The organism is Sphingobacterium phlebotomi, from assembly GCF_008180195.1.
Taxonomy (GTDB): Bacteria; Bacteroidota; Bacteroidia; order Sphingobacteriales; family Sphingobacteriaceae; genus Sphingobacterium; species Sphingobacterium phlebotomi.
In genome coordinates, this window is the sequence record NZ_VTAV01000017.1 from 57,672 (window position 1) to 113,829 (window position 56,158).

A 56,158-nucleotide genomic window follows, 5' to 3' on the forward strand; every position below is an offset into this window, starting at 1 on the left:
TAAATCCCCAATCGAAGCGATTAACTTCATCATCTGCTGAACCGAAATTAATATCATACGATTGTCCTCCTCCCTTTACTTTTCCGGAAAGCCCTAATGCTGCATAAGGTCCGGCACCAATAAATACAGAACCCGTATATCCCGTAGGGATATAATATACCGCATTTACAGGAATTTCTAAATACATCAGATTGGTTTTCACGTCATCAATCTTTCCGCCTTTCCCTTGCAATGACAACCCCGGTTGGATCGCAAAATTAGCAGCTGCCGGAATACTAGCGTAACCGGTAACATAAAAATTAGTAGAGGCATCAGTTGATTCCGTCACACCGTTTCCGGAAGCGTTTAGCTTGGGAAAGTTTAAACCTGCTTTTGCTCCCCAAGATGTTTGGGCTTGTGCTCCTGCAGCCAATAAAAAGGCTGCTCCTAATGAAAGTAAAATCTTTTTCATACTCTTTTAAATTTGTTATTACAATGTAGGAAGTACAATATTCAGACCAAAACATCGATTCCCTATTAAAATGCAATTAAATGACATTATACTTCTAATGGTATAAATACTTTAAGATACTTTTATCACTTTACTTTTTCAATTAGTTGGATATGTCAAAAGTAAGTTTTATTTTTGCATTCCCTTGAACGGGAAAGGGTCGGATGGCCGAGTGGCTAGGCTGAGGTCTGCAAAACCTCCTACAGCGGTTCGAATCCGCTTCCGACCTCGTTTTTAAAGACAAAAAAAATTGAACCATGGGAGTTACACGTTTAAAAAGAAAAGATAGAAGAAACAAAACCACTTCACGTATGGAAGTGCAGTTTTTGAAATTAGGGCGCGATGTTGAGTTAGGCTCAAAAAGTAAAATGCCTAAAAATAGCCAAATCACGAAGAACAACGAGGTTTTGGATAAATTAGTTGCAAAGGCAAAATAATAATCGTTTTTAACGATAATAAAATAAGAAGGAGGACACTATGGTTCCTCCTTCTTATTTTATATAAGCCCTTCCTGTCGCATGACGCTCCAGAAATCAGCGGAAATATCTTTTGTCGCCATTGCAGCGTTGATATGAACTTTTTCAGATTTCGTGGTATTCAGCGCCACACTGCAGACTCCAGCGATATTAAATCCGAAGTTAAAACAAGCTTCAGCTGGTCGTATGTCAAACGCAGCGCACAGCGCCCAGAATTTATCTCGCCAAGCATATAGTGCTTTTCCCTCCTTAGCATCTTTATCAATCAGTTGGTAGTTGTAATAGTCGCTTCCTACCAGAAAACCGCCATTAAAGACGGCGGAGTTAATGACGGCTACCCCTTTTTTCCCCAACCCTTCTATAAAATCAATAAGTCCTTTCGGATGGCTATGTACTGTTAGGCTGTTGGCTATCATCACCCAGTCTAACGATACATCTTCTGCTATCCGTTGGATAATCTTCCAATCTTTTGCTCCAACTCCTATGCCCAAGACTTTCCCTTCAGCCTTCAGTTCCGTAAGTGCGCGGTAGGCATCCAAAATATCTCGATAAAGTTTCTCTTCTTCCTCCGGGCTCTCCGCGTTAGCTAAATATTCATCCGGATCATGCACCGAAACCAATTGTGCTGTATAATCACCTAGCAGTGCATTACCTTGATGAAAACATGCTAATATACCATCGTAGCTTATTTTTTGCACTGCGTCATTTTCCAATCCTTTCCATACACCTGGTTCGAATGTAGGCTCTGTTGTGGTCAGCGGCACTTGGTACCAACCTAATTTATTACTGATTAGCACATTGGAAGGTTCTACATTCAACCGCCTTAAACTTTCCCCTATCGATTCCAAAGAGAGACCGGCACCATACTTCCCCGCCGTGTCAAATACTGCTTTCCCCGGTGCGTGTTTTATGCATTCCGCAACAATAGCTAACTTTTCTTCGAAAGGCACTTCTACATATAAATTGCCCAGTCCGCTTGTTCCAAATATTATAGGAGGTAATTGAGTACTTAAATTTGGATATCTGTTGGTATTTCCCATGTGATGTTCTTTTCTTAATCGAACGAATGGATGCAAATATATATAATTAAAAATGAGATTTATCTTTGAGTATTTTTTCATCCGTCAAGTCCAGACGTAAGGGCGTAATGGAGACCATATTATTTTCTACTGCCCAGCGGTCGGTTCCTTCTTCTGCTGGTTCCAATGGCGTTACCGTAAACCAATAATGCTTCCTCCCTAATGGATCCGTTCCGGGAACAATAGTACCGTCGTATAATCGAACCGACTGTCTTGTCCATACAATATCCGTGGGATCGGGTGGGAAATTGACATTATATAACGCGAGTTCCTTATTTTTCAACAAGAGCTCTAATGTCTTCGCCACATACGTCTCTAAATGCTCAAAATCAGGCTCGTCTTTTCCAACAGGTGTGCTCAAGGCTATTCCCTTAACACCAAACAGCACAGCTTGTTTCGCCGCTGCTAACGTCCCTGAATGCCACATAGAATTTCCAAGATTAGGCCCCATATTAATCCCAGATAAAACTACATCCACATTTTTCCATAAATGCATTCCCATCGCCACACAGTCAGCAGGTGTTCCGTTTACGCGGTGGGCTTCTATATCTGGAAACTCAATAGGTGATTTTTTATAGCCTAAAGGTCTTGAATGTGTTACCGCATGCCCCATCGAAGACTGTTCTACATCCGGTGCAACAACCCGCACTTCTCCAAAATTCTTTGCCACTTTCGCCAGGGCTGCAATACCCGGGCTGTATATGCCGTCATCATTCGTCACTAAAATTCTCATAACATCTTTTCTTATTTATTTCTTAATTTAACAACAATTAAGCCCCTAAAAATGTTCTCCTATTAAACATTATACATGAAGCAGGTAATCTTATTACATAACCCCAACGCCGGTGAAGAAGACCATTTTAAGGCTGATCTCACTAAAGCCATCGAGAAAGAAGGGTATCGATGCACCTATTTTTCAATCAAAGAAGACGAGCAGTGGAAGGACCAATTTTACGAAGCAGATTTTGCTGTCGTGGCTGGTGGCGATGGCACAGTGCGAAAAGTCGTCAAAGAACTAGTCCGAAGAGAAACAGTCAACACAAGGATAACCATGGCACTACTACCTATGGGTACCGCAAACAACTTGTCCAAGGCATTGTCCTTAGACAAAGAGACAAGCTTTGAGAATCATGTGAAGGCTTGGAAATATAACAAGCGTCGACGATTTGATATCGGTACACTTACCTACGACGACCGTTCTGATTTTTTTCTAGAAGGTATAGGGTATGGTATATTTCCGACCCTCATCCAAACAATGGAAAAGGTAGACGTCAGCCATTTAGACACAACAGAAGAGCACTTGCAATTGGCTTTGGAAAAACTGCATCAAATTGTTTTAACAGCAGAAGCATATCATTACACGATCTACGCGGATAAAAGAAAATATGAAGGCAGGTATCTTTTATTGGAAGTCATGAATATCCCATCTATCGGCCCCAACCTCATGCTAGCCCCAGCAGCTCAAATAGATGATGGCTATCTGGATTTAGTGACGATTACCGAAAAAGAACGGGATGCATTCGCATTACATATCAAAAAAATTATCGATCAGAAAAAAACGTCTTTTGATTTTCAAACGCTCCGAGCGAAAAAGATCAAGATACAATCCATTAACAAAAACATCCATATCGACGACAAATATGTATCCACATCTAATGGATTCCTCACTATAGAAATACATGAACATCTTCTTGATTTCCTCAAGTAAAGAAATATGGAAACAACACAGGTAAACATAAAAGCAAGCTGACTGTTCAATAGAGTAACGAATAAAAAAATATAATAATCAGATGAAAACAAGTCATAACATTACGTTTGGAAAGAAAACGCGTATTATAATCGCGACGATTACCCATACTCCGGGAGGCACGGAAGAAGAATTTGGAGACGCGGAAGGTCAGAAAATTAACAAAGACCCAATTATAGGAGGTGCAGATGATGTATACCGTGAGAACCCTACGGACGATCTGCGGGATTCTGATTTTGTAGATGCAGAACCTCTTCAAGAAGATATCGATCATGCAGCGAATGGTGGTGAGCAAACAAATAACAATCACGAAACAGAAGAACTTGGTACGCCTTCTGATTCAGAAGAGGAAAATATAGACATCAGTAACCTCGAGGATAATGAGGATATCATAGGTGAGGGTTAACTGTTTTATACGATGTGGATAAAAATAAAAGCATATGGAAAAGAATATTCCGAAACAAGTAGAGGGTAAATCCCTAGACTGTTTCAAATCTGTAAACCTATCGTCCCAAGAGGAGGCTACAAGATTTTTTGAGCGTATAAGAAGCAAGTTATTGGACGTCAATCGCTGGAACGAAATAACGAAGGCGCTTTCTGCTACATTTACCATCATAGACGCTTCCGGTCGTACAATGGAACGTCCTGTGCAAAAAGACGACTATATCCGAATCGATATTCCCGGTCCTGGGCTCCCTTCAGCCAAAGGATATGACTGGGTACAAGTGGAAGGTATTGCGGAAACCGCGGATGCCGAAAGTGCTCGCATCCTTTTGATATTAAGACCTTGCCCCGACCCGACACAAGAGCTTACGGATACGGCACACTTCTTTAAGCGGCTTGCAACTTCGTCTTTTCTTGTACAACAAAAAGGCAGTCATATTTCACTGCACTATGCAGGGCGTAATGAAATAATCAATACGGACAATGAGTCTATGCTGGACAATTTGCGCAATTTTATGGTCGGCTTGGGGGCGAAAATGGGTGCGTCATTTCCGCAATGGAAGGCGCTGGTTGAAGGGCTTGGCGACGTTGACAGCCACTAATGTAGATTATTTCACCTTTGCAAGAACCGTATGGACAAAGCAATTTCTAGCGTATTAAAAGTAACCTTCACCCTCGTTTTAATCGTTACTATCTTGTATTATGGTAAGGGTATATTGGCTCCGCTAGCCATTGCCTGCATTTTATCTATGCTGTTTGTTTCACCTTCGGGTTGGATAGAGAAGAAGGGTTTGCCGCGATGGTCAAGTGCACTGATTGCAGTCGGTATCCTCGTAATCTGTATCGTGGGACTTGGTTTTCTTTTGAGTTGGCAATTGCAAAACTTTGCCGAACAAATCACCTCTTTAAAACAAAACCTGTCCCAAATACTTTCCAATTTACAACACTGGATACAAGACCGGTTAGACATCGATCAGGGCAAACAACAAGCGATAGCAGAAGAGCAGATGAAAGGCCAGCGTACAGACGGCGCAGGGGTCCAGCAACTCGTCTCCGGCTTTTTTGGTCTGCTTGTAGATTTCATCTTGGTATTAGTATATACTTACCTTATACTCTTTTATCGCTCTCGACTTAAAAATTTTCTACTCAAAATAACCCCATCCAAAGATCAGGAGAAAACCATGGAGATCGTAGATTCGGCAAGCCAGGTGGCAGCTAATTATATGACTGGACTTGCGAAGATGATTGTGGTGTTGTGGATCCTATATGGGGTAGGATTTACAGCCATTGGAGTAGAAAACGCGTTATTTTTTGCTGTGATCTGCGGATTATTAGAGCTGGTTCCTTTCATAGGAAACCTAACGGGGACAGCGATAACCATATTGGGAGTAACGGCTCAAGGTGGCGAAACCAATATGATTTTAGGCGTTGTATTGATATATGGTTTTGTCCAATTTGTTCAAACATATTTGCTGGAACCCCTTATTGTAGGAAATGAGGTGAATATCAATCCGCTGTTCACCATATTTAGCTTAGTGGCAGCAGAAGCGGTATGGGGTATCCCAGGTATGATCCTCGCGATTCCCATTACAGGTATGATCAGGATTATATGCGACCGCATTCCCCGTTTACAGCCCTATGGTTACTTGATCGGTAGCGAAAAAAAAGCTAAAAAATCATTCTGGAAGCGTAAGAAGTAGCTTCCGGCACCAGTTCTTATTCCTTTTTGTTTTCTATTTTTTCTTTTCAAGTTGCCATATTTTCAGCGGTGCGACAGAGGGCCCATTCAGCAAGCTTCCGTCTGGCGCATATCGCGCTCCATGGCATGGACAATCCCAGCTCCGCTCGGTGTTATTCCATTTGACGATACATGCTGCATGGCGGCATACCGGATCGATAGCAAACAATTCGCCTTGTTCACCCTTAAACAGTCCTATTCTTTTACCTTTATAATTCAATATCTTTCCTTCGCCCCGACCCAATTCTGCTAGTTCTTCTATTTCTTCCAGAAAAAAACGATCTTTTACAAAGTGCTTTGCGACATCGTAGTTTTCTACAAGCAGATTACGGATTGCCGAAAGCGGTCCTATACGACTAGGCGAATAGATGTCTTGAAAATCTGTTTTCCCATGCAATACCAGATCTGCCATCATGGAGCCGCCCAGCGTTCCGAAAATCATTCCATTTCCACCATAACCCGAAGATAGTAGTTCCCGGCGGTGTTTCTTACCAGGATAATAGCCAATAAAAGGCAAGCTATCTTGGCTTTCATAATATTGAGATGACCATTCGTATATCTTTTTATTTACCACATAGAGACTTCGAACGTACGCTTCCAATTCACGGAAGTTCTTTTTTTCATTATCGTGGTGAGCCGTTTTATGATCCTGCCCGCCTATTAAAAGATAGGATTTACCTCCTTGTTCTACTGTTCGGAAGTAATGGAAGGGCTCCTGCATATCATAGACCAACGCTTCCGGCCAATCTATCTGGCGCATTAGTTCCCATACCTGTATGTAACTTCGATACGGAGCTAAGCGAAAGTTCATCAATTGTATACCCGGCGGTGTGTGCGTAGCATAAAGAACAAAATCGGCAGAAAAAACGTCACCTTCAGCAGTTTTGGCGACAAGCATATCGTTTTCCTCCTTTACATGCTGCACGACCGTCCTTTCCCTGATCTGCCCCCCTAGACTGATGTAAGCCTTAGCAAGCCCAGCGAGGTATTTCGTCGGATGGAATCTCGCCTGTTCTTCGAATTCGATGGCATACATAAACGAAGCTGGAACAGGAATTTCATCCACTTCGGAACAGGGAATTCCTACTTGCTCCAATGCCTCTTTAATTTCTTTAAGCTCTTTCTTCTCTTCCTCATTTTCAGCATACATAAATCCGGAACAGCGTGTAAAATCACAGTCAATTTCATATTGATCTTTATTTTTGTTGATGATCGATATTGCTTTTCGTGTCGATGCTACTACTGTACGTGCTGCTTCCAAGCCATGCTGCTCAATAATATCGGTATACGGCGTATCAAGTACCGTATTTATATGGGCAGAGGTGCCGCTCGTAGTACCAAACCCAATTGTATTTGCTTCCATGATGACACATCTTCTACCAGCTTCCTGCAGCTTCAAGGCTGCCGTAAGCCCTGTAATACCCCCACCAACAACAATTATTTCGACATGCTCTTGATCGCGGGGTGCGGACAATCCCGGCACAGTGACTTCCTGCCAAATACTCTTGTTTATTCCATCTCTTTGCATAGCGTTCTATTTATTTTAGTGTCTCTCTCCTTTAATAGAATGCTCAAAGAAGCTTTCTTGTTTCCTACGTGTTACAAAACGGGTAAAATTATGTCATTTTGCGTATTTTTCGTAGGTGTTGAACGAGGACCGCTTAAGTATTTTCAGTTTTTTAGAACTAGATAATTCTTTGGTTGTTCTTTGATTGAAGAATGTTCTATGTAAAAAATTTAAAGGATAAGTGCTATGGGAAAATTAAATGGAAAAAGAATCGCCATATTGACGGAAGATGGTTTTGAACAAATTGAGTTAACAAGTCCAAAAGAAGCTTTAAAAAATGAGGGGGCACAGGTAGATATCGTTTCGCCGCAAGAGAAGGTTGTCCGCTCAAAAAAAGGAGATGAATGGGATGATGAATATCCCGTGGATACGCCATTAAATCAAGCGAGAGTCGATGACTACGATGGATTGTTGATTCCTGGCGGCGTGATTAATCCGGATAAATTGCGTACGAATGAAAGAGCACTTTCTTTTGTGCGTGATTTCTTTGCGGCAGGGAAACCTGTGGCAGCTATCTGTCATGGCCCTCAAGTATTGATCGATGCGGAGGTAGTAGAAGGCCGTAAGCTTACTTCAGTGGCAGCAATTAAAAAGGATTTGATCAATGCGAAAGCACGATGGGAAGATACCCAGGTGGTGACGGACCAAGGACTGGTCACTAGCCGCACACCAGATGACCTGCCCGCTTTTAACAGAAAAATTGTGGAAGAGTACGCAGAGGGAAAACATGCTGGGCAACATACGTAACGCTAGGGTAGTAACTATTTTTTAACCAAAATACAACAAAAGGAGAACGTCAAATGTTCTCCTTTTTATTTTTAATATTTAGTTTTACTAAAAATTTGGACTGTATGAAATATACTGTATTGTGGTGTTCTTTATTTTTTGTTGTGTTATCGTTATCTTCCTGTAAAACGCAATTTCAACACCAGATAAATAAAGGTCAATATTATCAGATTGATACCTCAATCGTTGCTGACAGCAGTATTATTACTTACTATGCACCTTATAAAGCAAAATTAGAAACGGAAATGAACCGGGTAATAGGCTATGCAGACCATTATATCACGCGTAACCGAAATGCACCCGAGAGTCTAATGGGTAATTTTTTTGCAGACGCATTATTGTGGAAAGGGAAGCAGCTGGATCCAGATGTACAGGCGAGCTTTGCGACAAAAGACGGTATCCGGGCGGATCTCCATGCCGGGAATGTGACAGTAGGCAATATATTCGAGGTTATGCCATTTGAAAACGCAGTATGCATTTTAACGCTGAGCGGCGGCGATATGTTGCGTTTAGCGGATTATATGGTCAAAACTGGTGGGCAACCGGTTGGTGGCATGGAGCTAGTCATCGAAAACGGAAAGGCGAAGGAGTTTTTGATACAGGGTAAACCGATTGCCCCAGACGCCCTCTATAAGCTAGTTACTTACGACTATCTAGCAAATGGCGGGGATTATATAACATTTTTTGATAATCCTATTGCACGCAAAGATTATAATCAACTTCTCCGTGAAACATTAATGGAATATGTTTCAGATTTAGCAAAACAAGAAAAACACGTTCAAGTAAAATTAGATGGAAGAGTTCAAATCATTAAATAGAAGAAACTTTATCAAGCAATCGCTCACCTTAGGAGCGATAGCAACCTTCGGTTCTTTTCCGGTACAAGCAGCAACTGCTGCGAAAACCAAGCATTTGACTATTTTACACACAAACGATGTCCATAGCAGAATCGATCCTTTTCCTATGGATGGTTCGCGGAATCAAGGTTTGGGTGGAGTGGCCAGACGGAGCACATTAATCAATAGGATTCGCCAAGAGGAAAAAAATGTACTGCTGGTAGATTCCGGAGATATGTTCCAAGGGACTCCTTACTTTAATATGTTTGATGGAAAGCTGGAGTTGGAATTGATGTCTAAATTGGGTTATGAAGCCGGAACATTCGGCAATCACGAATTTGACAATGGAATGGAGAGGCTCGCTGAACAACTCTACAACGCCAATTTTCCTTTTTTGACTGCGAATTATGATTTTTCAGGAACGTCACTAGCGGGTCGTACACGAGAACACATCATTATTGAAAAAGGAGGTATTCGTATCGGTATTACCGGTGTAGGCATCGACGTAACAGGCTTAGTAGACCCGAACAACCATAAAGGCATGGCTTACCTTGACCCCGTTCCCGTTGTGAACCGTATCGCCAAAATGCTCAAAGAAGATAAAAAATGTGACTTAGTTGTCTGTCTCTCCCATTTAGGATATAAATATGAAGACGATAAGGTGGATGACTTAAAGCTCGCTGCTGGTTGTCGGAATGTCGATATTATCTTAGGTGGGCATACACATACGTTTCTCAACGAACCTACCCGAGTGCGTGACCTAGATGGCAACGAAGTGTGGATAAACCAGATGGGATTTGCCGGCATACGTCTGGGACGCCTAGATGTTGTTTTCAACAAAGCTACGGGGGAGAAAAAAGTAATCGCACAGCATTATACAGTTGGCGAGGAAAAAGTTTATACGACATAGCCACGCACGGTGTCACTGTAGTTCGGCGTAGGATCAGCACCTAGATAGGTTACCCTGAACTCGTATTCCTGCAGATGCTCCAGATCCTGAATCACCGTTTTTGATTTTGTGCTCAATACTTTCGTCCATTCGATCCCGCTTCCGACTTTGCGATATTCAAATTGGCAATACCGGGCAGGTCTCCAGCTTTCGACACGCAACTGTACGGCGTTGTTGCCGCCTTGATAGATCTCCACACGCAGATCATGCGGTTTTGGTGACGATCCAACGGAGCCGGCCGAACTTTTACTGGGCATATACCCTGCGGCCAAGATAATATTGGGATCGCCATTGGCCACAACCTCCACATAGAGTGCATACCGGTACAGCACCTGCTTTAATGTTGCGGCATATTGGTTTTTAATAACAATTTGCCGCATGTCACGATACGCCGCTTCCGCCAAACCATTTCTGTAGGCTTTCAAAGCAGCTTCCAATTCCACGATAGTGGATGCGGCCTGCGGAAAAAGCACAGCGTTTTCCTGCGATTTCTTTAATATGTTTTCGGCATACGTCAACAACTTTGCTTCCGTTCCGATTTTTGAAAATAAGGTAGGCTTTGCCATAGTCATAAAATTTAAAGTTAAACAAATGTTTACGGTTTCAAATATAGGACAGGCTGCTATCAAACATGGGGTCTATGTGTGCAAACTTTTCCGCACAAGTGCGCTTTTTTTTGCATTTTTAGTCACCTTAGGGCTAAATCAGTACAAAATACGATTCTTAAGCATTTTAAAGTGTGTTTTTTAGTAAGTGGATACTCACCGTTTTGCATGCATAATGGGGCAAAATGCACGCGTTATGGAGTGATGTGCCTACGTAAACGTGTGAAGTATATGCACATTGGAAATTTAACGATGCGTTTTACAAGAAATAGTATGGAGGTTGTCACAGTGTGTATACTGGTTAAGAAATTATGCAGGCGTAATAGCAAAAAATAAAAACGATTTGCAAGAGAATGTATTGATGCCCGTTATTCTTGCATACGCTTTGTCGTGAAATTCATACTAATTGAAACAAACTGCCTATATAAAGGTAGTATTTCCAGGCGTTTTGGTGAATTACACTAGCAAGATATACGATTGCGTTATGGAGCTGAAGTATTAGGTTTCCCTACTGCATTGTCTTGATAGGAGTTTATGCTGCTGTGATTGTAGGAGCGAGTATTGTATGAGATTAAAACAATAAAGGCACGATAAATCGCGCCTTTACATACTATAATAATTTAATTAAAATTTGATATTATTTAAAAGATATACCTTACCCCCAACTGCATTTGCCACGTAGTAGATAAATCGCTCGTATAATCCCGGAAAGGTGTGGTTGCCAATTCTCCGTCAATCATATTCATATTAAATGATGGAACTCCAGAAGCTGGAACTGCCCCTGTAGTCCACAATAATTGTTGTGCAGGAGTCAATGTACTTCGGATACCGGAGCTTTTGCTAAGAAGGTTACCAAAATTAATGACATCTAAACTCAACTGTAAGGTATGTCTACGAGGACCGATATTGGTAAAGATATCCTGTAAAACACGTACATCGAAACGGTTCAGCCATGGCATTAAAAATGCATTTCTTGGCAAGTACTTTCCCTTATATTTACTTAATCCGTTTTCCGTTATAAATGATTCAAGTGCCTCGCGTTGCTCAGCAGCAGTTTTTACCACATTCCCATCATTGACGATATCCACAAGAGGAAGGTCATTTAAATTTTTAGGTAAATAAATAAGATCTGCATTTTGTCCATCGTTATTAATATCTGTCCCGTAGATGTACGAGAACCGGCCTTGATGCGCACCGTTATAATATACACCAACCGTCGTCGCTAACGTATTTGCATATTCGATGCGATAGCTTACATTCGCTACTATACGATGAGGAACAGCAAAATTGGATTTATATAAGAATTGATCGTTCGGACCATGAATATTAGCGGAAGCTCCCCAAGCGGAACTTGCATTTGACCCCGTGTTACCGGTCACTTCACGCGCATCTGAATAAGTATAAAATACACTACCACTAAACCCTTGATAATTTGGTACACTTAATCCCAAAGTCGCGCTCAATGCATGGCCTTTTACGTTGGTATTCGTCAAAACGGTGGCGTTGTTGGCTCCGATAGCATTATTATATCTCTGTGCTCCCGAAGGATAAAAAGACCGGTTGTCACCGTAGTCACCTGCCTCGTCGGACGATCCGTAATTTAAGAAAGTATTCGATGTCACACGATTTGCGCCGAATTGGAACACCGCGTTAATATCCCTAGTATATAGAAAATCTCCCGTCAAGACTAACGGTGTATTCGGAATTTGGTAATCTCCACCAATACTGGTGCGCCAAACCATCGGCATTTTAAAATCTCTGTCTACTAGTGCAAAAGAGCTGGGTGCTCCTTCATTTGGTGTACGGATAAATACATCTTCCGCTCCCTGAGGAACATTATTCAGGTGATAATATTGATCCGGGTTAAAACGTACATTTCCTATCCATCCTTGTACATCGCCATAAGACCCTGGTTCAACAACGTTTTGTAACACACCAGCATTTGTCGGCATATTGGTCAACCATACAAAGGGTACGCGACCCGAGAAGAAGCCTGTTCCTCCGCGTAGTACTAAAGAACGGTCTCCAAATACATCATAATTGATGCCTAACCGAGGCGAAACCAACAGTCTTGATTTAGGCCAAAGTCCCGAATCGTAATTTTTTGGCATACCATTGACATCTAGAAAGGTAAGTTCATCTATGGACGGATTCGCTGTTAATTTATTCATATAAATTGGTAACTCTGCACGTATACCATAGGTCAACGTTAAGTTGTCAGCTACCGACCACCGGTCTTGCGCATATAGGGACGCTAATCCAAAATTGACTCTTGAATACGTATCCTGTCCTTCATACGGATAGGTCAATCCGAACATAATTGGAGCCACCTCATTCGGTCTACCGGTTGTTAAGAAATCCTCAACTGAGTTATAACGATAATAGGAGCTCCCCATACGGATATAACTATTTCCGAAGTTTTGAATCTCGAATGCCGCACCAAAAGTAAAATTATGTTTGTCAGCCTGTAAGCTAAGGTTATTGATAAATGAATAATTATTGTTGATTACGTCATTATTATAGGAAAACAATTCCGTACCAAAACTCATGTAATTATTATGGAAACCGGGTTGAGCATTTTCCGCAATTTGTTCTGGAGTCCGGTTATCCAGAAACTCCTGATGGCTACCATCCCCTATGTCTACAAACGGGAACAAATGGTTACTTGGTGTAGTCCTCGTATCTTGGATACGTGTATAAGTTGCCAAAAACTGATTATTCCATCTTGAATTAAAATTACTATTAAGTTCCGCCGTAATAGAACGTACGATATTTTTTGCTCCATAATTAGCATTTTCAAAGGCAATCGAATTTTGGCCTACACGATTATATGATTCAAAATCAGCCCGAGGACGCGGTCCTGAATTACCATTCGCCAAATTCATGGACTCTCCAATTACTTGATTGTAACGAAGGGCAAGTTTATGTCTGTCATTAATATTCCAATCCAATCTTGCCAGAAACTTCGTACTCGCTTGCTTAGCTTCATTTGCATACCCTTCGTAACGACCAGGATCGTATCCCCATTGGTTAATTAAATGATTCCGAACAGCTTCCAAATCTGCACGAGATGTTCTTGCAATATTATTAGCTGGATCGGCTACACCATTTTCAGAAGCACGCCATAAGTTTGCTCCAGAAGCATTAGCACCCGTCGCCTCTTCACGCTCTGCATTTACAAAAAGGAATAACTTATCTTTCACAATTGGTCCACCCAAACTAAAACCAAAATTTTTCTTTACCGCATCAGTTTTCTCTAACGTTACGTCACCGATTTTATGACCTTGCAAATTCTGATTTTGGAGAAAATAATAAGCAGTACCCGTTATTTCATTCGTACCACTTTTTGTAATTGCATTGATACCTGCTCCCGTAAAACCCGACTGGGTAACATCAAAAGGAGCTATATTTACCGAAATAGCCTCAATCGCATCTAATGAAATAGGTTGAGATTTTCCTCCCGGAAGCGGGTCATCATTCAACCCAAATCCATTGTTAAAGTTTGCACCGTCGATTTGCAGATTGTTATAGCGCGCGTCACGTCCCCCAAATGAGGTTCCATTGGCTTGTGGTGTCAATCGCATAAACTCCGTGATACTCCGATTTACTTGTGGCAACTCCTGCAATTGCTTTTGACCAACGCTTGTCGACGCACCTGTTTTTTGGTTACGCACTACTTGACCTGTAACAGTGACTTCCTCCAACGACATCGCATTTTCGCCGAATGTAGGATTTAAAACAAAAGGCTGTCCCAATTGCAAGTAAATATCTTCATAAACCACCGGACTTTGCCCAACATAAGTTACTTCTACACGATAAGGACCTCCTACGCGCATATTCGCTAAATTAAAACGGCCCGCCACATTGGCAGAGCCAGAATAAACCGTTCCTGAAGGTACATGGGTTGCCTTGATCGTTGCTCCAACTGTAGCATGTCCTGTAGATTGCGTTACGACCCCTTGCATACTACTTGTCGTCACTTGGGCATGGAGTGCTCCATAACTTGCCAGGCTTAAGGCGAAGATTAGTAAAGATTTCTTCATAATCAACTTTTAGTTTGTTGTCTGTTTTAAAATTTAACAGGACAAAGTTATATATATAATATGAGTACTTTTACCACTTAACACAAACTTAATATCGAATTTACAAACAATAAAAACCGATTATTCGTTTAACGATAAAAAAACATAAGTTTTATTCTGTTTTACATAAAATAAAAATTGCTTTACGTATAGCATGCTATATGCATACGAAGGAAAATGAAAACAGATCGATAAAGGTTTATTTCGTCAACAAGGAAGTTGTAATAGCGCAGTCTACCGATGAAGGACCATTGGAAATATTATGAATATTTACGTATAGAAGATAGGTTCCGATTGTCTAGCTAAATTTATCTCTCAATCAGCTCCTTGGCATGCTGCAAAGCCGATGCTCCGGGGTTGGCTCCGCTGAGCATTTGCGCAACTTCCAAAACGCGGTCTTCTTTATCCAACAGCGTGATATCAGTTTTGGTTTTCTCTCCCTCATCTTGCTTAAATACCTTAAAATGTGCTTGTCCTTTCGAAGCAATTTGGGGTAAGTGTGTGATGGCGAGGACTTGCATATTATTTGCTAAACGTTCCATAATTTCCCCCACCTTCAATGCCACTTCGCCTGAAATACCGGTATCTATCTCATCAAATATAATCGTCGGCAATGCAGACGTCTGTGCCACAAGCGATTTAACAGCGAGCATGACACGGGAGAGCTCTCCTCCCGACGCTACACGGTGTATAGACTGCAAAGGTTGTCCTTTATTCGCAGAAAAAAGAAATCGGACATCATCCGCACCGGTTGTTTTATATTTATCTGTCTCCAATAAGGAAAGTTCTATTTTTAGCTGAGCATTCGGCATCCCCACCTCTGCTAAAACCGCTTGCACATAGTGTTCCACTTGTGTCATCGCTTGTTGCCGAGCATTATGCAAACATTTTCCTGCTTCTTCCAAAGCTTCCAAGCACTTTGCAACTTCCTTCTCTAAAGCCTCCAATTGTTCGCCTTGATTAGCCACCACCAAAATCTTTTGCTCCAACTCATCTCGCAGCGTAATGAGCTCCGAAAGAGAATCTACCCGATGCTTTTTTTGCAGACTATACAATAGACTCAGTCGTTCATTGACCTCCACTAACCGGCCTTCATCCATAAACACGTCCTGCTCCTTGGCACTGACTTCGTCCACGATATCTTTCACTTCAATCCATACACTTTGCAAACGTTTCACTAATTCTTCCATTGAAGGCATGAAACGCTCTACGGATTGGAGCTGTTGCAACGACTCTTTTAAAGAAAAAGTAGCAGATTGTTCGCTTTCACTCAACAAATGACTAGCCCCCAACAGTCCTCTTTTTATCTCCTCTGCATTTTCCAATTGGCTCAACTCCGCTTCCAGTCTTTCCTGTTCACCATCTTCTAAATGAGCTTGATCCAATTCATCAAACTGAAACTGGTTAAAATCCAGTGTCGCGTTTGCGCTGGCAATATCTTCCCGTAGACGGTTCAAGGATTCCTGCTGTTGCTTATATTGCGATAAGTTTTGTTTATACTCTTGTAGAATCTCTTGGTTCTTTGCCACACTATCCAATATCATCAATTGAAAACGTTCGGTGTTCAATTGCAACATAGCATGCTGTGAATGGATATCAATCAACTGTTCGCCTAACAACCTCAGGACATGGAGGGTGACGGGAGAGTCATTTACAAACGCGCGTGATTTCCCGTCAACCGCTATCTCCCGACGAATAATGGTTTCATCGTCGTATTCTAAATCATTTTCTTGAAAAAAGTCTTGCAGGCTATAGGTATTTATCTTAAAAAATCCTTCTATAACACATTTTTGGTCTTCCCGAAAAAAATGCTTCCCCTCTGCACGATTCCCTAATATAAGGCCTAACGCCCCCATCATAATGGATTTTCCCGCTCCAGTTTCTCCGGTAATTATATTAAGTCCGGCATCAAATTGAATATCCAAATTTTCAATTAACGCATAATTCTTAATAAAAAGTCTATTCAGCATGGCTTCTTGTTCGTGCTATCAAATGTAAGACCAAATATTCTTTTATCCAAATACGTAGGTCGTCCATCCATCTTGTCAAGGTTCTTCATTAGGTGTAACCAAAGATCAAAGAAATAGCGGAATCCTATGCTTCGTCATTGAATCGCAGATATTCTTTTTATCATAAAAAAGCGTATCACCCAAGAACTACCGTTGGTCATCAGAAGGCACGAAAAGAACGGCGTTTGCAGCGACGATTCCGTTTGCACCTTTCGTACTGATTTCTACAAAAGCGGATTCGTCACCCTGAACAACGACAGCACTTCCCAAAGGCACCCACGTACTGGATGTTTGTCCTTTTATTTCCACCTGCGACAAATCCATTTGTTTTTCGTTGGAAGTCTTGCCATCATAAATGGTATACGTAAATAGTGATGAACTTTTAGCGGATTTCGGAAAATAGGTATACACGTTGTAGTTGCCGGCGGGCAACGATGCTGCAGTAAATTTAGCTGTACTTTGTCCATCCTTGCTATTCGCCTCTAGGTAGCTGCGTCCGTAACCATCGCCAGTACCCTGATTCCAATCTCCGGTAAACTGTACTGCATCCACATCGGAACTACTGATCAGTATATCTGACTGCCGCTTGTCGGCTTTGGGATTCGCGGCCAATACTTCTTTTATCTCCGAGACACCCACCGATTGCACATCAATGCGCTGGTCGATTGCGAAGCAAGCTGCCACCGCAGCAGACTGCCCTAACACCATGAATACCGGTTCCATTCGTATCGAACCAAAAGCAATATGGCTAGCCGACAGACAGACGGGCACCAATAGATTCGTGACCTCATTGCGCTTGGGCACGATTGCACGGTAGGAAATCGGAAATGGAGGAAAACCACCAACTTCCACATTACCTTCGTTCTTCACCATGCCATTCACCACCAACCGATCGCAGTTGTGTGAATCCATCGTATAAGCGGCATAACCCACTTCATCGGTTACCACTTCGTTGCCTTGGCAATGATGCTGCGTCATCACCAGTTCGCCGACCATCCGTCGAGCTTCGCGGATATAGAGCTGCGGACTCCAGTGGCCATCGTTTACATATTCATCTTTGGGATAACCCCATTTTTGCATTTCTGCGCGGATAAATGCGGGAACCGACGGATCATTGCCCACAAAATACAGCAACCCTTTGGTATAGTCTTCATGGGCTTTGATAATTTCCTGCCTATATGTGTAATTCGCTTCGGGGTAGTCCCAATTCATGCCAATCATATCGGTCGAAAAGCCATTGCGGTTGTTGATATCGGTTTTTCCGTTTGGCATCGGACTCCAGATGAATACGTCATTCAATCCTTTCCAGGGTTGGATTTCCTTCTGTCTCTTCAACAGCTCATACCGGGAAGGATCGTAGTTATCCGGTTCGGTAATTGGCATACGGTTTTGGGGCTCGTTAGTGAGCGTGATACGGTAGTTGTAGGCCTGTACTTTTTTATCGCCTGTACCATCGGCAAGCAGCTCGCCATTGCGGATTCCCCATAACAGCCCACTGCTGGGGTCACCGCGCTTTACATACGGGTCTATCCCATTCGGAAACTGGTGCCCATCCATTAATTGTACTCCATTTAGTGTTTCGCCGTACACCCTGTTGTCTTCCCGGCCCACGTGATACGATACACCCGCTGCGGCAAACAGATCCCCCTCATACGTACAATCCATATAAATTTTCGCTTTTACCGTCAGTGCGGGGTTCTCCGGGTTTTCAGTCGAACGGAAATGGGCTTGTGTGATGTTGGTACCAACCTTCTTCACATCCAGTAGCAATTGCCCGAATTTCACCTCGGCATCACAATCTTCCATGTACTGGTTAAAAATTGCTTCCGCCACTTTCGGTTCAAAAATCCACTGTTCAAATGCGTTATAGTGTTTTCCGATTTTTCGGTAAAAATCCAACGCTAAACCGCTTACTACATACTTATTTCCGATGTCAGTATGGCCTAGACCGCCCGAGCTCAACCCACCCAATCTGTGGCCGGGATCAATAAGGATAACAGACTTTCCTGCCTTAGCTGCTGTATAAGCAGCAACTACACCAGATGAGGTACCACCGTAGATACAGATATCGTATTCCTTTGTTTGGGATTGAACGCCGTATGCCCAACAAAAAAAAAGCGTAGCGGCAAATAATATTTTGAATTTCATGATCATTTATCAATTATGAATTAAAAAAAAGAACGAGTTATACCTTCAATATTTAATAGCCAGGATTTTGGTTTTCTTGACCGATTGCCGGATTATTGTTGATTTCATTTTCCGGGATGGGATAGAGCATCCGCTCGTCAATCAACGTTTTGCCAATTGCAGCAAATGCTTCTTTGGCTTCCCCTGTGCGTTTCAAATCCCACCAACGGCGGCGCTCGATCAAGAATTCATACGCCCGCTCCCGCATGATTGCGTCGATGAAGGCTTCCTCACCCATACCGGACGGATAATCCACCGGCGAAACCACGTTGGGATTGTATCCGTAGGCTCTTCGTTTAATCATATTCAACCGTTCCAATGCCAATGTGGAAGGGCCGCCATCAGCGCGGCAGCTGGCCTCGGCATAGAACAGCAACGCTTCGGCATAGCGATAAATCGGCACGCTATAGGTCCGGAGTCCACTGTTATCCGTAATGAATTTTTTAAATAGTACAGGAGTCGTTGCAGGAAGGGGCACCCAATCACCACTTGTATTTTGGATTTCCGTATACAAGTTGAAGGGTTTGCGTAAGTCGTCGTCATCCCAGTCCTCGCCGATCATGGAATTCATATTAGGTATCCAAGCAAAATAACCCGTACTGCTGTAGTTGTACGGCAAATTATTTCCCATGTGCAAAAAGTTGGTAATTTCTGATTGTGAAATATCCGAATGATGCACGGACATAATGTCCTCCGAACTCGTGTTCGCTGCAAAAATATGGTAGAAATCATCCGGTTTCTGCACAGATACTAACGTATACTGTCCATTCGTAATGACGTCTTCTGCTTTGACTGCCGCAGCCTCCCAGTCACCAATAGTCAGGCATACGTGTGCCAACAACATCTTTGCCGCCGATTGTGAGGCCTGGCCAGTCTCCTGACCGACGGTTGGAAGCAGACCTATTTCTGCGGCCTCCGCGTCGGCAATGATCAGATCGTACACTTCATTTTCCGGCATTCTTGGTGATTCCAAACCCGATAAATCTGTGCTTTCTGATGTTTTGATCGGAACAGCTCCCCATCCTCTTACTAGCTCAAAGTAGGCGAGTGCGCGAAGAAAATGGGCTTCTGCTAAAATTCGGGTACGTGCAGTCTCACTGATGTCGGTAATCGATGGCACATTAGCTAAAACCGCGTTAGCACGATTGATGCTTTGGTATAGCCTGAACCAATGGTTTGCTGTACGCCCGATATTCTGCTGGTCCAGCAATTGATCCATATTTGAAATGGGAGCTTGTGATCCACGGCCCAGTACCAGATCGCTATGGAGTTCCGATAAGATGAAATTATCGATGCCATAAAACTCTTTCCCCACAGCACTATATGCACCATTCAATGCGCCTTGCGCATCTATTTCATTGCGGTAATAGTTGTTCCGCGACACGAAATCCATCGGCACCTCATTCAGCATGTCTTGGCAGGCGGTCAACAACATCCCGATCCCTACAATCACTGATAAACTTATCTTTTTCATCTATTTTAATTTTTTCAATTAGAACGTTAACCTAAATCCCAATACATAGTTTTTCGCGTTTGGATAGCTGCTTTGATCATGCCCCATCCGCAACCGATTTTCAATATTCTGCGAGTCCTCGCCGCGGGTATTGACCTCCGGATCCAAGCCTGTATACTTTGTAAAAGTAAGCAGGTTTGTCCCCGACACGTAGATCCGCAATGCATTGCACCACGCCATGCCCCAGTTCGATACGGGTAAATCATACCCTAAATTAACGGACTTCAACCGGAGGTAACTACCGTTTTCTATAAACCGATCCGAAATATCAAAATTAGACGCCGAACTGATTCTTGGATACTTGGCATTCGGATCCGGATTCTCCACCGTCCAATAGTTGCCCATCAGATCCTGAAATTGATTACTTCCGCGTTGAAAGGAATTCAAATGCGTCCCGTTTGTCGCGTTGAATATCTGATTACCCTGTACCCCTTCGAGAAAAACAGTAAGGTTCACCCCTTTGTAGGACACGGTAGAGTTCAAACTATAGATCAGATCCGGCGTGGGGTTACCAAGGATCACACGATCCTGCGCATTCACTACACCATCCCCGTTGACATCCTTATACTTGATATATCCGTTCTCGTTCAATCCGTCCTCTAAGTAACCAAAAAGGCTTCCTAGCGGTTCACCTTCACGTGCGATGTTCGTACTGGACCACACAGCAGCTAAACCAGCACTGTAAATGTCGCTGCCCCCAGCCAAGGTAACCACTTCATTCCGATTAGACGACAACATCGCCCCGAGATTCCATTTCCACTCGCCGGTCAACAGATCAGCGTTGACACCAACTTCTACCCCTTGGTTGCTAATTTCTCCAATATTCTGGAATATGGAACCAAAACCTACAGAAGGCGGCAAGGGTACGGATGCGAGCAGATCGGTCGTGTTCTTCCAATAATAATCCGCGGTTACATTCAACCTATTATCCCAAATCGTAAGGTCGAATCCGACATCGGTCTGCTTGGTGGTTTCCCATTTCAAATCCTGATTTGAAATCCCAGAAGGGCTGTACCCGATCACTACTTCATTATTCCCATAGACGGTACGCATTATCCCCATCCGGTCGAGCGACTGGTATGGATCCAAAGCGGTGTTGCCCGTTACACCATAGCTTGCGCGGACTTTCAAATCATTGATGAAACTAATATCCCGCATAAAAGGCTCTTCGGATAGTCGCCAGGCAAACGCACCAGAGGGAAACATCGCCCACCTATTGTTCGCTCCGAAGCGGGAGGAACCATCGGCTCGAATACTTGCCGTAAACAGGTACTTATCTGCCAATGTATAGTTGACTCTACCCAAATAGGAAGCCAAGGCCCACTCTGCGACGCCCGAAGTTGGCGGATTAACCGTCTCCATGGCCGAAAGGTCAAAGTTTCGGGTGGTATTGCCCGGCAGCCCTGTTCCAGAGACCATAAAATTCCGGTTGTAGTCTGTTTGATAGGTAAATCCGCCCAATAACGTTAGTTGATGTATATCATTAAAGGCTTTGGAATACGTCAGTGTATTTTCATTCAGAAACGAATTCCGGTAATAGGTTTGCTGGCGAGCATAGCCCCGGTCTACCTCGAAAATAATGGGGCGGAACTGATCCTCTAACGTGTAGGCGTATTCCAAACCAACAAGCGTTCTGAATGTTAGATTTTCGCTAAGTTTTACATCCAGACTTGCGTTACCGAGACCGGTATTTCCGAGTGACGTTGTCTGGTCCTGTGCAAAAATCATGGGGTTTTGCATATCCGAAGAGCCAAAGCTATAAACCCGTTCGATCTGGGTAGGAAGCCCGCCCTCGTCATATATAGACAATGTCGGCGGTGCTGATGCAGCCGCAGATAATATCGACCCACCGCCCCGAAAGCCATTGTTTACCGGCACAGCCAACTGTTGCCTTCTGGAAAGGTTTAGATTCACATTCAACCGCAACCAGTCTTTCACATCGTGCCCAAGGTTTAACCGCACCGAACCTCGTTTCACCCCGGTATTGATCAAAATACCTTCTTGATCGTAATAGTTTCCGGATAAGGAGTATTGCGTCTTTTCCGATGCGCCTGAAAACGTGAGGGTATGGTCTTGGATTTGCGCCGTGCGCAACACGGCATCCTGCCAATCGGTTCCCGGATCCTGCACTTCATTCAGATCGAAATAAGGTTCCTGTCCCCCATTTCTCAACCACTCGTTGGCGATGATGGCATAGTCGCGGGCGTTCAACAGGTCATATTTTTTGGTGGCCTCCTGTAAACCGTAGAAACTGTTCAGCTCGACACGGCTAGGCGTTCCTTTTTTTCCTTTTTTTGAAGTGATGATCACTACACCATTGGCCCCGCGAGCCCCATAGATCGCCGTGGCGGAAGCATCTTTCAAAATATCGATGGATTCGATATCCGCCGGATTGAGGAAATTCAAGTCGCCGGTCAGTGGGAATCCATCCACAACGTACAAGGGTTGATTGTCGCCAATCATCGAATTTCCTCCCCTGACACGAACTTCTATCCGTCCGCCCGGTTGTCCCGAGTTCTGTGTTACCTGCACACCTGCGGCACGTCCTTTTAATGCTTGCTCCATGTTATAAACCGGTACGGCCTGCAAGTCTTCTGATTTGATTTGCGCTACCGATCCCGTGAGGTCGGACTTGCGAATGGTACCATATCCCACGACAACCACTTCGTCCAAATTGCTCACGGTCACTTGCATCGTCACGTCGAGACGACGGCTTATTTCATTAAAACTGTGATGCTCCTGGGGTTTATACCCCAGCATACTGAACACTAAAGTCCCTTGGATTGGAACAGCAATAGCGTACTCTCCTCGTTCGTCTGTGGTAACAGCGATAGACGTACCCTTCACGGTGACCGATACACCTATCAAGGGTCTACCTTGATCATCCAAGACCTTACCCGATATCATTTCCTGCGACTGGGTTTCGTCGGAAACCGACAACAAGCTAGCTTCCTTCCTCGATACCAGTACCCGTTTCCCGCGGATTTGGTAGGTAAGTGGCTGGTCGGTAAAACAGTACTCCAAGACCTCAACTAACGGAGCTTGATTAAAACTCAGGTTCACCGGACGGGTGCCCTTCAAATCATCTGTCAGGTAAAGAAAATGATAGCCTGTCTGCTTGCGCAATTCAGCAAAAACCGTTTTCAATGGAATTTGCTTAGCCGTAATACTGGCTTTCTGGGCGTACACCTCAGCTCCGGCGCGGACAGCGGTAATCAATACGATAGCGAGTATGATTTTGGTCATAATCAAAAGCTTAACAATGTCGCGATAATATGTCGCGGGTTTATAAGTTCTATGCGTTTTGCAAATTTTGCAAACTCCACATGTTATTGCAATACAAATTGCATACATTTGTCATACAGGTTAAATGATTATTCTGTTAAATTTCACTATCAATTGACAATATATAATTGACAATTGATCATTGGATTAGCCTGTCTGCGGCATCAGTGACCGCACCGGCCGGAAGTGTTAGCCGCACTTCCGGCTTTTTTTGGGCTTTAGGCCCTCACAGGGAATCCAGGATTGGGGTCTATTCAAGTCTCCATATTTCTATACCTCATTTGTATTCCGTTTTCATTATTCCGACTTCCGTCGGATCGCATTAAATTAGACCTCCTATTACTCTACGTACCATCCGGAACCGGGAGCATAATACTGTAGTCCATACCATAGTAGATCCGGAGTTCCTTCGTTATAAGGATTTGCAGCATCTATTTTCACAGCCACGTTGATGATGGGGTAGAAAGCCCAATCGGTGCCGCCATCGACCCTATCGAGCATATTTCTATGCTGCAGGGTTTCTTTACCATCAACGAAATGCGTAATCCAGTCATCCTCAATAATGCAGGCGTAATCGTGGGGCTCAGCATTCAGATCGATGTCCAGTTCGAAACCGGGGACACGGTCCAATTCACTTTTCAGACCATTTACCATATCCCGTACATTAGAGCCATGCACACCGATATGTTGTGCAGAACTTGTCGAACGCGGTGTGTAAGCTGCGCCGTAAGCTCCATTGAAGCTCTCAAAGAAATCGATCTCTGGCGGCCACTGGCTAGCGCCCGTACTAAGCGTGCTCCCTACAGCCCAGAAAGCAGACCAAGCTCCTTTACGACTAGGCGTTTGTATTTGAGCGCGATAAACACCCCGTCGATGCTTCCAATCCGTAAGGTTATTTCCCTGTAATACAGATGCCTGAAATGGAAATACCCTTTCACTAAAGACAACAGGCTCATCAAACTTTACCGTATGCAGCCGTACAAATGGTCTTCCTTCGCTATCCAACTCTCGTGTGTGAGGATTCACCGCATCGTCCGGAAATGCCTCTACGTTTGTGTACAGGCCAGTCTCACCGTTACCAGCCTGCGAATAGCCATGAGATAGCCTAGAGCGCCATACGGGGTTGCCGTCGGCATCAAATCCGCTATCCGACCATTCAATAGCGGCCATATCCAAATCCATAGATGGAGTCACCCCGTCGGCGTGCAACACAAGAGGATCACGGTGGAAGGGCATTTCAGCCGGAAGTTCGTTGACTGCCCCTTCCTGAATCTGGAAAAAACAAGCAACAGGACCGGCAGTTCCTTCACCAGGAAAAGTTATCTTAAATTGATCGCCAGGGGTATGCCTCGGATTTATAATGTCAACCGTAATCCAAAGATCAGCATCGTCACCGGGACGCCAATATTGATATTTGAAAGGAGTAGATATGTCTCGATTGACGTTGAAGCCCTTTGCCCCACCGGTACTCGTATTAACCTGTACATAAGCAGTGCTCATAATCGCACCGGCTAGCGTCAGCCGGACGTGAGCTTTGGTCGCACCAGGAGGGATACCAATTGGTTCTTCCAACGTGGTCATTGGATCAAGATCAATACCATTGATTGACAAGCGTCGATCTGCTATTGCAGGTATATCCTCCAACGGAATCTCCGAATCTGGATTTACAATATACTCGCTACAACTTACGATTGAGCTGATCACCAACGCTGTGATGACCAATCCGATATTACGTCTACTTCTTTTCATAGCAATAATATATTACAGTTCTTATAAAATGATTATTCTGTTAAATTTTATCATTGTGCGTTGGCACATACCAACGAACCATTGGATTAGCTTTTTGTGGCATCCTTACCACTCCGACCGAAAGCGTTAGCCGCACTTTCGATTTTTTTTTTTTGCTAATCTGAGTAAAGATTCAGATTACCAGATCATCCTAACCTCCTTTCCGTTACGTTCAAATTTAACCTTGCCGACTAATTCCAAGTCGGCCAACAGTTCATCGATTCCTGCTGTGATTGGGAAACTTCCTCCGAAGCGCTTCTTGGGGAGATTCGCGTCGATAACGATCCGTACATCATACCACCTCGCCACGCTACGCATGACCGAAATTACATCCATGTCGTCAAACAGAAAGTAACCGTTTTTCCAAGCCATCGCCTGCTCCAAGTTACTCTGTTTCTTCACTAACTTTCCATCTGTCGAGGAAATAGCCTCAAAACCCGGAGTCAAGGAAAGCGTCTTACCCAAATGGTACACATCTACACCACCTTCCAATAGTGCGGTGCGTACCTCATTATCTGAAGCATATGCAGAAACCGTGAAATGTGTACCCGTCACCGTGATTTCCCGTCCTTGCGTCAGCACCTTAAACGGTCTCGACCGGTCGGTCATTACTTCAAAATAAGCCTCCCCGTTTAATACGACCTTACGTTCACGCCCCGTAAATGCGATAGGATAAGTGAGCGTTGTTGCTGTATTCATCCATACTTTTGTTCCATCGGGTAAGACCACCTTGAATTGTTTTCCATTGGGCACATGGAGCGTGTTTTGCGCTGGGGTCTCGGACGTACTTCCTGACTCAGCATTCGACGACTTCTTGTAAACCAGTTCACCGCCGTCCAGTTTCTGGATATCGACACGGCCAGTATGACGCACCAGTCCGCGTTCTAAGCTATCTACCCCAACTACCGAACCGTCGGCCAATGTTAACCGGATACCATCGGATGGATAGGAAGCTGTTTCTGAAATTACGAACAATTTTTCCTGAGCGTCTTTCTTCTCTCCGAGAGACCACATCACTCCAAAAACTGCCAGTAGAGAAGCCGCAACACCTCCATACCATAATCTTTTAGACCGGGAAGGTTTGCCTACATGACGTCGCTTATCAATCCCTTGCCTAATCCGAATCCCCATTAACACTCTCTCCTCCTCGCTTTCCCACGACCAATTGTCGATAACGGGGTCACGAAGAACCATTTCTTCCAGAAAGCGCTTTTCCGCCTTGGAACAGGTACCATCGGCATACCGATGCAATAATTTTCGAAATTCTTCTCGCTGCATGTCAGTTTATAATAGTCCCAGTTTATAATGGTCCCTTTATTGAAAGAGTATAACACCGTGGCCAAAGGGGTACGTCTCGAATAAATTATTCAGCAAACAACTGATAATCAGAAAGAAAATTAATTAAAATAGTTAATGGTTAGTGTCAAGATGAGATATGAAATGTAATCCTCATCGAGTCTAAGGCGTAAGTGTTTCAACGATTTATTGATTTGTTTTTTTACTGTCTGATCCGAAATCTTCAATCGTTCGGCGATCTCCTTATAAGACAGATGCTCTTTACGGCTTAGCACAAATACCTCACGCATCCGCTCCGGAAGTTTATCAACCTCGGCATCAATGATGTCCGATAACTCTCGAGTATCTATTTTCGCCAACATACTTTCATCGGCTTCCCCATAATGATCAACGAGTCGACGTTCAATATCACCATGTTTCACTTGCTCGCGAAAGCGCTTAAAAGCCAAATTTCTCGCAATAACAAACAAGTACGATTTTATGGATTTGATATTTCCCAATTTACCGCGCATCTCCCAAAAAGCTATAAACGTTTCTTGGACGATATCGGCGACGTCATTTTCATCCGGCAAAATACGGATAACATACCGAAATAGGCGTTCCCAATACGCATCGTAAATAGCAGAAAAAGATGATTCCTCTTCTGTACCTAAAATCCGGATATGATGCGTATTTTTATTTTTGGTTGCCATAAATCTACCTTATCATAAGTCACAATTGATCTGTGTGAAACAAATGTACATTAAATCGCTCAATTACACACAAACGGATAAAAATTAAGCAGCTTTACCGCCCCCAAGTCGCCCCATTGCTTATCTTTATGTTGATTTAAAAAAGTTATATGAAAACAGCAGGACTAGACGTACATAAAGATAATGATTTCGGTGGGTATAGAAAAAAATCAATATGTTTGTAAAACATGCCCGATTTCTCTAAACAACTTAGTCAATATATGCCGGAGGCTGCTGCTCCGATTATTTCCGCATGGATTAACGACACCGGATGTCAATTCAGAATTTCGAGACGTCGCAGAACAAAACTAGGCGACTATACCGCACCATTTCGCGGAGCACCCCATAAAATATCGGTCAATTACGACCTCAACCCCTATGCTTTTCTTGTTACAACTATACACGAATTTGCCCATCTACAAACTTGGCAACAGCACAAACACCGGGTGAAGCCACATGGCACCGAATGGAAGAACCATTACAAACTGTTGATGGCTCCTTTTCTCCAATTAGGTATTTTCCCGGCAGATATTCGCCAAGCCATCGTACAATACATGGAAAATCCGGCGGCCTCCAGTTGTACAGACGTACACTTATACCGCACGTTGAGAAAGTACGACGAAAATGCGACCGAACAACTTACCATAGAATCTATTCCGACAAATAGTATATTTGCATTGGAGAATGGACGTATTTTCCAAAAGAGAGAAAAACTTAGAAAGCGATATAAATGTATCGAGCTTAGTACAGATCGCGCCTATCTCATCCACCCTATTGCCGAGGTTATTTTAATAGAGGATGCAGGGGGTATTAAAAATATATAACGATGATGAAAAAAAACTTACTATTGATTCCCGCTCTGGCGGGTGTATTGTTCTCCTGTCAAGAGGGCAAACAAGACAGGCATAATACAGATGGGCTAGATTCCACGGCTTTGTCTGCTATTACAGAAGACACCTATAGAGCACATGTGATCAAACTTTCTTCGGATGAGTTTCTTGGTCGGAAACCTTTTACCAAAGGAGATACGCTGACTGTACAATATATTGAGCAACAGTTTAAAGATTTAGGATTGCAACCCGGCAACGGCGAATCGTATTTTCAAGAAGTACCTTTGGTGGAGATAGCCTCGGAGCCTAAGCATAAAACCCTAACATTTAAAGGCAAATCAGGCACTGTTTCGGCAAACCATCTCGATGATTATGTTATCGGAAGTCGGCGTCTACAAGATGATATCGACATACCCGAATCAGCATTGGTTTTCGTCGGGTTCGGCATTGTTGCTCCGGAGTTTGATTGGAACGATTACGAGGGTTTGGATGTCAAAGGTAAAACGGTGGTAGCGATGGTGAGCGATCCAGGTAGATATGATAAAAGCTTATTTAAGGCGGATACGATGACCTACTATGGCCGTTGGAAATATAAATATGAAGAAGCTGCCCGTCAGGGTGCGGCCGGTATTCTGTTGATTCACGAAACGGAGGCAGCAAGTTACGGTTGGAACGTGGTCCGATCAGGTTGGTCCGGACCTCAACTTGAATTGGTATCAGAAGACGATGGAGCTTCATTCGCCGAGTTTGAAGGATGGATTTCCAATGAAACGTCCAAGAAACTCTTCCAGTTAGCAGGGGTATCGCCGGATATTATGGAAGAAGCTAAGAAACCTGGGTTTAAAGCTGTGCCTCTAGATGTAACCACCTCTGTAGGCATCCATAATACATTTCGAAAATCGACTTCCAATAATGTCATTGCAAAAATAGAAGGTTCCAAGAGACCGGAAGAGGTCATTATTTATACGGCACATTGGGATCATCTGGGCGTAGGAGAGTCTGTTGATGGTGATGCTATTTATAATGGTGCCATTGACAATGCGGCGGGTGTATCGGCATTGTTCGAAATAGCAAAAGCTTTTCAAGCAGCACAGGTAAAACCAGAGCGTTCGATTGTTTTCCTTGCCGTAACAGCAGAAGAAGAGGGTCTACTTGGATCAGCCTATTATTCACAGCACCCTATTTATCCATTGAATAAAACCATCGCTAACCTTAATATGGATGCTTTCAGTGCATTAGGAGCAACTAAAGATGTTTCGGTGGTAGGCATCGGACAAACAGAGATTGAAGATTACGTAGAGAAATCAGCAGCGAAATTCGGGCGCGTGATGAAAGGAGAAAGTGATCCGACTTCTGGGGGGTTCTACCGTTCCGACCACTTCAACTTCGTAAAAGTAGGTGTTCCGGGGCTATTTATGGGGGCTGGGAGCGAACTTCTATCGAGCGATACGGCTGATATTGAACGCCGAAGAGAAGCCCTTGCGGGCCGGTACCATACCGTAATGGATGAAGTAGACGAAAACTGGGATTTCGGTGGTATTTTGGAAGATATACGCTTATTTTTCGACATCGGCTATACCATGAGTATGGAAAGTACATTCCCCAACTTTAAGGCGAAGTCCGAATTTAAGGAACTGGGAGATAAACGTTTGGGATTATAAATTTATTAGAGAGAGAACAATTAAATACAAACAAACATGTTAACAGGAATGAAACATCTACATTCAACTTTAGCCGTTATCTTATTATTGGCTTTAGTTATTTCAATTGTAATTACAGCAGTCAATTATTTCAAGGCAAACCCGTACAACCGCAAAATAGCGTTGATTGGGCTAATCAGTGCACACCTTCAGCTTATTGTCGGGTTAGTTATCTATTTCGTTTCCCCTCTCGGGATACAGAGTTTCTCTGGAGCAAACATGAGCAACAGCTTATCCAGGTTATATTTTTTAGAGCATCCGCTGATGATGCTTATTGGGATTATACTGGTTACCATCGGTTATTCAAAAGCGAAAAGAGCAACCGAGGGTTATGCCGCCAATAGGACGGTGTTCATTATGTACACTATTGGCTTAATTGTATTTTTATCCCGTATTCCCTGGAGTACCTGGTCGCTTTTAGCATAATAAAACAAAAGCCCGGACGAAAATGTCCGGGCTTTTGTTTTATTCATTATTGAAAAAGGAAACCTAGTTTTTGTTTTTGCCAAATCCCAAAATCTCGAATACTACTTTGAATGCAATGATCGACGCCACTACCATCAATATATTTGCTATCAAAGAAAACATAAAGGTCATCTGATCCAACGAAGGTAAAACATCAGGAACAAACCGGATGAATACACCTACCAAACCAATGACAATCGCAACCGTTAATTGTACATAATATTCCGTGCGATTAGCGTTATTGTCTGTCTTTTTTGCGGGTCTTTGAGACACAGTATTTTCCATATCAGTCTATATCTTTTTTTATTGACTACAAATATATCACTTTTTTCTTATTATTGCAGAGGAGATTTTAATCTAACGTGAAGCACATCATTCGCATACTGGTTTTCGTTTTTTTGTCCGTCGCATCAGCACAGGCGCAGCCACAACGTATCGATAATTTTATCGTAAAGGAAAACCTAACCCAAAATAGCAAGCTTGCCATTATCGCTCTAGATAGTGCCGAACAGCCTTTAGAAAGAATCGATGGCACATTTGTTTTCAACCTCAATGGCTTTCAGCAGGACCTCCGATTTCACGATGGGGTTGCTGTAGTACAACAGCCGGTAGAATCCTCTACATTTGTTTTCTTCAAACATAAAAACCAGGAAAAAACCGTTAGCAAGCTATACTATATCCATAAAAAAAACAGCGAGCTGAAGCCATTTAAAATTAACGGGTTGCTGCTCTTATTCATTCCGTTAGCTATCTTATTGATAGCCTATCTATTTAGGCGGTTCCTTGTGACCTTCGTTGTTCTGGCGGTGGTATATGCCTATTTTCACTTTTCCAAAGGATTAGATTTTTCCAATATCATGGAAAGTATATTAGATGCGTTGAAGAGTTTGATCTAAAACGGCAATCCCACACTAAAATTATATTGGATAAAATTATAACGGTCTGGGCGATGGGTCTCATAAAAATTCTGTTTGAATTCCCGGCTATTAAAGAAGTCTTTGATTACCCATTGGTCGCCTTTGGCAAATTGCGGGTCTTTCAATTTTAATCCTGCATCCAAACGGATAATAAAATAGTCCATATCCAGCCGCACGCCAAAGCCCGTCCCGAGGGCTATCTGCGAAAGAAATTCGTTGGCTTTAAACGTACCGTTGGTCGTAATCTCGTTATCTCTTAACAACCAGATATTTCCGGCATCGATAAATGTCGCACCATTCAACTTTGCACCCAAAAAATTATTCAACATCCGAAAGCGGTATTCCGCATTTGCTTCCAACTTGATCTCACCCAGCTGGTCCAGGTTCCGTAAATTTAGCCGTAAACGTTCCGGTAAATCTGCACGGTTATAGTTACCAGGCCCCAAAGTACGTGCCTGCCAAGCCCGGATGCCGTTCATCCCGCCCCCAAAAAAGCTTTTCTCAAATATCAGCAACCGGGAATTATTGCCATAGGGAACGGCAACCCCACCGTTGAATCGCAACACAAACTGTTTGTTGCCACCCAAATGGCGATACCAGCGGTAATCAATTTCCGTTTTGGCAAACTGTAAATAAGGTACACCAAACAACAGGCGCTCGTCTTCGGTTGATGTTTCCAACTTCAATACGTCACTTAACAACCCTAATACATTTCCACTACTCTCCAATCCGACACGGAAATAATTGAAATTTTCTCTGGTCAAAAGTTTCGCGGCATTATAGGTATAGTTATATTGGGCACTTAGTCCAAAATACTCTCGATTGTTACTCCTAACGTATAGCAAGTAACCTTCATCCTCCAATTGCCGTTGAAATGCCTCGTCCAATCTTCCCACGCGGTATTCAACAGAAATCGGTGTTAAACTGTGCTGTGAGCGCGGGCTAGTATACCATATATAATTTAGCGAGTTGGTAAAATACCTATTGGAATAGGTTTGGTCTTGTTGAAAAAATTGCAGTGTACTGGAAAAGGTGGTTCGTGGCAGACCATAGGTTCCGGTACTGGAATTTTCAAACGGTGTCATCAAACGTGGAATAATAAGATTAACGCCTACTTGAAAATCATTATTAAAAATCTTATTGGATAGATTCCCTTCCAAACGAGGATCAAACAATACCCCATACCGCATCTTTACTTCCAGTTGCTCTGCACCACCAAATACGTTGCGATGTGAAAAGGTATTCCCGACATTGAAACCACTCATACCCGAACTAAACGTAAACTCTCCTTCCACTTGGTTTGCCATAACCGGACGGGGCGTTAGTTCGTAAAATGTATGCAAACGACCATTCCCCGTTTTTTGATGGTTAATTTTCACGTTCCTGAAACCATTCATTTCATAAAGGCGGTCATACGATTGATTTTCTTTTTTTAGATCAAAGCGCATGCCTGGTCGCAAATACATATATCTGGATAAAGGCTTTAGCCGAAAGTGTCCAGTTTCGTCGATATACGTAATACGCAAGTTGGTATCTACACTCGAATGAGGGTCCCTTGTACTGGTCTGTCCGTAAGGTAATATGACCTTTACAAAGACACTGTCAATATGATAAACAGGGTGTCGGGTGCTATCTGTTGGATCTTCTATCGCCACGTGGAGGTCAGCTTGTTTCAAGACCGCATTTGTATCAATTCCCACCCGCATATATTGTCGAAGATAATCGTAGTATCCACGTTCTTTCAGTTTTTCATAAAGTTTCTCCCGCTCATCCAACAAATCCGCACTGTCGAACTGCTTTCCTGTTTTAGCAGACGATTTCGGTCTTATCTCTTTTGCATATATCTCTTCAATGGCGGGGTCGTCCGCTCGATAGTGAATATCGCCAAACAGAAACGGCTGTCCTAAAGTAACATCAAAATCAATGTGGGCTTTCTTTTTTTTCACCTTGACTTGAGGCATCACAAATGCATTAAAATATCCTTTCGTCTGGAGATATCGATTAATTTGTTGTGCAGATAGCTCCACCAAGGATGAATCAAGCACATGAGGCGGTTCGCCCACATTCCGTCTATTTTCCAATTTATATCGTCCTCGCCGGGTGTTGAACAAATTGTATATGGTGAGATTTAGTCTCGAATTCGGTTTAATTTCATTCGATATATACGCTGTTGCATTTTCCTTTATATTTGGGGGAACGCCCGTGATATCCACATCCGTCACCAACGCTTGTCCTTCTTCTAAGTATCTTGCCGAACGACAGGATGCAAAAAATAGCAACAAAAGCATTATACTTGCACAAACAAAAAAACTGTACTTCTTAATCATTAAGCAATGTTATCAAAAGCGCAAATTAGTTTAATTACGTCATTGCAACATAAAAAGTTTCGCAAACAACATGGACTTTTTATCGTCGAAGGTGTGAAGTCAGTGCTCGAATTTCTATCTTCCGATTACCAAATTCACAGCTTATACACCACGGCGGAAGCTCGAACAAAAATGGGTAATTTACCGCAAAAATTAAAATATATAGAGATTACCCCGGCCGAATTTCAAAAAATTTCCAGCTTAACCAATCCACAGGGGGTACTGGCACTCGTTCATTTACCAACGCTTGAAAGCTTTGATTGGAGTCTTTTAAGACAACAGCATAACTTACTTCTGGATGATATACAGGATCCCGGAAATTTGGGAACTATCATCCGAACGGCTGAATGGTTCGGCATAAACCATATTATTTGCTCCGTGGGCACCGTTGATGCTTTCAATCCTAAAGTTGTACAAGCAACGATGGGTTCGTTGGCCCGTGTTAAAATATATTACACCTCTTTGGGGGACTTTATAAATCAATCCGAAATGTCTACTTTTGGCGCGCTTCTCGAAGGCAAATCTATTTATAAAACGGACTTCGGGAATGCTGGACTTATTATCATGGGTAATGAGGGAAATGGTATCGGCGACGACATCGTAAAAAAAGTGGACTATGCGGTTACCATTCCCCGTATCGGAAATGCGGAATCGCTCAATGTAGCTGTCGCTACAACGGTTTTCTGCGCTGAAATTGCAAGACAAAAATTGAAACCATCATAGTTTATTCAAACCACACAAGGGGATGAATAAACTTGATAGCTTCATCGCCATTGAAGAAAAAATTTATTCGGATGAAAAATGGATAATCATGTGGACGACACCAAGTCGATATACACTTTACCTTTTATTTTATTATGTCTGAGCTCGCTTCTGTTTTGTGCGAGCTTCAATATGATTATTCCCGAGTTGCCGAACCACCTCAGCCAGATGGGTGGGGCCGAACATAAGGGATTGATTATTGCACTTTTTACGTTAACAGCTGGTATATCCCGTCCTTTCAGCGGTAAGCTTACCGATCGTTGGGGTCGAGTTCCCGTGATGGCCATTGGTTCTACCGTGTGTTTTGTCTGTGGCTTTCTCTATCCCCTTCTCAGCTCTGTAGCCGGCTTTTTCTTTCTTCGGCTTGTCCACGGCTTTTCAACAGGCTTCAAACCCACCGCAACTGCCGCCTACATCGCTGACATTATACCACAAAGCCGCTGGGGCGAAGCCTTGGGTATGCACGGACTAGCATTTGCAGTGGGTAGTGCTATTGGTCCTGCTATCGGTAGCTACATCGCTAAAGATTACGGTATCGACTTTATGTTTTACTGTTCATCCGCCTTTGCATTGCTTTCCATTCTCATTGTGATACGCATGGGAGAAACATTGATTGACAAGCAAAGATTCTCTTTAAGCATGCTTCGAATCAATAGAGGAGAGATCATTGAATGGCGTGCCATTCCTGCTGGCATCGTAACACTACTTTCCTATTCAGGATACGGCGTTATCCTCACGTTGATACCGGATTGGAGCGACTATTTAGGCATTAGCAATAAAGGCTTATTCTTTACAGCTTATACGTTGGCTTCGATCAGCATCCGTTTTATCTCAGGGAAAGTATCAGACCGTTATGGTCGGATACGCGTTATGTATGTCGGGATTGTCATTATCTCCATTTCGTTGTTGCTGTTAGGATTAGGCAACTCTGTAGAGGGGCTAATTTTGGGTGCCGTCGTGTATGGCATAGGAGGCGGTATCCTCTCCCCGGCCGTCAATGCGTGGACGATAGATCTTAGTTCGCCACAGCATCGGGGGAAAGCGATGGCAACGATGTATATTGCTTTAGAAATAGGTATCGGTGGAGGTGCACTCTTAGCTGGATATATTTATCGTGATGAGATTAGCAAAATTCCTACTATATTTATACTCAATAGCATCATCATATTTTTAGCCTTTTTTTATGTATTGCGTTGGGATATAAAAAACAAAAGAGACCATTAATCGTTTTTACTTACAATTAAGAAATCTTAACATGGACAACAAATCTAAAAAATACCCCTATTCGCTTGATTTAGCCTCGAGCTTCATCGCTATGGCACTTTTGCTGGCTTTCATGTACGTAACGCAGAGCGTTCTCGTTCCGCTACTGTTTTCCATCCTCATATCGATCTCGTTGTTTCCCCTCGCTCGTTTCCTGGAGCGTCTTCGTTTGGGTAAAGCCTTTGCCGCTATACTTTCCGTGCTTATCGCCATCTCGATCATCTGGGCGATCGGATGGTTTATCGTCCATCAGAGTATCATTATCGGTAAAGATGCCTCCGCTATAACAGCCAAGGTAATGTCGGTATTGGAACGTGCACAGGCGTGGGTGGAACAGAGCTTCGGGATTGAGCGCAGCGAGATTATGAATCAACTTCGAGACCAGGGGAATAAAATGGCTTCCAATGCAGGCAGTGTTGTTACGGCTACGTTCGGTTCTATCGGTAATATGGTTGCTGGTGTTGTTTTGGTACCGCTGTTTAGTTTTTTCTTGTTGTATTATCGGGATTTCTTTCGGGAATTCTTTTTTAGAGCGTTTAAAAGCGTTCCTCACACGAAGGTTGACACGACGTTGAACAAGATATATGATGTGGTACAAAGTTATCTATTGGGTTTGATAACGGTAATGGGTATTGTTGCTGTGCTAAATACCGTCGGCCTGATGGCTATGGGTATTGAGTATGCCTGGTTTTTTGGTACACTAGCTTCGTTGTTGATGCTACTCCCCTATATCGGGATCGCCATCGGTTCTATTTTACCAGCCCTATTTGCATTGGCTGTAAAAGACAGCGCTTGGTATGCTATCGGGGTTGTTGCCTGGTTTCAAGTCGTCCAATTTTTGGAAGGGAATATTATAACACCAAATATTGTAGGCAGTAAAGTCAGTATCAATCCGCTGATGGCCATTATAGCCATACTATTGGGTGGTATGTTATTCGGACTTTCTGGTTTGATTCTCGCCTTGCCATTAACGGCAACCATTAAAGTTCTCTTTGACGCTATTCCCACGATGGAGGCTTTTGGCTTCTTAATCGGCGAACCAGAAAAGGAACATCTAAAAAGAAACTCGACGCAGGTTTTACTCATGAAATGGGGTGTTGTCAGAAAACCTAAAAGTTCGAAAAAGGTGGAGGTCGAGATGGAAGTCGACACGGAGGCCGTCCCGGAAACTGTCACGATGAAATATAAGGAAATTCATGAATCGGAAGAGTTACCGAAAGAAGATAGTGACGTTGATGCTAATTCAAAATCTTAAACACGAGCTCCCGGATAATTTCACCACTTTCGGTAAATGGCCCTACATCCAACCCTTTGGTTTTTAAATCATAAGTACTCAAATGGTGGATGACTTCAAATGTCTTTTTGCGATTGAAATTTCGTGCAGCCATTTCATATTCCTTTAGAAAAAAGGTATGCACACCGAGTTGCTTCGAGGCGACTTGCGGCGATTTGTCGGGTAGATAATGATACTTTAAGATTTTTGTAAAATAATTACCCAAGTTTCCGATAACGACAGGCAAAGGATTCGATTTAGGGTTTGCAGCGAAATAGTCGACGATTTGCATCACTTTCACCGTATTTCTTTTAGCTAAGGCTGATTGCAGCTCGAAAACATTAAAATCTTTACTGATGCCAATATTCTGCTCGATATGTAGTGGTTGAATCTCTTGCTCTTTGGGAACATTTAAAATTAACTTATTAATTTCATTTGCTATCTTAGAGAGATCTGTTCCCAAATATTCCGCCATCATCGCGGCTGCTTGTGGATGAATTTGTCGCTGAGCAACTCCAAACTGCTCCACGACCCATTCACCTACCTTGTTCTCATAAAGCTTAGCGGACTCGACGACAACTCCGGCTTTTTCAAAGGCCTTGTAAATTTTCTTGCGCTTATCGAATTTACTATGCTTGTACGCAAATACCAATATCGTAGTAGGTGTTAGATTTTCTAGATATTTAAACAATAGGTCTTCTTCCGTTTTCCACTTTAAGTCTTGCGCCTCCTTGATGATAATCAACTGATAGTCACTCATCATCGGGTAGCGTTTTGCAGCATTCACCACATTCACTATACTCGTATCCTTTCCGTACAGGATGGTCTGATCGAAACCTTTTTGGGCATCATTCAGCACCTGTCCCTCCAATGCTTCGCTTACCACATCGATATAATAGGATTCATCCCCATGAAGAAGGTACACGGGACTAAATTTTCTTTTTTTGATATCGGAGAGGACTGTATTTGCATTCATACTATGCGAAAATACGGTTTTTTTTGTGAACACACGGCTTTCTCTGTTTCATAAAAACTCCTATATTTGGATACGTTTGATAACTAACCTCTAAATTGTAAACACTTTATCTCATTATTTAACTATTTCTGGAACCAACAATAACGGATTTTAGCTAAGAAGATGAACATCCGGCAAATTAAACAGATATTATGAAAAAATCATTGCTATCTTTAGGTATTGCGATCTTATTCGCGGCTAGCGGCCAAGCGCAAACAGAGTTTGGATTGGAAGCCGGCATTAATTTTCCGACGTATACCTATAACAATTCGGAAAATATTGGCGATACAAAGCCCTTAACAAGTTTTTACCTGGCCGGATATCTAGATTCACGTATTGCTTCGGGCGTTTATTTCCACCCACAACTTTCCTTACAAGGAAAAGGATCCAAATTGATTGAATCCGAGTTTTTAGGGGGGCAGGAAGTTACCCAGAAAACCATGTGGGTGGATTTTGCCTTCAATTTTCTGGCTAAAGTGCCTGCGGGTAGTATAGGTAATGTATTTGCAGGTGCAGGACCCTACATAGGATTTACGATAGACGGAACAAATACATATGCTAATAGTGGGGCCACATCGGCAGTGATCATTTATGACGATAATGCCATGAAAAGTTTCGACTATGGAATCAATTTTTTGGTTGGCTTTAAATTGGGAAAGCGGTTTTCGCTGAACACCAACTATCGCTTGGGTATGGCCAATATAACCGAGAATAATTACAAATGGTCAGACAACATCAAAAACCGGGTTTTCTCGCTGGGTATTGGCGTGGCACTTTAGAGGGTATTCGACGTATTTTTCTCTTTTCCCTTTTTAATTTTTATTTTTGTGTATGTTTGAGCCGATCCCTTTGAATTTACCCCCTTATTCCTCTAAAATAACGCAAAAGCTTAACAAGTTCTTTATTTTTGATGAGCTGCGCAAAAAAGATTTGGCACTCACACCGGAGGAATGGGTACGGCAGCATTGGGTACATTATCTCCATAATCACAAAGGCTATCCCAAATCGTTGATGCGCATTGAAGGAGGGTTGAAATTGAATACATTACAAAAACGAAGTGACCTATTGGTTTTTAACAACAATGGAGAGAAAATACTTTTGGCAGAATTTAAGTCGCCTACTGTCAAAATTACCGAAAAAGTATTTCATCAGATTGCCAACTATAACAGCATCCATAAAATACCCTTACTCGTCGTCAGCAATGGTATAGAGCACTATTATTGCAGAATACATTTCGCGGAAAATAGGTTCGAGTTCTTAGCCGAACTGCCAAATTACAATTCGGTTCTAAATTTGTAGAGCATATTGAAATTATAATTTTATATTAGTCTTTAGAAAATAGAAAAAACAGAACAACATGAATATAGATAAAAACGAATTTAGAAAATATGCCATCAAGCATCATCGTATCGGAAGTCAGCACGTAGATGGTTTTATCTCCCGTGTACAAAATAATATACCGACAAACCTCACGCCTTACATTATTGAGGAGCGTCAGTTAAATGTGGCGCAGATGGACGTGTTTTCACGTTTGATGATGGATCGCATTATTTTTCTAGGGGACGCCATTAACGACCAGGTAGCCAATATTGTACAGGCACAATTGCTGTTTTTACAGTCCACCGATGCCCAACGCGATATTCAGATTTATATTAACTCGCCTGGTGGTAGTGTATATGCCGGATTAGGCATTTATGATACCATGCAGTACATTGCACCGGACGTAGCCACTATCTGTACCGGAATGGCAGCTTCGATGGGAGCTGTGTTGTTGGTCGCAGGAGCGAAAGGTAAACGTGCTGCCTTAAGACACGCTCGTGTAATGATTCACCAACCGTCTGGCGGAGCGCAAGGTGTTGCTGCCGATATGGAGATCAATTTGCGCGAAATGTTGAAGTTAAAAGAAGAATTGTATACCATCATTTCAGAACATTCCGGTCAATCCTACGAATGGGTAGAAAAGTCATCTGATCGTGATTATTGGATGAAAGCACTGGAAGCCAAAGAGTTTGGTATGATTGATGAGGTATTATTACCAAAAAAAGAAGTTAAATAACCATTAATCAATGAGTAAGATTAATAACAGAGATATCCGTTGCTCCTTTTGCGGTATCAGTAAAAATGATGCGCAGATGCTTATTGCGGGTGATGGAGCTCACATTTGTGATCGTTGCGTGACGCAGGCTGGTGAAATTCTGGCAGAAGAACTGAAACAACGAAAAAGTAAATCTTTGCAAACAACCCTAAAACTGGTCCGTCCTACAGAAATAAAGCAACACCTTGACCAATATGTGATCGGTCAAGACGATGCAAAAAAAGTAATTTCCGTTGCTGTATACAACCATTACAAACGATTGAACCAAAAGGTGGATAAAGATGAGATTGAAATCGAAAAATCCAACCTTATTATCGTAGGAGAAACCGGAACCGGAAAAACGCTGTTGGCAAAAACAGTCGCAAAGATATTGAATGTTCCCTTTTGTATCGTTGATGCTACTGTTTTGACAGAGGCGGGTTACGTTGGGGAAGATGTGGAGAGCATTTTAACCCGTCTGTTGCAAGCGGCGGATTATGATGTTGCAGCGGCCGAAAGGGGTATTATCTATATCGATGAGATTGATAAAATCGCCCGCAAGAGCGACAACCCATCTATTACGCGGGATGTATCAGGAGAGGGTGTTCAGCAAGCGTTACTGAAAATTCTAGAAGGCACGAACGTCAACGTTCCTCCTCAAGGAGGTCGTAAACATCCCGACCAGAAAATGATTTCCGTTAATACCAGTAACATTCTCTTCCTTTGTGGAGGAGCATTTGATGGTATTCAAAAGAAAATAGCCAATCGCTTGCGTACGCAGACAGTAGGTTATAAAATGAAAGAGGAAGAACAAGATGTCGATCTTAACAACTTGTATAAATATATCACGCCATTAGACCTAAAGAACTTCGGGCTTATTCCCGAGCTAATTGGTCGCTTGCCGGTATTGACGTATTTAAATCCATTGGATAAAGAAACATTGTTAAGTATCTTAACAGAGCCTAAAAATTCCTTAATCAAGCAATACGTTAAGTTATTCCAGTACGAGGACATTGAGTTAGTCTTCGATAAAGATGTTTATGATTTCATTGTGGATAAAGCGTGGGAGTTCAAATTAGGCGCACGAGGATTGCGCAGCATTTGCGAAGCGATCATGCTTGATGCGATGTTTGAGCTACCGACAAGTAAAGAGGTCGATGATGCAAAAGTTCTGCACATTACGCTCGATTACGCGAAGCAAAAGTTTGCAAAATCAGACATAAAAAAATTACACGTCGCTTGATATCGAAAAATCCCTCAACAAGTTGAGGGATTTTTTTAAAACTATTGTTTTACCCATTGAAAAGCGCTTATGACGAAAAAGAAAAAAACAGTAGAAACACCGGTCACACCGGGATTAAGTACGAAAGAAGATATTGTTACCAACTGGTTGCCCCGTTATACGGGATGTCCGCTAGAAGAGTTTGAGCCCTATGTTTTGCTGACAAACTTTTCGAAATATGTCAGAATGTTTTCCGAGATGCATGATAACGCGCCTATTTACGGTGAAGATAAAGCTATGCAGGCTTGTACAGCCAGCGGCATAACCATGATCAATTTCGGCATGGGAAGCCCGATGGCGGCTACAGTGATGGATCTTTTATCTGCCATCGCTCCAAAGGCCGTCTTGTTTCTAGGTAAAACCGGTGGATTAAAAAAGAAAATTCCCGTCGGCGAGCTTATATTACCCATTGCCGCCGTGCGGGGGGAGGGTACATCCAACGATTATTTTCCGCCTGAAGTTCCGTCGCTCCCTGCCTTCGCTTTACAAAAAGCAATCTCTACAACAATCCGGGATTATTCGTTGGATTATTGGACAGGTACAGTCTATACAACTAACAGGCGTGTGTGGGAACATGATAAAGCTTTTAAGAAATACCTAAAGAGTATCCGTGCTATGGCTGTCGATATGGAAACAGCAACCATATTTAGCGTCGGCTTCGCTAATAAAATTCCAACCGGAGCTCTTCTATTGGTCTCGGATCAGCCTATGGTACCAGATGGTGTAAAAACGGCGGAAAGTGACCTCACTGTAACGCAGAAATATGTAGAAACCCATCTGAAAATTGGTATTGATGCTTTAAAACAACTGATCAATAATGGGTTAACTGTTAAACATCTGAAGTTTTAAGATTTAGGTATATTATTTCTGCTCGACTTGCTGGATAACGTAAATATCTTCGTTATCCTTTTTCATTTTGTAACGTTCTCTTGCTATACGTTGAATTTCAGAAGGATTGTATTGGACATCTTTGATCGCTTTCTCTATCCTCGTGATCTCAGATTCGTAAAATTTCTTTTCGTGTTCCAATTTATTTTTTTCTTGTTGGTAGGAGAACTGGGTGCTGAAATCGTACCTATCGAAAAAGCACATCCAAATAAAAAACGCCACACCAGCAATAAGGTATTTATTCTGAATCAATGCAAGAAAACGTTCCATAGAGGCAAAATTAAAAATCCTGATATAAAAGTAACATAAATTAATAATAAAAAGAAAGGGAGGCTAACCTCCCTTTCTTTTTATTATTTGATTGCGTATTTGAAGTTCTTGCCGATAAAACGTGCATTACCGCCTAATTCTTCCTCGATGCGTAATAACTGATTGTATTTCGCCATACGATCAGAACGTGACGCCGATCCTGTTTTAATCTGTCCACAGTTTAATGCGACAGCCAGATCAGCAATTGTTGAATCTTCTGTTTCTCCTGAACGGTGAGACATCACGGAAGTATAACCAGAGTTCTGCGCTAGCGAAACAGCATTAATAGTTTCCGTTAACGAACCGATCTGATTAACCTTTACCAAAATAGAGTTTGCGGTATGGTTATCGATACCTTGCTGCAAACGTTTGGTATTCGTTACAAACAAATCGTCACCTACCAATTGTACGCGGTTACCGATTTTTTCCGTTAACAATTTCCAACCTGCCCAATCGTCTTCCTGCATACCATCTTCGATAGAGATAATCGGGTATTTTTGTGTTAGTTCTTCTAAATAAGCCGCTTGTTCTTCTGATGTACGAACTGCGCCATTTGCCCCTTCAAATTTAGTATAGTCGTATTTACCATCTACATAAAATTCCGAAGAAGCACAATCCAATGCTAAACAAATATCAGTACCTGGTTTATAACCTGCTGTTTCAATTGCCTTCAAAATGGTTTCAATCGCATCTTCCGTACCATCAAATGTTGGAGCGAAACCTCCTTCGTCTCCTACCGCAGTAGATAGATTACGGTCGTGTAAAATTTTCTTTAAGTTATGGAAAACTTCTGTTCCCCAGCGTAGTGCTTCGGAGAAGGAAGGTGCCCCAACAGGCATAACCATAAATTCCTGAAAAGCAATAGGCGCATCGGAATGTGAGCCACCATTAACGATGTTCATCATCGGAATAGGCAATGTATTCGCATTGACACCTCCAATATAACGGTATAACGGCTGGTGAGATTCTTGAGCAGCTGCCTTAGCTACAGCCAACGATACACCGAGTATAGCATTCGCGCCCAAACTTCCTTTATTGTCCAGACCATCTAAATCAATCATGATTTTGTCAATTGTATTCTGTTCGAACACATCAACACCCTTCAGTGCCTCGGCAATTTTTGTATTTACGTTTTCTACTGCCTTCAAGACACCTTTACCCAGGTATCTGGTTTTATCGCCATCACGTAATTCAACTGCTTCGTGTACACCTGTAGAAGCACCGGATGGTACCGCTGCACGACCAACAAAACCATTTTGTGTTGTTACATCTACTTCAACTGTCGGGTTTCCGCGCGAATCAAGAATCTGGCGCGCATGAACATCAATTATTAAACTCATTTTTTATTATCTTATATTAGTTTCTTTCCCAATCTTAGTGTATAATAAACACTAAGATAGCATTTATAATTAGCATAGTCAAATGTATGCATTTTATGTTTATGTTACGCTTTAACCATGGCAATAAAATCATCAAACAGATAACGCGAATCGTGCGGTCCTGGCGATGATTCAGGGTGATATTGTACAGAAAAAGCTTTCTTTCCTTTTAAACGGATTCCTTCGATCGAATTATCGTTTAAGTTTACGTGAGTTACTTCCACTTTATCTGACTTCTCAAGATCTTCCGCTACCACGCTAAAACCATGATTTTGTGAGGTAATTTCACAACGATTTGCGATTATATTTTTCACCGGATGGTTAATACCACGGTGTCCGTTATGCATTTTTTCCGTGCGGATTCCATGTGCCAGTGCTAACATTTGATGCCCCAGACATATACCAAACATCGGTTTGTCTGCTTCTACTATCTCTTTGATCGTCTGTATCGCGTAGTCTATTGCTGCCGGATCGCCGGGACCATTGGATATAAAATAACCGTCTGGGTTCCATTCTTCCATTTCTTTAAATGTCGTCTTGGCCGGGAATACTTTTGCATAGACTTGACGAGCATCGAAGTTACGTAAAATGTTCTTTTTGATACCTAGATCCAAAACGGCTATACGGGTAGGCGCGCCTTCTTCTCCGTAAAAATAAGGTTCTTTGGTTGATACAACAGAAGATAACTCCAATCCTTCCATAGAAGGCACTTCTGCTAACTGAGCCTTCAATTCCGCCACATCAAGTGTTTCGGATGATATAATGGCATTCATGGCTCCTTTATTCCGTATGTGACGCACCAATGAACGTGTATCAATATCAGAGATACCAACTAAGTTTTCTTCTTCGAAATAGGTTTGAATAGATTTGTCAGCCATCTGGCGGCTATAATTGATATTATAGTTTTTGCAAACCAAACCTGCAATCTGAATTTTTTCAGATTCTGTATCGTCTTCATCGATGCCGTAATTACCAATATGCGCATTGGTCGTTACCATAATCTGCCCGTAGTAAGATGGATCTGTAAAGATTTCTTGGTAACCGGTCGTACCTGTATTAAAACAGATCTCACCTGTCGTTGTACCGATCTTTCCGGCTGCCTTACCGTGATAAACCGTTCCATCTTCAAGCACCAAAATAGCTGGTAGTTTACTGTAGTTGGTCATTCTCTTCTTTCTCTGTTTAAAGTTATTTCTGTAATCTTGCTTTCCCTTATGGATATAAAAAAAGCCCAAACGGGCTAAAATAAATCAAATATGATAGGGATCAATGTTACCACTGAAACCTTGCGATATTACGACGAGATATGTTACCTCATTTTTCACGGGAGACAAAGGTAAACATTAAAACGTAAATATTCAAAATTAATCCTCCTCCAAAATCTCTTGTACTCGTCCAATCTGCCCATCGTCCAATCGTACCTTGATACCTCTATGATGAAAAGGTGCTGAAGTAAGTAAATCTTTAACAATACCCTCCGTCAATTTTCCTGTACGCTGATCTTTTTTCAACACAATATTTACCACCATGCCAGGTTTTATATTTGCTCTCGTTTTTCCATCCATCGTTTATAATTCTCAATTACCATTTTATAATATCGTTTCCAAGTGTAAACAGCATCAATGCGATGAGGATAAAGAAGCCGACCATTTGTGCTTTCTCAAGGAAATTGTCACTTAACGGCTTACCTTGGATCATCTCTACCAGAAGGAACAAGACGTGTCCGCCATCTAAAGCAGGTATAGGCAATAGATTCATAAACGCTAATGCCATGGAAAGCATGCCCACTAAACTCCAAAACTTAAACCAGTTCACTTCAGTACCAAACATTTTCGCGATACCCACAGGTCCGGACAAAGCTTTATCAGCGCGTACATCACCTTTAAAGATTTTACCAAAACCTTTGATATTAACAGTAATCACTTCAAAAGCTCGTTGTGTACCAATCGGCAAGGATTCTAACAGTCCATAGGTGTGTGCGGTAATAGGCAAATCCTCCATCAGGAGTGAAACACCAACTGTCGCAGTAGAGTCTACCCGGCCTGCCAAGCTCAATTCTTGGCCATCCCTCATTACACTAACGCTTATCGGCTTATTTACATTCTTTTTAATCTCGTCAGAAAATTGATCAAAAAACACCGTTGGTGCGGCGTTTACAGCAAGAATACTATCGCCCACTTGAAACTGCATGCGCTCTGCTTCCGAACCTTTCTGTATTTCACCTACATGTTTCATTTTACGACGAGGCTGTACAAATTCGAATGCTTTATGATCAGCCACCTTGTTTAGGATATCAGAGGGCATACTGATTTCTTGCCGATCGCCCTGCCTTTCTATTGTCAAAACTGCATCGCCCATCATAACTTCTGCACTCAATATATCCGAGTTAAAAGCTACTGCAGGCTTGCCATTGACCATCAAAATTTTATCTCCGGGCTGGATACCGACTTCCTTTCCGATAATACCTGGAACCACTCCATAAGACAATTTACTGTTATCAACATCGCTATCACCATAACGAAACGCCAACATCCAAAAAACAACAATTCCTACAATGACGTTGACTATAATCCCACCCAGCATCACAATAAGACGTTGCCATGCCGGTTTAGAGCGAAACTCCCATGGTTGGGGCTCTTGTTTCAGCTGCTCGGTATCCATCGATTCATCAATCATACCCGCAATTTTCACGTACCCTCCTAATGGTAACCAACCGATTCCATACTCACAGCCTTTATAGTTAAACTTAAAAAGCTTGACACCCCATGCATCGAAGAAAAGATAGAATTTTTCTACTTTAATACCGAATGCTCTCGCCGCTAGAAAGTGTCCTAGCTCGTGCAATATTATCAAAATCGACAGGCCTAAAATCACCTGTCCAATCATTACCAATGTTCCCATTTATTAAATTATTCGTTTTCTTATTTCACTAAACTTCGTGCCACAATACGTGTTTCACTATCTATTGCCAGCAAATCCTCCAAAGTGGGATTCTCCACCATTTTTTGCTGACACATTGTCGCTTCGATCAGATCACTCATCCCTAAAAAGGAAATTTCATCTGCCAAGAACGCTGCCACAGCCACTTCATTCGCGGCATTCAATACACAAGGCCGGTCTCCACCATCTCTTAGGGATTGATACGCCAGTTCCAAATTACGAAAAGTATCTTTATCCGCCTCTTCGAAAGTCAAAGAAGCATAATTCATAAAATCAAAACGTTCAAGCGAATTCGGTTGGCGATGCGGATATGTCAACGCATTCTGAATCGGCAATTTCATGTCTGGTAATCCCATCTGCGCTTTCATAGAACCGTCTTGAAACTGCACGACCGAATGTATAATAGATTGGGGATGGACGATTACATCGATCTGCTCAACCTCCAAATCGAAAAGCCATTTTGCTTCAATCACCTCCAACCCTTTATTCATAAGGGAGGCAGAATCTATCGTGATCTTGGCCCCCATCACCCAATTAGGATGCTTTAATGCTTGTTGTTTCGTAACGGTGGTCAAAAAATCACGATCTTTTCCCCGAAATGGCCCCCCAGACGCGGTCAGATATATTTTTTCTAACGGATTAGCCTGTTCTCCTACTAAACATTGAAATATAGCAGAATGCTCGGAATCTACGGGCAACATCGCCACGTCATATTGGCGAACCAGATCCATCATCAACGCACCGGCGACTACTAACGTCTCTTTATTTGCTAACGCAATATCTTTTCTGTGCTCTATGGCTTTAACTGTAGGTCGTAGACCTGCTGACCCGACAATGGCATTCAGCACCATATTGATTTCATTGTACTGCACGACTTCCTCCAAGCCTTTTTCACCAGAGAGGACAGTTATTCCTAAGCTTTCCAACGCATTTTTCACCTGTGTATATTTATCCTCGCAGACAATCACAACGGCTTTAGGTTTAAATTCTTGCGCTTGGGCAATCAACAGGTCAGCATTTGCACTCGCAGTTAACACAGAAACCTCCAACAACTCCGGAAATGCCTTTATTACGTCCAGGGCTTGCGTACCTACGCTTCCCGTAGAACCTAATATGGCAATATTTTTCTTCTTCAAAATGCGTGTTAAATTATATTTTTTAATAATTGCGGGTCATCTCCCCCTTTATAGTCTTTCATCATATTGTGATAGGCTGTTGCCATTACCAAACTGACCGATGGTATGATCACAAAGGTGTTGATCGCACTAAAAATTTTGGCTATAATAAAATAACCTAAATACTCAAACGATACCTGGAGTATGTAAGCTGTTCCGACGACAAGCAGCAGTAACAGCAAGTTAATGACGTTGCCCTTGGTCAGTGCTATACTTAATCGACAGGCACGGAAAAGACTATATTTTTTATCCACGATAAAATAGGGAAAAAAAGTAATTCGAAGCAACACAAACATCATAATTAAACCTGTAAGAAACGGATTAACTTCCATACTCAATGTTTCCATATCTGCACCTAGATACAGCAAAGGAAAACTTAGCAAAGAGGAAAGCAGATAGACTATCCCTAATAAAAAAGAATATAATATAAAGCCCATCAGAAAATTCACAAACTGCTTTGCCGATGGGATATAGTCTTTAAAATCTGCATGTTCAACACCTTGCGCAAGCAATAAAGCTCTTTTAATCAGTACCAATTGCGTTCCGAAAAACAGCGTTACAAAGACAAAACACATCAAACCGTTTACGATATCGCCATTAGATTCTGCCAATAAAAACGCCAAATAAGACGACAGATTAGAGGTTACAAACAATAAAAAGCAAAGCCCAGCAATTGAAAAGTAGTGGCTTTTCAAGATACTTATTGCTTTCATAAAAACATCGTTTGCCTTAAACGTGCTTTGCTTCAAATATTGTAACATGCTGAAAAATAATTATGCAAATATAATGGTATTTTTGCATCGTCTTATTATACTATTTAAAATCTTCCGGCACAGGTTTTTCCAATAGGTATTGATAATAAAAGCGTATCCGTTCTTTAAAGTCATACGCCATTTTCGAACGTTCAAATCCATGTCTGCTGCCAGGGTAAATCATTAGCTCAAATGGAACATCCTTGTCGGTCAATGCGTCCACCAGTTGCATTGTATTCTGTAGGTGTACATTGTCATCGATGTCGCCATGCATGATTCGCAATCCTCCCTTATATTTATCTACATACATCAGCACCGAACCCTCTTGATATCCTTGTACATTATCCTGCGGTGTATCCATCCACCTTTCGGTATAGTGGGTGTCGTATAACTCCCAACTGGTGACGGGGGCGCCTGCGATACCATAATCAAAATAATCAGCTGCTTTTGTCAATGCCAAACAGGTCATATACCCTCCATAACTGTGTCCGGTGATTAAAAGTTTATCATCAGCTACCCAAGGTTTCGCTTTCATCCATTTGGCTACGGTGATATAGTCTATCATTTCCCATTTTCCTAGACTTCTATGCATCCATGCTACTCCTTGTTTGCCAAAATGCCCTGACGCACGGTGATCACAGGTAATCTGGATAATCCCTTCTTTTGCCCAATACTGACTTGAAGTTCCCTTCCATGTATTTCTTACGGTTCCAGCATCTGGCCCACCATATATACTCATGACCACTGGATAGACCTTGCTTTCGTCAAAATCTACGGGGTACGTTATGATAACAGGTAAATCAAATTTCCCATCCTCCGAGGGGATAGTAATATATTCCGTTTTTCCAATATTATAGTTTTCAAAATCACTTGACTTGCTGTCTGCCAATTCTTTCACCAGTTTACCTTTGTTATCTAACAACGTCACTTTACTGGGGGTAAATACATTGGAATAGTTCGTTATAAAATATTTCCCATCTGGAGAAACCTTTACTTGATGCGTATAATCACCAAACGTTAAGCGTTTCAGTCCCTTTCCTGTATAATCAACGCGATAAAGATCTACCGTCGCAGAATTTTCCTTACGCGCAGTAAAATACACGATTTTGTTTTTCTCGTCTATCAACTCCAAGGACGTCACCTGCCAGTCGCCGGATGTCAATGGTTTAACCAACTTACCATCCAACGTATATAAATAGTAATGTGCCCATCCCGTACGGTCAGATTTCAGAATATAGTGTTTATTATCCGCTAAATAGGTGATACGTTCACTGTGATCAAGATTAATCCATGTCGGCTGTTTTTCATCATATATCTCATTTTTAGTACCATTCATAGGATTGACCGAATAGAATTTCAGATTCGTCTGGTCCCGGTTCATCCACTGTACCATGATGGATTGGCTGTCAAAACTCCAATAGGGTTCTCCGAAATACTGATCGTCTTTCTCGTTAAAGTCGGCCCAGACAATTGGTGCCCCCTCTACCTTCACGAAACCCACTTTTACTTCGGGGTTAGGATCTCCTGCTTTGGGATAACGTGTCTCTTCCAAATATCCATGTTGGCCTTTGGAAACATAAATAGGAAACATCGGCACCTGTGTATCATCAAAGCGCATAAAAGCCAGCTGCTTACTATCTGGTGACCACCAAAATGCTTTATAATTTGTCGGACGCCCTAAAATTTCTTCGTAATACACCCACGAGGACCAACCGTTGTAGATGACGTCCGTACCATCCGAAGTGTAACGAATTTCATGTCCGTCATCTACCTTGATACTATATAAATTATTATCTCGCGTGAAGGCTACGTATTGCCCATCAGGCGATAAAGTTGGATTCTTTTCTTCGGCGTCCGGAGATTGTGTGAGGCGTTTGGCTTGGTCATTTCCGTAACGGATATAAATATCTTTATCCTTAACAAACACTTCCGTATCCGATTTAACAGGTGCCGTATACGATGTGCGCCGGCCTGTTTTCACATGTACTTGATAGAGCTTTCGGTCCGTGACATCGCGTTCGATATAATGATCATTGTCCGCCCAACCGGTGTATTCGTTGATCGGTTTTGTGACCGAAGTCTCCTGTCCCCATGCTTGGGCAAAACTTAATGTTTTCTTTTGGGCTTGCAATTGGGTAACAAAAAGAAACCCTATAAGTGATTTTACTAATATCTTCTTCATAATGGACATTGATAAAGCCACGAAATTAACAATAATATAATAAAAAAAGCCACTTAATAGTGGCTCCGTATGTTTTTAAGTTCGAATATATTAGAAGGAGTAGTCGTCTTTCTGTGCATATTCGGCTGAGTCTTCTTGATTCGGTTCGTAGCGTTTTTCAGCAACTTCTTGGTTCGCCTTGATGTAGTCCACAACCTCTGTCAACCCTTCAGCAAATTTCTCAAAATCTTCTTTGTACAAGAAAATCTTGTGCTTAATAAATTGCCCATCTTCAAAACGTTTTTTGCTTTCCGTGATGGTTACATAGTAATCGTTAGAACGAGTTGCTTTTACATCAAAAAAATAAGTACGTTTTCCCGCTCTCACCTTTTTTGAAAATACTTCTTCACGCTCTTTGTTTTCAAAATCTCCCATTAGTATTGTAAGTATTTAAGTTTAAATCCTTTTTCGCTATAAATATATAATAATTAATTTCATGTTTCCAAATTTAATTAAAAAATATTGCGTTTCTTTTTCACGCGTTCCTTCCATTATTTGAAAGATTTCACCGAAAAAAGAACGGTGTTTACCGAAAAAGTGCGTTGTATTACCTATTTTGGCTAACGTATTATTAAGTATTGCACTACTTTTGAATCAAACATAAAAATACAAGTAGTAATGGAAAGAGAAAAAGATCATAAAACACCACCTCCTATCCCGCCTCGTGGAAACAATAAAAGCGCGAATATCGTTGGGTTTGCGATCGTATTCCTAGGCACCGCGCTCCTCATGCGTAATTTGGACCTGGGTTTTCCGTTTCCGAGGAACATCTTTGGTTGGGAAATGGTTTTGATTATCATTGGGATCGTGATTGGCGTGAATTCTAAATTTGAAAAGAAATCTTCTATTTTTTTGATTGCCTTTGGCGGTCTTTTCTTTCTCAAAAGGTTTCTGGACGTTCCTTTCTGGGGCACCATTTTTCCTATTATAGCTATCATCATCGGCATCTATTTTATTGTACGAAACCGTCATCAACATACTCCACCTGTTCCTCCGCACAGGCCATCGGACACCGATAAAAATGAATTTGATTGGGATAAACGCGTGGATATTGCGAATGATCCTGCAGATGCTTACAAGTCTTCCTTTGAACAGCCTAGTGATACATATACAGGTGATACACAACAAACGAGAAGAACATATACGTATGAGGGTGAAAACTACATCAAAGTGGAATCGATATTTGGTTACGCGAAAAAAATTATTTTCTCAAAAAACTTTCTCGGAGGCACCATGACCAATCTCTTTGGTAGTACCGAAATCAATTTATTACAAGCAGATATACAACAACCAGTAGCTTTAGACGTGTTTCAACTATTTGGAAGCACCAAGATTATTGTGCCTCCGCACTGGGTGGTAGCAACTACGGCATCTAGCATATTGAGTGAAAATGATGACCGGCGGGTGATACTGACCAATGTAAAAGATCAGAACAAATGCTTATATATTACGGGAACATCCATTTTCGGCAACATCACTATAAAAAACAGTTAACGCTATATGACGTTTAAGCTGACAACAAAAAACCGTTTGATTCATGTTAGTGCATGGACCATTTGTATTTTATACTTTGCTGTTTCTTATTTTCTGTTGTGGTGGGATTCTAATCCCAAAACGGTTACACCTTATGAACCGATGATTGGTGCACTTTCCATCACCATTTGCTGCTATCTCATTTACAGCACACTGCAATTTTATTTACCACGCAAAAATCAGTACGTGAAGATCATAGTGATTTGCTTGGTATTGACCGTGGTGAGTATCGGGCTGTCTATATTTTTCTTAAACCAATTTTTTGATGATTTCTCACTCACGCATTTTTATCAGGTCTTACCCTATCGTTTTATCATTAACTTTCTGCTATTACTGTGCGTGACAATTATTAATGTTTTTTGGAACATTCAAGAAGAATATGAGGAGAATAAAAAGAGAAAAGAGGAATCCGAACGTATCTTGCGAGATGCCGAATTGTATAATTTACGACAACAGCTCCAACCTCACTTTTTGTTCAACAGCCTTAACTCCATCATTGCCCTTATCGGTATCAAACCAGATGAGGCACGTAATATGACATTTCAACTCTCTGATTTTTTACGCGGAACGATGCGAAAAGATGATAGGCAGTTAATCCCGCTCGCGGACGAAATCGCTCACTTAAGGCTATACCTTGATATCGAGAAAGTGCGTTTCGGACATCGTCTAACGACAACGTTCCATTTACAAGAGGAAGCAAATCAAGTGAAGGTCCCTTCGATGATTATCCAGCCGCTATTGGAAAATGCTATTAAATTCGGTTTATACAACGTAATCGGTAAAGTAGAAATCACAATTGATATTCGAATAGAAAATTACATGTTGTACATTACCATTACCAATCCGTTTGATTCCGATCAGTTTGAAAGCAGAAAGGGCACCGGTTTTGGGCTTTCGAGTATCCAACGCCGATTGTTTTTATTATATAGCCGTACCGACTTATTGGAGACTTCTATTCATGAAAATACATTTACCTCAACATTAAAAATTCCACAATATGATTAAGATTATCATTATAGACGACGAGCCTTTAGCACGCTTGGTCATCTCCGAATATTTACAACAACATCATGATGTCGAAATAGTTGCCGAATGTGGAGATGGCTTCGAAGGCGCAAAAATGATTCAACAAGTGCGCCCTGACCTCATTTTTTTGGATATTCAAATGCCCAAGCTGACCGGATTTGAGATGCTAGAGATCCTCGATGAAATGCCGAACGTCATCTTTACAACAGCATTTGACGAATTTGCTATTAAAGCTTTTGAGAAAAACGCTATCGACTATCTTCTAAAACCAATTAGCAAAGATAGATTTGAACAGGCATTAACAAAATTCAGGAACAATCATCAAAGCAACACCCCTCGTGAAACTTCTGCAAAAGTAGATGCTGCACGAGCAGATGAAACATTAGAACGCATTGTTGTAAAAAACGGCTCGCAGATTAAGATTATTCCTGTACAGCAGGTTACTTTTTTGGAAGCTTACGATGATTATGTCAAAATCCATACGAAGGATGGTATGTTTTTAAAGAACAAGACGATGAGTTCGTTTGAGAAACAATTAGATCCTAAACAGTTTGTACGAGTCCACCGCTCGTTTATCGCGAAAGTCGATCAACTCGCAAAAATTGAACCGATGGAAAAAGAAAGTTACATCGCCACGTTACTGACAGGAGAAAAAATCAATATTAGTAAATCAGGATATGCTCGTTTAAAACAAATAATTGGTTTGTAAACTGGATACCCATTTTATCCTCAAACGGATTTGTGTTTTATAAGAACAGGATATTTCTGTAATTTTGCGATATGATTCGCAAGTTATTTTTCTTACTATTGATGTGCACTGCGCTGACGGGATTGGGACAAACGAGGACAGAAGAGGCCAATCGAGCTGTTTTCAATAAAATAGAATTTTTCATCAACACACAGATGACAGACTCTATCTATAATTTAGCTTCAGATGCCTTTAAGGAGCAGGTTAGCCAGAACCAACTCACCTTTATGCTCCAGAACCTTTATCAACTCGGCAGAATAACCGATGTGGAAGTGGAAGATTTCAAAGGTCAGACGGCCACTTATCGGGTATTTTTTACAGAAGGGCGTCAACTACTTGCTAAATTGGCTGTAGATAGTACATATCGTTATTCTACTTTAGCGTTTACGGTGGCCGACAATGATGCCAAGGAAGTTGAAAAACCCGAAAAAGAAGAGGTGATCAGTCAAGTAGAAACGGAAACTCCATTAGATTTCTATATAGATTCCGTAGCCAACACTTATATTAAAAAGGGGAATACACAATCTTTAGCTGTAGCTGTCTTTCATCAAAATAAATACAAAACATTTCTGTACGGTGAAACGGAGAAAGGGAACAGTACGCTTCCCACAGAAAATACGTTATATGAAATTGGATCGATTACCAAAGTATTCACAGCGACGTTGCTTGCCGACCTTGTTACAAAAGGTATTATCCAATTGGATGATTCCATAACACCTTTTCTGCCGGATTCGGTTTCTTCCAATCCATCGCTTAAAGGAATTACATTTAAAACCTTGGCCAACCATACAGCAGGGCTTCCTCGGATGGCTGACAATTGGAATCGTATTGCAGGGTTTGACGAAAAAGACCCCTTTGCGGTTTATGATCAAAAGGCCCTTTTCGGTTTTCTTAAGGGTTATAAAGCATCGCATGAGCCGGGCGAAGAATATGAATACAGCAATCTGGGCTATGGCTTGTTAACTGAGCTTATCGCTATTGTCAGCAAGAAACCGTACACGCAATGCTTACAAGAAATAATTTCGGCACCTTTACAGCTCAGCAACACGACCGACAAGCCAGATGCAGAAAAACAACAAACGATACTCCCCGGATTGGATAAAGACGGGAATATAACCCCGCTGTGGAATTGGAAAGTTATGGTGGGTGCGGGCGGCTTAAAATCCAATATAAGAGATCTTATGCTATTTGTGGTCGAACAATTTAAAATGCCGGAAAACGAATTGCAAAACGCGATGGCCCTGACGAGACAATTCACTTTTTTCACACCAGATAACACGGATATAGGTCTGGCTTGGCACATGAGCATGATGGACGGTATTATATACTTCCATCACACGGGCGGAACGGACGGTAGCAGTTCGTTTATTGGATTTTCTCCTGACACGAAGACAGCAGTAGTTGTTTTATCCAACGCAGCCGAAAGCGTGCATCCAATCAGTACAGAAATTATGGAAAAATTATTAGGAGAATAAGACAAACCCCATTAGAAAGATAAGCCCACGCTCGAAAGTATCCGAGAAATAGTCTATATTTCCTCTATAAAATGGCCCTTGATGGCAGAGGAGAGCGAAATAGATTCATTTTATATTATGCATAATTAAATTGCATATAAAAATGAATTTATTTAGG

General features: G+C 42.0%; 49 protein-coding genes and 1 tRNA gene (1 of these 50 running past the window's edge). 25 read left to right on the top strand and 25 right to left on the bottom strand.

Going from position 1 to position 56,158, the window contains the following annotated elements; genetic code table 11:
• A protein-coding gene (locus tag FXV77_RS18355; protein ID WP_148920700.1) for a porin family protein crosses the window boundary here: on the bottom strand, window positions 1-451 show its 5' portion. The gene continues 140 nt to the left of window position 1, outside the view; the window shows 451 of its 591 coding nt (coding positions 1-451); it begins with the start codon at window positions 449-451; the stop codon falls past the left edge of the window.
• A gap of 197 nt (window positions 452-648) precedes the next feature.
• On the opposite strand from FXV77_RS18355, the gene FXV77_RS18360 reads away from it, so the two are divergent.
• Window positions 649-719 (top strand) — tRNA-Cys (locus FXV77_RS18360).
• A 28-nt stretch (window positions 720-747) separates the two neighbouring features.
• Complete coding sequence (locus tag FXV77_RS18365; RefSeq protein WP_148920701.1) at window positions 748-927, top strand: spore protein; 180 nt, start codon at window positions 748-750, stop codon at window positions 925-927.
• Between the two features lie 59 nt (window positions 928-986).
• Here the strand turns inward: FXV77_RS18365 and FXV77_RS18370 are convergent, their stop codons facing one another.
• On the bottom strand, window positions 987-2,006 hold the full coding sequence (locus tag FXV77_RS18370) for an aldo/keto reductase (protein WP_148920702.1): 1,020 nt from the start codon (window positions 2,004-2,006) through the stop codon (window positions 987-989).
• A gap of 46 nt (window positions 2,007-2,052) precedes the next feature.
• Complete coding sequence (gene surE / locus FXV77_RS18375; RefSeq protein ID WP_148920703.1) at window positions 2,053-2,778, bottom strand: 5'/3'-nucleotidase SurE; 726 nt, start codon at window positions 2,776-2,778, stop codon at window positions 2,053-2,055.
• A gap of 75 nt (window positions 2,779-2,853) precedes the next feature.
• On the opposite strand from surE, the gene FXV77_RS18380 reads away from it, so the two are divergent.
• The 4 genes from FXV77_RS18380 to FXV77_RS18395 all read left to right on the top strand — a co-directional run bounded on the left by FXV77_RS18380 (window position 2,854) and on the right by FXV77_RS18395 (window position 5,936).
• The gene (locus FXV77_RS18380; protein WP_148920704.1) at window positions 2,854-3,753 is read left to right on the top strand and encodes a diacylglycerol/lipid kinase family protein; all 900 of its coding nucleotides are present in this window, start codon (window positions 2,854-2,856) and stop codon (window positions 3,751-3,753) included.
• Between the two features lie 82 nt (window positions 3,754-3,835).
• On the top strand, window positions 3,836-4,198 hold the full coding sequence (locus FXV77_RS18385; RefSeq protein ID WP_148920705.1) for a hypothetical protein: 363 nt from the start codon (window positions 3,836-3,838) through the stop codon (window positions 4,196-4,198).
• Between the two features lie 34 nt (window positions 4,199-4,232).
• Complete coding sequence (locus tag FXV77_RS18390; RefSeq protein ID WP_148920706.1) at window positions 4,233-4,838, top strand: hypothetical protein; 606 nt, start codon at window positions 4,233-4,235, stop codon at window positions 4,836-4,838.
• Window positions 4,839-4,868: 30 nt separating this feature from the next.
• Window positions 4,869-5,936: an AI-2E family transporter gene (locus FXV77_RS18395; protein ID WP_148920707.1), complete on the top strand. Its 1,068-nt coding sequence runs from the start codon at window positions 4,869-4,871 to the stop codon at window positions 5,934-5,936.
• 33 nt (window positions 5,937-5,969) lie between these two features.
• On the opposite strand, the gene FXV77_RS18400 is transcribed toward FXV77_RS18395, so the two are convergent.
• On the bottom strand, window positions 5,970-7,502 hold the full coding sequence (locus FXV77_RS18400) for an FAD-dependent oxidoreductase (RefSeq protein WP_148920708.1): 1,533 nt from the start codon (window positions 7,500-7,502) through the stop codon (window positions 5,970-5,972).
• Between the two features lie 225 nt (window positions 7,503-7,727).
• Between FXV77_RS18400 and FXV77_RS18405 the strand changes: the two genes are divergently transcribed.
• From FXV77_RS18405 to FXV77_RS18415, 3 genes are all read left to right on the top strand, one after another.
• On the top strand, window positions 7,728-8,288 hold the full coding sequence (locus FXV77_RS18405; RefSeq protein ID WP_148920709.1) for a type 1 glutamine amidotransferase domain-containing protein: 561 nt from the start codon (window positions 7,728-7,730) through the stop codon (window positions 8,286-8,288).
• Between the two features lie 104 nt (window positions 8,289-8,392).
• The gene (locus FXV77_RS18410; RefSeq protein ID WP_246162519.1) at window positions 8,393-9,145 is read left to right on the top strand and encodes a 5'-nucleotidase C-terminal domain-containing protein; all 753 of its coding nucleotides are present in this window, start codon (window positions 8,393-8,395) and stop codon (window positions 9,143-9,145) included.
• On the top strand, window positions 9,120-10,073 hold the full coding sequence (locus FXV77_RS18415) for a bifunctional metallophosphatase/5'-nucleotidase (protein ID WP_148920710.1): 954 nt from the start codon (window positions 9,120-9,122) through the stop codon (window positions 10,071-10,073). Before FXV77_RS18410 ends, FXV77_RS18415 begins: the two co-directional genes overlap by 26 nt.
• Here FXV77_RS18415 and FXV77_RS18420 read toward each other — a convergent pair.
• From FXV77_RS18420 to FXV77_RS18460, 9 genes are all read right to left on the bottom strand, one after another.
• Window positions 10,061-10,678, bottom strand: a complete 618-nt coding sequence (locus tag FXV77_RS18420; RefSeq protein WP_148920711.1) for a hypothetical protein — start codon at window positions 10,676-10,678, stop codon at window positions 10,061-10,063. The genes FXV77_RS18415 and FXV77_RS18420 overlap by 13 nt on opposite strands.
• A 680-nt stretch (window positions 10,679-11,358) precedes the next feature.
• Entirely contained in the window at window positions 11,359-14,760 is a 3,402-nt protein-coding gene (locus tag FXV77_RS18425) for a TonB-dependent receptor (protein ID WP_148920712.1), read from the bottom strand.
• A gap of 347 nt (window positions 14,761-15,107) precedes the next feature.
• Complete coding sequence (recN, locus tag FXV77_RS18430) at window positions 15,108-16,769, bottom strand: DNA repair protein RecN (RefSeq protein ID WP_148920713.1); 1,662 nt, start codon at window positions 16,767-16,769, stop codon at window positions 15,108-15,110.
• A gap of 186 nt (window positions 16,770-16,955) precedes the next feature.
• Entirely contained in the window at window positions 16,956-18,956 is a 2,001-nt protein-coding gene (locus FXV77_RS18435) for an FAD-dependent oxidoreductase (protein ID WP_148920714.1), read from the bottom strand.
• A gap of 52 nt (window positions 18,957-19,008) precedes the next feature.
• A complete protein-coding gene (locus FXV77_RS18440) occupies window positions 19,009-20,469 on the bottom strand; it encodes a RagB/SusD family nutrient uptake outer membrane protein (RefSeq protein ID WP_148920715.1) in 1,461 nt (486 codons plus the stop codon).
• Between the two features lie 18 nt (window positions 20,470-20,487).
• On the bottom strand, window positions 20,488-23,754 hold the full coding sequence (locus tag FXV77_RS18445; protein ID WP_187444181.1) for a TonB-dependent receptor: 3,267 nt from the start codon (window positions 23,752-23,754) through the stop codon (window positions 20,488-20,490).
• Window positions 23,755-24,132: 378 nt separating this feature from the next.
• Window positions 24,133-25,542: a glycoside hydrolase family 16 protein gene (locus tag FXV77_RS18450; RefSeq protein ID WP_148920717.1), complete on the bottom strand. Its 1,410-nt coding sequence runs from the start codon at window positions 25,540-25,542 to the stop codon at window positions 24,133-24,135.
• Between the two features lie 177 nt (window positions 25,543-25,719).
• Window positions 25,720-26,859 carry a FecR domain-containing protein gene (locus FXV77_RS18455; protein ID WP_148920718.1) on the bottom strand — a complete coding sequence of 380 codons (1,140 nt, stop codon included), beginning with the start codon at window positions 26,857-26,859 and terminating at the stop codon, window positions 25,720-25,722.
• A gap of 119 nt (window positions 26,860-26,978) precedes the next feature.
• Window positions 26,979-27,569: an RNA polymerase sigma factor gene (locus tag FXV77_RS18460; protein WP_148920719.1), complete on the bottom strand. Its 591-nt coding sequence runs from the start codon at window positions 27,567-27,569 to the stop codon at window positions 26,979-26,981.
• 227 nt (window positions 27,570-27,796) lie between these two features.
• Between FXV77_RS18460 and FXV77_RS18465 the strand changes: the two genes are divergently transcribed.
• From FXV77_RS18465 to FXV77_RS18475, 3 genes are read left to right on the top strand one after another with little or no spacing between them, the layout of a single operon-like run.
• The gene (locus tag FXV77_RS18465; RefSeq protein ID WP_148920720.1) at window positions 27,797-28,432 is read left to right on the top strand and encodes a SprT-like domain-containing protein; all 636 of its coding nucleotides are present in this window, start codon (window positions 27,797-27,799) and stop codon (window positions 28,430-28,432) included.
• Between the two features lie 2 nt (window positions 28,433-28,434).
• Window positions 28,435-30,099, top strand: a complete 1,665-nt coding sequence (locus FXV77_RS18470) for a M28 family metallopeptidase (RefSeq protein WP_246162520.1) — start codon at window positions 28,435-28,437, stop codon at window positions 30,097-30,099.
• A gap of 48 nt (window positions 30,100-30,147) precedes the next feature.
• Entirely contained in the window at window positions 30,148-30,564 is a 417-nt protein-coding gene (locus FXV77_RS18475) for a hypothetical protein (protein ID WP_148920721.1), read from the top strand.
• Between the two features lie 63 nt (window positions 30,565-30,627).
• Here the strand turns inward: FXV77_RS18475 and FXV77_RS18480 are convergent, their stop codons facing one another.
• Complete coding sequence (locus tag FXV77_RS18480) at window positions 30,628-30,888, bottom strand: hypothetical protein (protein ID WP_148920722.1); 261 nt, start codon at window positions 30,886-30,888, stop codon at window positions 30,628-30,630.
• Window positions 30,889-30,965: 77 nt separating this feature from the next.
• On the opposite strand from FXV77_RS18480, the gene FXV77_RS18485 reads away from it, so the two are divergent.
• Window positions 30,966-31,499: a hypothetical protein gene (locus tag FXV77_RS18485; protein ID WP_148920723.1), complete on the top strand. Its 534-nt coding sequence runs from the start codon at window positions 30,966-30,968 to the stop codon at window positions 31,497-31,499.
• On the opposite strand, the gene tamL is transcribed toward FXV77_RS18485, so the two are convergent.
• Window positions 31,496-33,847, bottom strand: coding sequence for a translocation and assembly module lipoprotein TamL (gene tamL, locus FXV77_RS18490; protein ID WP_148920724.1), 2,352 nt, complete (start codon window positions 33,845-33,847; stop codon window positions 31,496-31,498). The two genes, FXV77_RS18485 and tamL, sit on opposite strands and share 4 nt — an antisense overlap.
• Before the next feature lie 6 nt (window positions 33,848-33,853).
• Here tamL and FXV77_RS18495 point away from each other — a divergent pair, with 6 nt between their 5' ends.
• From FXV77_RS18495 to FXV77_RS18505, 3 genes are all read left to right on the top strand, one after another.
• Window positions 33,854-34,609, top strand: a complete 756-nt coding sequence (locus tag FXV77_RS18495) for a TrmH family RNA methyltransferase (protein ID WP_148920725.1) — start codon at window positions 33,854-33,856, stop codon at window positions 34,607-34,609.
• Window positions 34,610-34,687: 78 nt separating this feature from the next.
• Window positions 34,688-35,872: an MFS transporter gene (locus FXV77_RS18500; RefSeq protein ID WP_148920726.1), complete on the top strand. Its 1,185-nt coding sequence runs from the start codon at window positions 34,688-34,690 to the stop codon at window positions 35,870-35,872.
• 31 nt (window positions 35,873-35,903) lie between these two features.
• Complete coding sequence (locus FXV77_RS18505; RefSeq protein WP_148920727.1) at window positions 35,904-37,166, top strand: AI-2E family transporter; 1,263 nt, start codon at window positions 35,904-35,906, stop codon at window positions 37,164-37,166.
• Here FXV77_RS18505 and holA read toward each other — a convergent pair.
• Window positions 37,150-38,160 carry a DNA polymerase III subunit delta gene (gene holA / locus FXV77_RS18510; RefSeq protein WP_148920728.1) on the bottom strand — a complete coding sequence of 337 codons (1,011 nt, stop codon included), beginning with the start codon at window positions 38,158-38,160 and terminating at the stop codon, window positions 37,150-37,152. The two genes, FXV77_RS18505 and holA, sit on opposite strands and share 17 nt — an antisense overlap.
• Before the next feature lie 191 nt (window positions 38,161-38,351).
• On the opposite strand from holA, the gene FXV77_RS18515 reads away from it, so the two are divergent.
• The 5 genes from FXV77_RS18515 (at window position 38,352) to FXV77_RS18535 (ending at window position 42,404) form a co-directional block, all read left to right on the top strand.
• Window positions 38,352-38,978: an outer membrane beta-barrel protein gene (locus FXV77_RS18515; protein ID WP_148920729.1), complete on the top strand. Its 627-nt coding sequence runs from the start codon at window positions 38,352-38,354 to the stop codon at window positions 38,976-38,978.
• A gap of 52 nt (window positions 38,979-39,030) precedes the next feature.
• Window positions 39,031-39,498 carry a type I restriction enzyme HsdR N-terminal domain-containing protein gene (locus FXV77_RS18520; protein ID WP_148920730.1) on the top strand — a complete coding sequence of 156 codons (468 nt, stop codon included), beginning with the start codon at window positions 39,031-39,033 and terminating at the stop codon, window positions 39,496-39,498.
• Between the two features lie 58 nt (window positions 39,499-39,556).
• Window positions 39,557-40,255, top strand: coding sequence for an ATP-dependent Clp endopeptidase proteolytic subunit ClpP (gene clpP, locus FXV77_RS18525; protein ID WP_148920731.1), 699 nt, complete (start codon window positions 39,557-39,559; stop codon window positions 40,253-40,255).
• Between the two features lie 10 nt (window positions 40,256-40,265).
• Window positions 40,266-41,516, top strand: a complete 1,251-nt coding sequence (gene clpX / locus FXV77_RS18530; protein ID WP_148920732.1) for an ATP-dependent Clp protease ATP-binding subunit ClpX — start codon at window positions 40,266-40,268, stop codon at window positions 41,514-41,516.
• Between the two features lie 69 nt (window positions 41,517-41,585).
• Complete coding sequence (locus tag FXV77_RS18535) at window positions 41,586-42,404, top strand: AMP nucleosidase (protein WP_148920733.1); 819 nt, start codon at window positions 41,586-41,588, stop codon at window positions 42,402-42,404.
• Window positions 42,405-42,416: 12 nt separating this feature from the next.
• On the opposite strand, the gene FXV77_RS18540 is transcribed toward FXV77_RS18535, so the two are convergent.
• The 9 genes from FXV77_RS18540 to FXV77_RS18580 form a co-directional block, all read right to left on the bottom strand.
• Window positions 42,417-42,713 carry an FtsB family cell division protein gene (locus FXV77_RS18540; protein WP_148920734.1) on the bottom strand — a complete coding sequence of 99 codons (297 nt, stop codon included), beginning with the start codon at window positions 42,711-42,713 and terminating at the stop codon, window positions 42,417-42,419.
• Window positions 42,714-42,796: 83 nt separating this feature from the next.
• On the bottom strand, window positions 42,797-44,092 hold the full coding sequence (gene eno / locus FXV77_RS18545) for a phosphopyruvate hydratase (protein WP_148920735.1): 1,296 nt from the start codon (window positions 44,090-44,092) through the stop codon (window positions 42,797-42,799).
• Between the two features lie 104 nt (window positions 44,093-44,196).
• The gene (carA, locus tag FXV77_RS18550) at window positions 44,197-45,297 is read right to left on the bottom strand and encodes a glutamine-hydrolyzing carbamoyl-phosphate synthase small subunit (RefSeq protein ID WP_148920736.1); all 1,101 of its coding nucleotides are present in this window, start codon (window positions 45,295-45,297) and stop codon (window positions 44,197-44,199) included.
• 198 nt (window positions 45,298-45,495) lie between these two features.
• Complete coding sequence (locus FXV77_RS18555; protein ID WP_148920737.1) at window positions 45,496-45,696, bottom strand: YwbE family protein; 201 nt, start codon at window positions 45,694-45,696, stop codon at window positions 45,496-45,498.
• Between the two features lie 16 nt (window positions 45,697-45,712).
• Window positions 45,713-47,032: an RIP metalloprotease RseP gene (rseP, locus tag FXV77_RS18560; protein WP_148920738.1), complete on the bottom strand. Its 1,320-nt coding sequence runs from the start codon at window positions 47,030-47,032 to the stop codon at window positions 45,713-45,715.
• Between the two features lie 20 nt (window positions 47,033-47,052).
• Window positions 47,053-48,207: a 1-deoxy-D-xylulose-5-phosphate reductoisomerase gene (gene dxr, locus FXV77_RS18565; RefSeq protein WP_148920739.1), complete on the bottom strand. Its 1,155-nt coding sequence runs from the start codon at window positions 48,205-48,207 to the stop codon at window positions 47,053-47,055.
• Between the two features lie 8 nt (window positions 48,208-48,215).
• Window positions 48,216-48,959, bottom strand: coding sequence for a beta-carotene 15,15'-monooxygenase (locus FXV77_RS18570; RefSeq protein WP_148920740.1), 744 nt, complete (start codon window positions 48,957-48,959; stop codon window positions 48,216-48,218).
• Between the two features lie 100 nt (window positions 48,960-49,059).
• Window positions 49,060-51,180, bottom strand: a complete 2,121-nt coding sequence (locus FXV77_RS18575) for a S9 family peptidase (protein WP_148920741.1) — start codon at window positions 51,178-51,180, stop codon at window positions 49,060-49,062.
• Window positions 51,181-51,270: 90 nt separating this feature from the next.
• The gene (locus FXV77_RS18580; protein ID WP_148920742.1) at window positions 51,271-51,594 is read right to left on the bottom strand and encodes a DUF3276 family protein; all 324 of its coding nucleotides are present in this window, start codon (window positions 51,592-51,594) and stop codon (window positions 51,271-51,273) included.
• Between the two features lie 243 nt (window positions 51,595-51,837).
• Here FXV77_RS18580 and FXV77_RS18585 point away from each other — a divergent pair, with 243 nt between their 5' ends.
• The 4 genes from FXV77_RS18585 (at window position 51,838) to FXV77_RS18600 (ending at window position 56,001) form a co-directional block, all read left to right on the top strand.
• Window positions 51,838-52,713: a LiaF transmembrane domain-containing protein gene (locus FXV77_RS18585; protein WP_148920743.1), complete on the top strand. Its 876-nt coding sequence runs from the start codon at window positions 51,838-51,840 to the stop codon at window positions 52,711-52,713.
• A 6-nt stretch (window positions 52,714-52,719) separates the two neighbouring features.
• Window positions 52,720-53,757: a sensor histidine kinase gene (locus FXV77_RS18590; RefSeq protein WP_148920744.1), complete on the top strand. Its 1,038-nt coding sequence runs from the start codon at window positions 52,720-52,722 to the stop codon at window positions 53,755-53,757.
• Window positions 53,750-54,487, top strand: coding sequence for a LytR/AlgR family response regulator transcription factor (locus FXV77_RS18595; protein WP_148920745.1), 738 nt, complete (start codon window positions 53,750-53,752; stop codon window positions 54,485-54,487). Before FXV77_RS18590 ends, FXV77_RS18595 begins: the two co-directional genes overlap by 8 nt.
• Window positions 54,488-54,558: 71 nt before the next feature.
• Window positions 54,559-56,001, top strand: a complete 1,443-nt coding sequence (locus FXV77_RS18600) for a serine hydrolase domain-containing protein (RefSeq protein ID WP_148920746.1) — start codon at window positions 54,559-54,561, stop codon at window positions 55,999-56,001.
• Window positions 56,002-56,158: the final 157 nt, after the last annotated feature.

Bases quoted from the DNA above. Each gene is read 5' to 3' on its own strand.
- FXV77_RS18365 (WP_148920701.1), top strand. From the start codon at position 748: ATGGGAGTTACACGTTTAAAAAGAAAAGATAGAAGAAACAAAACCACT.
- FXV77_RS18370 (WP_148920702.1), bottom strand. From the start codon at position 2,006: ATGGGAAATACCAACAGATATCCAAATTTAAGTACTCAATTACCTCCT.
- surE (WP_148920703.1), bottom strand. From the start codon at position 2,778: ATGAGAATTTTAGTGACGAATGATGACGGCATATACAGCCCGGGTATT.
- FXV77_RS18380 (WP_148920704.1), top strand. From the start codon at position 2,854: ATGAAGCAGGTAATCTTATTACATAACCCCAACGCCGGTGAAGAAGAC.
- FXV77_RS18385 (WP_148920705.1), top strand. From the start codon at position 3,836: ATGAAAACAAGTCATAACATTACGTTTGGAAAGAAAACGCGTATTATA.
- FXV77_RS18390 (WP_148920706.1), top strand. From the start codon at position 4,233: ATGGAAAAGAATATTCCGAAACAAGTAGAGGGTAAATCCCTAGACTGT.
- FXV77_RS18395 (WP_148920707.1), top strand. From the start codon at position 4,869: ATGGACAAAGCAATTTCTAGCGTATTAAAAGTAACCTTCACCCTCGTT.
- FXV77_RS18400 (WP_148920708.1), bottom strand. From the start codon at position 7,502: ATGCAAAGAGATGGAATAAACAAGAGTATTTGGCAGGAAGTCACTGTG.
- FXV77_RS18405 (WP_148920709.1), top strand. From the start codon at position 7,728: ATGGGAAAATTAAATGGAAAAAGAATCGCCATATTGACGGAAGATGGT.
- FXV77_RS18410 (WP_246162519.1), top strand. From the start codon at position 8,393: ATGAAATATACTGTATTGTGGTGTTCTTTATTTTTTGTTGTGTTATCG.
- FXV77_RS18415 (WP_148920710.1), top strand. From the start codon at position 9,120: ATGGAAGAGTTCAAATCATTAAATAGAAGAAACTTTATCAAGCAATCG.
- FXV77_RS18420 (WP_148920711.1), bottom strand. From the start codon at position 10,678: ATGGCAAAGCCTACCTTATTTTCAAAAATCGGAACGGAAGCAAAGTTG.
- FXV77_RS18425 (WP_148920712.1), bottom strand. From the start codon at position 14,760: ATGAAGAAATCTTTACTAATCTTCGCCTTAAGCCTGGCAAGTTATGGA.
- recN (WP_148920713.1), bottom strand. From the start codon at position 16,769: ATGCTGAATAGACTTTTTATTAAGAATTATGCGTTAATTGAAAATTTG.
- FXV77_RS18435 (WP_148920714.1), bottom strand. From the start codon at position 18,956: ATGAAATTCAAAATATTATTTGCCGCTACGCTTTTTTTTTGTTGGGCA.
- FXV77_RS18440 (WP_148920715.1), bottom strand. From the start codon at position 20,469: ATGAAAAAGATAAGTTTATCAGTGATTGTAGGGATCGGGATGTTGTTG.
- FXV77_RS18445 (WP_187444181.1), bottom strand. From the start codon at position 23,754: ATGACCAAAATCATACTCGCTATCGTATTGATTACCGCTGTCCGCGCC.
- FXV77_RS18450 (WP_148920717.1), bottom strand. From the start codon at position 25,542: ATGAAAAGAAGTAGACGTAATATCGGATTGGTCATCACAGCGTTGGTG.
- FXV77_RS18455 (WP_148920718.1), bottom strand. From the start codon at position 26,859: ATGCAGCGAGAAGAATTTCGAAAATTATTGCATCGGTATGCCGATGGT.
- FXV77_RS18460 (WP_148920719.1), bottom strand. From the start codon at position 27,569: ATGGCAACCAAAAATAAAAATACGCATCATATCCGGATTTTAGGTACA.
- FXV77_RS18465 (WP_148920720.1), top strand. From the start codon at position 27,797: ATGCCCGATTTCTCTAAACAACTTAGTCAATATATGCCGGAGGCTGCT.
- FXV77_RS18470 (WP_246162520.1), top strand. From the start codon at position 28,435: ATGATGAAAAAAAACTTACTATTGATTCCCGCTCTGGCGGGTGTATTG.
- FXV77_RS18475 (WP_148920721.1), top strand. From the start codon at position 30,148: ATGAAACATCTACATTCAACTTTAGCCGTTATCTTATTATTGGCTTTA.
- FXV77_RS18480 (WP_148920722.1), bottom strand. From the start codon at position 30,888: ATGGAAAATACTGTGTCTCAAAGACCCGCAAAAAAGACAGACAATAAC.
- tamL (WP_148920724.1), bottom strand. From the start codon at position 33,847: ATGATTAAGAAGTACAGTTTTTTTGTTTGTGCAAGTATAATGCTTTTG.
- FXV77_RS18495 (WP_148920725.1), top strand. From the start codon at position 33,854: ATGTTATCAAAAGCGCAAATTAGTTTAATTACGTCATTGCAACATAAA.
- FXV77_RS18500 (WP_148920726.1), top strand. From the start codon at position 34,688: ATGGATAATCATGTGGACGACACCAAGTCGATATACACTTTACCTTTT.
- FXV77_RS18505 (WP_148920727.1), top strand. From the start codon at position 35,904: ATGGACAACAAATCTAAAAAATACCCCTATTCGCTTGATTTAGCCTCG.
- holA (WP_148920728.1), bottom strand. From the start codon at position 38,160: ATGAATGCAAATACAGTCCTCTCCGATATCAAAAAAAGAAAATTTAGT.
- FXV77_RS18515 (WP_148920729.1), top strand. From the start codon at position 38,352: ATGAAAAAATCATTGCTATCTTTAGGTATTGCGATCTTATTCGCGGCT.
- FXV77_RS18520 (WP_148920730.1), top strand. From the start codon at position 39,031: ATGTTTGAGCCGATCCCTTTGAATTTACCCCCTTATTCCTCTAAAATA.
- clpP (WP_148920731.1), top strand. From the start codon at position 39,557: ATGAATATAGATAAAAACGAATTTAGAAAATATGCCATCAAGCATCAT.
- clpX (WP_148920732.1), top strand. From the start codon at position 40,266: ATGAGTAAGATTAATAACAGAGATATCCGTTGCTCCTTTTGCGGTATC.
- FXV77_RS18535 (WP_148920733.1), top strand. From the start codon at position 41,586: ATGACGAAAAAGAAAAAAACAGTAGAAACACCGGTCACACCGGGATTA.
- FXV77_RS18540 (WP_148920734.1), bottom strand. From the start codon at position 42,713: ATGGAACGTTTTCTTGCATTGATTCAGAATAAATACCTTATTGCTGGT.
- eno (WP_148920735.1), bottom strand. From the start codon at position 44,092: ATGAGTTTAATAATTGATGTTCATGCGCGCCAGATTCTTGATTCGCGC.
- carA (WP_148920736.1), bottom strand. From the start codon at position 45,297: ATGACCAACTACAGTAAACTACCAGCTATTTTGGTGCTTGAAGATGGA.
- FXV77_RS18555 (WP_148920737.1), bottom strand. From the start codon at position 45,696: ATGGATGGAAAAACGAGAGCAAATATAAAACCTGGCATGGTGGTAAAT.
- rseP (WP_148920738.1), bottom strand. From the start codon at position 47,032: ATGGGAACATTGGTAATGATTGGACAGGTGATTTTAGGCCTGTCGATT.
- FXV77_RS18570 (WP_148920740.1), bottom strand. From the start codon at position 48,959: ATGAAAGCAATAAGTATCTTGAAAAGCCACTACTTTTCAATTGCTGGG.
- FXV77_RS18575 (WP_148920741.1), bottom strand. From the start codon at position 51,180: ATGAAGAAGATATTAGTAAAATCACTTATAGGGTTTCTTTTTGTTACC.
- FXV77_RS18580 (WP_148920742.1), bottom strand. From the start codon at position 51,594: ATGGGAGATTTTGAAAACAAAGAGCGTGAAGAAGTATTTTCAAAAAAG.
- FXV77_RS18585 (WP_148920743.1), top strand. From the start codon at position 51,838: ATGGAAAGAGAAAAAGATCATAAAACACCACCTCCTATCCCGCCTCGT.
- FXV77_RS18590 (WP_148920744.1), top strand. From the start codon at position 52,720: ATGACGTTTAAGCTGACAACAAAAAACCGTTTGATTCATGTTAGTGCA.
- FXV77_RS18595 (WP_148920745.1), top strand. From the start codon at position 53,750: ATGATTAAGATTATCATTATAGACGACGAGCCTTTAGCACGCTTGGTC.
- FXV77_RS18600 (WP_148920746.1), top strand. From the start codon at position 54,559: ATGATTCGCAAGTTATTTTTCTTACTATTGATGTGCACTGCGCTGACG.